46 protein-coding genes, 3 pseudogenes and 2 riboswitches are annotated in these 46,549 nt (G+C 61.1%); of the genes and pseudogenes, 25 read left to right on the top strand and 24 right to left on the bottom strand.

The features are described from left to right. Nucleotides 1-156: 156 nt before the first annotated feature. The 5 genes from HJC04_RS30580 to HJC04_RS30560 all read right to left on the bottom strand — a co-directional run bounded on the left by HJC04_RS30580 (nt 157) and on the right by HJC04_RS30560 (nt 5,000). Nucleotides 157-585, bottom strand: coding sequence for an NUDIX domain-containing protein (locus tag HJC04_RS30580; protein WP_210631174.1), 429 nt, complete (start codon nt 583-585; stop codon nt 157-159). A 7-nt stretch (nt 586-592) separates the two neighbouring features. Further along, nucleotides 593-2,092 carry a DEAD/DEAH box helicase gene (locus tag HJC04_RS30575; protein WP_221147776.1) on the bottom strand — a complete coding sequence of 500 codons (1,500 nt, stop codon included), beginning with the start codon at nt 2,090-2,092 and terminating at the stop codon, nt 593-595. A gap of 157 nt (nt 2,093-2,249) precedes the next feature. Further along, nucleotides 2,250-3,563 carry a M23 family metallopeptidase gene (locus HJC04_RS30570; protein WP_221147775.1) on the bottom strand — a complete coding sequence of 438 codons (1,314 nt, stop codon included), beginning with the start codon at nt 3,561-3,563 and terminating at the stop codon, nt 2,250-2,252. 139 nt (nt 3,564-3,702) lie between these two features. Continuing rightward, on the bottom strand, nt 3,703-4,530 hold the full coding sequence (locus tag HJC04_RS30565) for a ferritin-like domain-containing protein (RefSeq protein WP_221147774.1): 828 nt from the start codon (nt 4,528-4,530) through the stop codon (nt 3,703-3,705). Next, nucleotides 4,527-5,000 carry a peroxiredoxin gene (locus tag HJC04_RS30560; RefSeq protein ID WP_210631178.1) on the bottom strand — a complete coding sequence of 158 codons (474 nt, stop codon included), beginning with the start codon at nt 4,998-5,000 and terminating at the stop codon, nt 4,527-4,529. Before HJC04_RS30560 ends, HJC04_RS30565 begins: the two co-directional genes overlap by 4 nt. Before the next feature lie 125 nt (nt 5,001-5,125). On the opposite strand from HJC04_RS30560, the gene HJC04_RS30555 reads away from it, so the two are divergent. Next, entirely contained in the window at nt 5,126-8,524 is a 3,399-nt protein-coding gene (locus HJC04_RS30555) for an AsmA-like C-terminal domain-containing protein (RefSeq protein WP_221147773.1), read from the top strand. A gap of 12 nt (nt 8,525-8,536) precedes the next feature. Here HJC04_RS30555 and HJC04_RS30550 read toward each other — a convergent pair whose 3' ends face one another. Continuing rightward, complete coding sequence (locus HJC04_RS30550; RefSeq protein ID WP_210631180.1) at nt 8,537-10,198, bottom strand: alpha-amylase family protein; 1,662 nt, start codon at nt 10,196-10,198, stop codon at nt 8,537-8,539. A gap of 13 nt (nt 10,199-10,211) precedes the next feature. Between HJC04_RS30550 and HJC04_RS32140 the strand changes: the two genes are divergently transcribed. Then, the gene (locus HJC04_RS32140) at nt 10,212-10,676 is read left to right on the top strand and encodes a hypothetical protein (protein WP_311043531.1); all 465 of its coding nucleotides are present in this window, start codon (nt 10,212-10,214) and stop codon (nt 10,674-10,676) included. Between the two features lie 65 nt (nt 10,677-10,741). Here HJC04_RS32140 and tyrS read toward each other — a convergent pair whose 3' ends face one another. Then, a complete protein-coding gene (tyrS, locus tag HJC04_RS30540) occupies nt 10,742-11,998 on the bottom strand; it encodes a tyrosine--tRNA ligase (protein WP_210631181.1) in 1,257 nt (418 codons plus the stop codon). A gap of 131 nt (nt 11,999-12,129) precedes the next feature. Here tyrS and HJC04_RS30535 point away from each other — a divergent pair, with 131 nt between their 5' ends. After that, nucleotides 12,130-13,242: an anhydro-N-acetylmuramic acid kinase gene (locus HJC04_RS30535; protein ID WP_221147772.1), complete on the top strand. Its 1,113-nt coding sequence runs from the start codon at nt 12,130-12,132 to the stop codon at nt 13,240-13,242. Between the two features lie 61 nt (nt 13,243-13,303). On the opposite strand, the gene HJC04_RS30530 is transcribed toward HJC04_RS30535, so the two are convergent. Beyond that, a complete protein-coding gene (locus HJC04_RS30530) occupies nt 13,304-13,981 on the bottom strand; it encodes an alpha/beta hydrolase (protein WP_064705075.1) in 678 nt (225 codons plus the stop codon). 217 nt (nt 13,982-14,198) lie between these two features. Between HJC04_RS30530 and HJC04_RS30525 the strand changes: the two genes are divergently transcribed. The 8 genes from HJC04_RS30525 (at nt 14,199) to sufA (ending at nt 21,606) form a co-directional block, all read left to right on the top strand. Continuing rightward, nucleotides 14,199-15,365, top strand: coding sequence for a cysteine desulfurase family protein (locus tag HJC04_RS30525; RefSeq protein WP_221123371.1), 1,167 nt, complete (start codon nt 14,199-14,201; stop codon nt 15,363-15,365). Nucleotides 15,366-15,527: 162 nt separating this feature from the next. Further along, a complete protein-coding gene (sufB, locus tag HJC04_RS30520) occupies nt 15,528-16,997 on the top strand; it encodes a Fe-S cluster assembly protein SufB (protein WP_064705073.1) in 1,470 nt (489 codons plus the stop codon). A gap of 1 nt (nt 16,998) precedes the next feature. Beyond that, nucleotides 16,999-17,268, top strand: a complete 270-nt coding sequence (locus tag HJC04_RS30515) for a hypothetical protein (RefSeq protein ID WP_210631184.1) — start codon at nt 16,999-17,001, stop codon at nt 17,266-17,268. 129 nt (nt 17,269-17,397) lie between these two features. Then, nucleotides 17,398-18,153, top strand: a complete 756-nt coding sequence (sufC, locus tag HJC04_RS30510) for a Fe-S cluster assembly ATPase SufC (protein WP_210631185.1) — start codon at nt 17,398-17,400, stop codon at nt 18,151-18,153. 24 nt (nt 18,154-18,177) lie between these two features. Next, entirely contained in the window at nt 18,178-19,452 is a 1,275-nt protein-coding gene (gene sufD, locus HJC04_RS30505) for a Fe-S cluster assembly protein SufD (protein WP_221147771.1), read from the top strand. Nucleotides 19,453-19,465: 13 nt separating this feature from the next. Next, the gene (locus HJC04_RS30500; protein ID WP_210631187.1) at nt 19,466-20,707 is read left to right on the top strand and encodes a cysteine desulfurase; all 1,242 of its coding nucleotides are present in this window, start codon (nt 19,466-19,468) and stop codon (nt 20,705-20,707) included. 12 nt (nt 20,708-20,719) lie between these two features. Beyond that, complete coding sequence (locus tag HJC04_RS30495; RefSeq protein WP_210631188.1) at nt 20,720-21,100, top strand: SUF system Fe-S cluster assembly protein; 381 nt, start codon at nt 20,720-20,722, stop codon at nt 21,098-21,100. 113 nt (nt 21,101-21,213) lie between these two features. Continuing rightward, nucleotides 21,214-21,606, top strand: coding sequence for a Fe-S cluster assembly scaffold SufA (sufA, locus tag HJC04_RS30490; RefSeq protein ID WP_210631189.1), 393 nt, complete (start codon nt 21,214-21,216; stop codon nt 21,604-21,606). A gap of 677 nt (nt 21,607-22,283) precedes the next feature. Here sufA and HJC04_RS30485 read toward each other — a convergent pair. The 5 genes from HJC04_RS30485 to HJC04_RS30465 all read right to left on the bottom strand — a co-directional run bounded on the left by HJC04_RS30485 (nt 22,284) and on the right by HJC04_RS30465 (nt 25,807). Beyond that, a complete protein-coding gene (locus tag HJC04_RS30485) occupies nt 22,284-22,589 on the bottom strand; it encodes a flagellar basal body rod protein FlgC (RefSeq protein WP_210631190.1) in 306 nt (101 codons plus the stop codon). A gap of 192 nt (nt 22,590-22,781) precedes the next feature. Then, nucleotides 22,782-23,573 carry an amino acid ABC transporter ATP-binding protein gene (locus tag HJC04_RS30480; RefSeq protein ID WP_210631191.1) on the bottom strand — a complete coding sequence of 264 codons (792 nt, stop codon included), beginning with the start codon at nt 23,571-23,573 and terminating at the stop codon, nt 22,782-22,784. After that, the gene (locus tag HJC04_RS30475) at nt 23,570-24,238 is read right to left on the bottom strand and encodes an amino acid ABC transporter permease (RefSeq protein ID WP_210631192.1); all 669 of its coding nucleotides are present in this window, start codon (nt 24,236-24,238) and stop codon (nt 23,570-23,572) included. The genes HJC04_RS30480 and HJC04_RS30475 overlap by 4 nt, the downstream gene beginning before the upstream one ends. Continuing rightward, nucleotides 24,235-24,876 (bottom strand): amino acid ABC transporter permease, encoded by a 642-nt coding sequence (locus HJC04_RS30470; protein ID WP_210631193.1) that lies wholly within the window; start codon nt 24,874-24,876, stop codon nt 24,235-24,237. Before HJC04_RS30470 ends, HJC04_RS30475 begins: the two co-directional genes overlap by 4 nt. Nucleotides 24,877-24,973: 97 nt before the next feature. Continuing rightward, entirely contained in the window at nt 24,974-25,807 is an 834-nt protein-coding gene (locus HJC04_RS30465; protein ID WP_405047675.1) for a transporter substrate-binding domain-containing protein, read from the bottom strand. Between the two features lie 223 nt (nt 25,808-26,030). Here HJC04_RS30465 and hutC point away from each other — a divergent pair, with 223 nt between their 5' ends. The 4 genes from hutC to HJC04_RS30445 all read left to right on the top strand — a co-directional run bounded on the left by hutC (nt 26,031) and on the right by HJC04_RS30445 (nt 29,703). After that, on the top strand, nt 26,031-26,738 hold the full coding sequence (hutC, locus tag HJC04_RS30460; RefSeq protein ID WP_210631622.1) for a histidine utilization repressor: 708 nt from the start codon (nt 26,031-26,033) through the stop codon (nt 26,736-26,738). A gap of 29 nt (nt 26,739-26,767) precedes the next feature. Then, nucleotides 26,768-27,697, top strand: a complete 930-nt coding sequence (locus HJC04_RS30455; protein ID WP_221147770.1) for a LysR substrate-binding domain-containing protein — start codon at nt 26,768-26,770, stop codon at nt 27,695-27,697. A gap of 114 nt (nt 27,698-27,811) precedes the next feature. Further along, entirely contained in the window at nt 27,812-29,167 is a 1,356-nt protein-coding gene (locus HJC04_RS30450) for an LLM class flavin-dependent oxidoreductase (RefSeq protein WP_210631196.1), read from the top strand. Next, entirely contained in the window at nt 29,164-29,703 is a 540-nt protein-coding gene (locus tag HJC04_RS30445) for a flavin reductase family protein (protein WP_210631197.1), read from the top strand. The genes HJC04_RS30450 and HJC04_RS30445 overlap by 4 nt, the downstream gene beginning before the upstream one ends. Here HJC04_RS30445 and HJC04_RS30440 read toward each other — a convergent pair. Beyond that, nucleotides 29,680-30,843, bottom strand: a complete 1,164-nt coding sequence (locus HJC04_RS30440; RefSeq protein WP_210631198.1) for an aminotransferase — start codon at nt 30,841-30,843, stop codon at nt 29,680-29,682. The genes HJC04_RS30445 and HJC04_RS30440 overlap by 24 nt on opposite strands. A gap of 96 nt (nt 30,844-30,939) precedes the next feature. On the opposite strand from HJC04_RS30440, the pseudogene HJC04_RS30435 reads away from it, so the two are divergent. Then, nucleotides 30,940-31,251 (top strand): annotated as a pseudogene (locus tag HJC04_RS30435) (arginase family protein); the annotation flags it as partial. On the opposite strand, the pseudogene HJC04_RS32005 reads toward HJC04_RS30435, so the two are convergent. The 5 genes and pseudogenes from HJC04_RS32005 to gcvT all read right to left on the bottom strand — a co-directional run. Beyond that, nucleotides 31,187-31,411, bottom strand: a pseudogene (locus tag HJC04_RS32005) (hypothetical protein); the annotation flags it as partial. The pseudogenes HJC04_RS30435 and HJC04_RS32005 overlap by 65 nt on opposite strands. Next, nucleotides 31,410-32,450 carry a GH25 family lysozyme gene (locus HJC04_RS30430; RefSeq protein ID WP_210631199.1) on the bottom strand — a complete coding sequence of 347 codons (1,041 nt, stop codon included), beginning with the start codon at nt 32,448-32,450 and terminating at the stop codon, nt 31,410-31,412. The gene HJC04_RS30430 and the pseudogene HJC04_RS32005, both read right to left, overlap by 2 nt. 209 nt (nt 32,451-32,659) lie before the next feature. Beyond that, nucleotides 32,660-35,524 carry an aminomethyl-transferring glycine dehydrogenase gene (gene gcvP / locus HJC04_RS30425; RefSeq protein ID WP_221123370.1) on the bottom strand — a complete coding sequence of 955 codons (2,865 nt, stop codon included), beginning with the start codon at nt 35,522-35,524 and terminating at the stop codon, nt 32,660-32,662. Beyond that, nucleotides 35,524-35,886 carry a glycine cleavage system protein GcvH gene (gene gcvH / locus HJC04_RS30420; protein ID WP_210631201.1) on the bottom strand — a complete coding sequence of 121 codons (363 nt, stop codon included), beginning with the start codon at nt 35,884-35,886 and terminating at the stop codon, nt 35,524-35,526. Before gcvH ends, gcvP begins: the two co-directional genes overlap by 1 nt. A gap of 27 nt (nt 35,887-35,913) precedes the next feature. Next, complete coding sequence (gene gcvT, locus HJC04_RS30415) at nt 35,914-37,050, bottom strand: glycine cleavage system aminomethyltransferase GcvT (protein WP_221123369.1); 1,137 nt, start codon at nt 37,048-37,050, stop codon at nt 35,914-35,916. A 75-nt stretch (nt 37,051-37,125) separates the two neighbouring features. After that, nucleotides 37,126-37,206: riboswitch (glycine riboswitch) on the bottom strand. Beyond that, nucleotides 37,207-37,299: riboswitch (glycine riboswitch) on the bottom strand. 158 nt (nt 37,300-37,457) lie between these two features. Here gcvT and HJC04_RS30410 point away from each other — a divergent pair. Together HJC04_RS30410 and HJC04_RS30405 are read left to right on the top strand one after the other, a co-directional pair. Then, the gene (locus HJC04_RS30410) at nt 37,458-37,838 is read left to right on the top strand and encodes a hypothetical protein (RefSeq protein ID WP_221123368.1); all 381 of its coding nucleotides are present in this window, start codon (nt 37,458-37,460) and stop codon (nt 37,836-37,838) included. Between the two features lie 72 nt (nt 37,839-37,910). After that, nucleotides 37,911-38,954: a copper chaperone PCu(A)C gene (locus tag HJC04_RS30405; protein ID WP_210631204.1), complete on the top strand. Its 1,044-nt coding sequence runs from the start codon at nt 37,911-37,913 to the stop codon at nt 38,952-38,954. A 62-nt stretch (nt 38,955-39,016) separates the two neighbouring features. Here HJC04_RS30405 and HJC04_RS30400 read toward each other — a convergent pair whose 3' ends face one another. Continuing rightward, nucleotides 39,017-39,283, bottom strand: coding sequence for a hypothetical protein (locus HJC04_RS30400; protein ID WP_210631205.1), 267 nt, complete (start codon nt 39,281-39,283; stop codon nt 39,017-39,019). Nucleotides 39,284-39,402: 119 nt separating this feature from the next. On the opposite strand from HJC04_RS30400, the gene crcB reads away from it, so the two are divergent. The 7 genes from crcB (at nt 39,403) to HJC04_RS30365 (ending at nt 44,909) form a co-directional block, all read left to right on the top strand. Beyond that, complete coding sequence (crcB, locus tag HJC04_RS30395) at nt 39,403-39,780, top strand: fluoride efflux transporter CrcB (RefSeq protein ID WP_210631206.1); 378 nt, start codon at nt 39,403-39,405, stop codon at nt 39,778-39,780. Between the two features lie 87 nt (nt 39,781-39,867). Then, complete coding sequence (locus HJC04_RS30390) at nt 39,868-40,866, top strand: RluA family pseudouridine synthase (RefSeq protein ID WP_210631207.1); 999 nt, start codon at nt 39,868-39,870, stop codon at nt 40,864-40,866. Next, nucleotides 40,863-41,516, top strand: coding sequence for an HAD-IA family hydrolase (locus tag HJC04_RS30385; protein WP_210631208.1), 654 nt, complete (start codon nt 40,863-40,865; stop codon nt 41,514-41,516). Before HJC04_RS30390 ends, HJC04_RS30385 begins: the two co-directional genes overlap by 4 nt. A 9-nt stretch (nt 41,517-41,525) precedes the next feature. Then, a complete protein-coding gene (locus tag HJC04_RS30380) occupies nt 41,526-42,311 on the top strand; it encodes an ATP12 family chaperone protein (RefSeq protein ID WP_221147769.1) in 786 nt (261 codons plus the stop codon). A 66-nt stretch (nt 42,312-42,377) separates the two neighbouring features. Further along, nucleotides 42,378-42,836, top strand: coding sequence for a hypothetical protein (locus HJC04_RS30375; RefSeq protein WP_210631210.1), 459 nt, complete (start codon nt 42,378-42,380; stop codon nt 42,834-42,836). Nucleotides 42,837-42,872: 36 nt separating this feature from the next. Then, nucleotides 42,873-44,405: an acyl-CoA carboxylase subunit beta gene (locus HJC04_RS30370; RefSeq protein WP_210631211.1), complete on the top strand. Its 1,533-nt coding sequence runs from the start codon at nt 42,873-42,875 to the stop codon at nt 44,403-44,405. A 111-nt stretch (nt 44,406-44,516) separates the two neighbouring features. Then, nucleotides 44,517-44,909, top strand: a complete 393-nt coding sequence (locus HJC04_RS30365) for a DoxX family protein (RefSeq protein ID WP_210631212.1) — start codon at nt 44,517-44,519, stop codon at nt 44,907-44,909. Between the two features lie 48 nt (nt 44,910-44,957). On the opposite strand, the gene sugE is transcribed toward HJC04_RS30365, so the two are convergent. The 4 genes and pseudogenes from sugE to HJC04_RS30345 all read right to left on the bottom strand — a co-directional run. Next, nucleotides 44,958-45,272: a quaternary ammonium compound efflux SMR transporter SugE gene (gene sugE, locus HJC04_RS30360; protein ID WP_210631213.1), complete on the bottom strand. Its 315-nt coding sequence runs from the start codon at nt 45,270-45,272 to the stop codon at nt 44,958-44,960. A gap of 165 nt (nt 45,273-45,437) precedes the next feature. Beyond that, nucleotides 45,438-45,905 carry a YaiI/YqxD family protein gene (locus tag HJC04_RS30355; RefSeq protein WP_210631214.1) on the bottom strand — a complete coding sequence of 156 codons (468 nt, stop codon included), beginning with the start codon at nt 45,903-45,905 and terminating at the stop codon, nt 45,438-45,440. A 10-nt stretch (nt 45,906-45,915) separates the two neighbouring features. Continuing rightward, entirely contained in the window at nt 45,916-46,389 is a 474-nt protein-coding gene (locus HJC04_RS30350; protein WP_210631215.1) for a GNAT family N-acetyltransferase, read from the bottom strand. Next, a pseudogene (locus HJC04_RS30345) lies at nt 46,389-46,549 on the bottom strand (S-(hydroxymethyl)glutathione dehydrogenase); the annotation flags it as partial. The pseudogene HJC04_RS30345 and the gene HJC04_RS30350, both read right to left, overlap by 1 nt.

Raw genomic sequence — 46,549 nt, 5'->3', positions numbered from 1 at the left:
TCGGCCCGGCATTCGCAAGAACGTCGACCTGCCATTTCACGATCCGTCCCCCATCGCCGGAGAAGGATGGCCGTCCTCTCCGGCGCTTCTTTATCTCAACAAGAAGCGTGGAAATCATAAGACAAGCTTTTCCGTGCTCCGGCAGAATGCTTCAATCTAACCCGGAAAGCTCAAGCCTGGCGGCAAGGCAGCGATCGCCGCCTTGGTGAAGGCTGACAGCGGCTCGGGCAAATCAGTCAAGGGAAACCAGCCGAAATCCGAAAGCTTGTCCGGCTCGGTCAATTGCGGCTCGCCATCGACGTCGCGCGCGAGATACAGGATGGAGATCCAGTGCTGGCGGTCGGCATCGATGATTTGTTCGGTCATGCCGATGCGCTCAATCCCGCCGATCGTGAGGCCGGTTTCTTCTTCGGCCTCGCGGCGCGCAGCTTCTTCAGCCGGCTCCATGTGATCGACCTTGCCGCCGACGATGTTCCAGTAGCCGGCTTCAGGCGGGCGTATGCGCCTATAGAGAAGGATCCTGCCCTGGCGCAGAATCACCAAACCTACCCCAAGGCCCGGGAAGTCGACGCCAGGCCTACCCATGGGATGCTCAGACCTTGGCGCTGCCGGCGATCAGCATGAAGGCGGGGATATCGTCGCCGAAACCGACCGGGGTCGGCCCGTCGTCGTGATCGCGATGACGGCGGCGATCGCGGCTGTCGTCATTTGCCGGATAGGGCCGATTGTTGCGCGCATTGTTTTGCGGCTTCTGCTCTGCTTTGCGCTCGTTCTTCACGACTTCGGCCTTTGCTGGTGCTGCTGCGATCACTTGGACGTCACTATCCTGTATGTCGTTATCAGATTTATGACTCGCAGCACTGTGCCTGCCGCGTCCGCGCCCGCGATCCTTGTCGCCACGTTCGCGTCCGTTGCGGCGCGGACGGTCGCTGTCCTTGCCTTCTTCCGCCGGTGGCAGCGAGTTCAGGTCGCCATTCAACCATTCGACATTTTCGCCGATCAGCTTCTCGATCGCGTCGACGAATTTCGTGTCGCGCTTGGTGACGAGAGTGAAGGCGGCACCGGAGCGGCCAGCGCGGCCGGTGCGGCCGATCCGGTGGACATAGTCCTCGGAGTGGATCGGCACGTCGAAATTGAAGACATGGCTGACATCGGGAATGTCGAGACCGCGGGCGGCAACGTCGGAGGCCACCAACAGCTGGAGGTTGCCGTCACGGAAATTCTGCAGCATCGTCGTGCGGGAACGCTGGTCCATGTCGCCATGCAACGCCCCGACGTTGAAGCCGTGGCGTTCGAGCGAACGGAAGAGATCGGCGACATCCTTCTTGCGGTTGCAGAAGATGATGGCGTTCTTGAGCTCAGTCTGTGCACGGACGAGTTCACGCAGAATCGCGCGTTTCTCGTAATCCTTGCTGTGCGAGGCGACGAAGCGCTGCGTCACGGTCTTTGCGGCCGAAGCGGGCTTTGCCACTTCGATGCGCTCCGGGTTCTGCAGGAACCGGTCGGCCAGCTTCTGGATCTCCGGCGGCATGGTCGCCGAGAAGAACAGCGTCTGGCGGGTGAAGGGGATGAGCTTGGCGATGCGCTCGATATCGGGAATGAAGCCCATGTCGAGCATGCGGTCGGCTTCGTCGATGACGAGGATTTCGACGCCGCTCATCAAGAGCTTGCCGCGCTCGAAATGGTCGAGCAGGCGGCCGGGCGTGCAGATCAGAACGTCGGCGCCGCGCTCGAGCTTGCGATCCTGGTCCTCGAAGGAAACGCCGCCGATCAGGAGGGCGACGTTGAGGCGGTGGTTCTTGCCGTATTTCTCGAAATTCTCGGCAACCTGGGCGGCGAGTTCGCGCGTCGGCTCGAGGATCAGCGTGCGGGGCATGCGGGCGCGGGCGCGGCCCTTTTCAAGAAGCGACAGCATCGGCAGGACAAAAGATGCCGTTTTGCCGGTGCCCGTCTGCGCGATGCCGCAAATGTCGCGACGCTCGAGCGCAAAGGGAATAGCCCCCGCCTGGATAGGTGTGGGGATCGTATAGCCCGCGTCTGTGACAGCGGATAGCACTTTTTGGCTCAAGCCAAGGTCAGCGAATGTCGTCAAAGGGAAAACAGTTTCCGTTCCGGTTCGGCCGAGCTCTGAACGAGTCGGCGGGATTGCATGCCGCAATGCAGCGCGACATAGCCCCGAATGGCCGGCAAGTCAAGAAATACAGAGGCCGCACCCCGTGCAGAGTGAAGCTTTGGTTACCAGGCGGGTATTACTTGATATAGGTGGCGAGTTTAAGGCCTGCATTCATGAAATATACTGGATCGACCGCATGGCCGTTCTGGCGCACTTCATAATGCAAATGCGTGCCAGTCGAGCGGCCGGTGCTGCCGGCAAGGCCGATGACGTCGTTGCGGTCGACAGTATCGCCGGCCGTGACCAGGACCTGGGACATGTGGCCGTAACGCGTCGAGATGCCGTTGCCGTGATCGATCTCGACCATATTTCCGTAACCGCCTGTCCAGCCGGCTGATATCACCTTGCCCGGCGCCGTCGGGCGGATCTTTTCGCCCGGCGAAAAGCGGAAGTCTATGCCGGAATGCAGCGCCAGGCGGCCGAGGAAAGGGTCCCGGCGGTTGCCGAAGGGGCTGGTCATTTCCTTGCCGACGGCGGGGTTGCGGAAGGGCAGGGATTCGGCGGTGCTGCGTACAGCTTCGAGCCGTGTCAGTGCGCCGTCGAGAGCGATCAGCGAATTGTTGAAATCGTCATTGCTCTCCGGCTCGACATAGGGGCCGCCGACGGCGCTGTCATCCAAGTCCTGCTTGGCAGCGGTCTCGGGCATGGCGATCTTGAACCGGGTCAGCACGCTCTCGATGGCGTTGGCAGCGTTGCCGGCGTCGCTCGTCAGCTGCTCGACGCGGTTGCGCTGGTCCTGTTCGACATCCTTCAGCGACAGCGTCACCTTGGAGAAGATGCGGTCGGCGCGGTCGCCGACCGTCTCGGTGGCCGGGACGTAGGCGAGGGTCGTATTGTCGGGAGTGGCGTCGGCTGGTGCGCCGCCTGCCAGCTGTTTCTCGATCGCCCCGATGCCGCTTTCGCCGAGCGAAGCGCGCTTGTCCTTGATGGCGGGGGCATAGGATTGCGCAGGCGAAGACGGCGCGCTGTCCTTGTCCGTGAGCCCGGAGCTTTCGGCACGGTCGAGCAGGTTGTCGAGCTTGCCGTGGCGAGAGGTGAGCGCCATCTGCTGCTCCATCAGCTTGTCGACCTTGTCTTCCACCACCTGCTGATCGAGAAGCTGGCGGGAGGTGATGCGATCGACCTGGGCGCGAAGGGCGGCGATGCGGTCCTCATAGTCGTGCTGCATGCGGGCCTGGCGCGCCATGGTGGCGCCGATCAGGTCGTCGCGCAGCACGAGATAAGAGGTCGCCAGGAGATAGCCGATGGAAAAGACGCCGACGAAGCAGAATGCGAGGGCGGCCATCCACGGCCGGACCGTCATGTGGCGGACCTTGTCACCGCTTGCCAGGATGAGAATATGCTCCTGCGCCCGCCTGCCGAATACCCGGTGCTGATGTCCGCCGTTCACGCAGGCTCTCCCGATTGATGCTCCACGCCTCTTTCGGAAAATTAGACACGTTTATGGTTAATGAACGCTTACTCTGCCGTTATGCGGGTCGAAATGGTGCATCAATTCCAGGTGCTACAGCGTCCTCACCGGAATGTTCTCACGCATGGCTGATCGATGCCAGGGAGCGGTAGAAGGATGGCGTCAGCCCGGCCTCGGCGCGGGCGAGATCGTTGAAAGGCGGCTTCAGCGGCCCGCGGAAATTGGCGCGCACCAGTTCCTGAAAGGCCTTCGCCGGATCGCGCTTCTCCCGCGCACAGAGGAAGCGAAACCATTTGGCGCCGACGGCGACGTGACCTTTCTCGTCGTTGTAGATGACATCAAGCACCGCAGCGCTTTCGAGATCGCCGGTCTCACGCATCTTCGCCTGCAGCGATGGCGTGACGTCGAGACCGCGGGCTTCGAGAATCAGTGGCACGACGGCGAGCCTTGCCGTCAGGTCGTTGCGTGTCGAATGGGCCGCCTGCCACAGCCCGTCATGGGCGGGAAGATCGCCGTAATCGGCGCCGAGATCGTTGAGGCGGGCGCGCACCATGCGGAAATGCTTCGCCTCCTCGAAGGCGACCTGCATCCAGCCGTCGAAGAAGGAATTCGGCACCGGCTCAGTCGCGAATCGCGCGACGATATCGAGCGCGAGATCGACGGCGTTGAGCTCGATATGGGCGATGGCATGGAGGAGGGCAATGCGGCCTTTCAGCGTGTGCAGCGAGCGTTTCTCCACGTGGGTCGGCGGTGTCAGCACCGGTTTCTCGGGCCGGCCAGGCCTCTCCGGCAGGGCTCCGTCGAGCGGTGATCGCAGCGACACCCGGCGGGCGAACCAGCGGGTGGCGCTTTCCTGCGCAAGGGCGGTCTTGCGGTCGAGGTCGGCCGAGCGGATGGCGTCGATAGCGCCGCCGCGCAGCGAGCTTATCGCGAGATCACCGGTCACGCGGCCAGATTCCTGACGGCCTCGAGGACGGTCTCGGCATGGCCCTGTACTTTCACCTTCTGCCAGATTGTCGCGATCGTGCCATCCTGGCGGATAAGGAAAGTCGTGCGTTCGACGCCCATGAAGTTGCGGCCGTACATGCTCTTTTCCTTCCAGACGCCATAGGCCTGCAGCGTCGTCTTGTCCTCATCCGAGGCGAGCGCGACCGAAAGACGATGCTTTTTGATGAACTTGTCATGGCAGGCTGCCGAATCGGGCGACATGCCGACAACGGCAGCACCTGCTGCTTCAAACTCCGGCGCCAGCGCTGTGAAAGCCAGCGATTCGGCCGTGCAGCCCGTCGTGTCGTCCTTGGGGTAGAAGAAGATAACGAGCGGCCTGCCGTGAAAATCCGAAAGCGACACACGGCCGCCGCCATCGCGGGGGAGATTGAAGTCGGGGGCCAGGGCACCGATGCCGGGAACCGCCATTGGGAAAACCTTTCTTTTGCCGGGTTTATGGATGACACTCTCCGTCCCCGAATTATATAGTGGACGGAAACCCGTCCAGCATGGCCGGGTTCAATTCTTCGATTTATGGGAGAGCCCGAAGGCGCATGTCAGCCATCCGCGGCGAAAAGGTCACGTTTCGCAAGAAGGATATCGTTGCGCTGGACCGCTTGCCGTCCGCTCAGGCCGAGGATCCGATCATCGTTCATTGCCCGCCGCCGCGTTCGCCGATGCGCCGGACGGCGAAGCTGACGTCAGTTTTTCTCGCACTGATTCTCCTCATCATTGCTGCCATCGTGTTCACCATCGAAAGCGGCATGTTCGACAAGCCGCTGTCTCAGCAGGCGCAGGCGGCGCTTGATGGCGTGGCGGGACCGCGTTACCGCGCCGAAGTCGGCTCCACCGTTATCCGTTTCACCTCCGACTTCCGGCTGGCGCTGGAAGCGCGCAACGTCAACATGATCGACCAGAAAAGCGGCCAGCACCTGTCGACGACGGGTTCGGTGCGCCTGGGCCTCGATCCGCTGCAGCTTTTCCGCGGCCGTATCGCCGTCGCGGATATCGAAGCGGAGGATATCGCGCTCGACACCGCGCTTCTGCCCTCCGGCAACCCGGTCAAGCTTGACGATCTGCGCATCGACGCCATGCCGGCGACGATGGAGACGATCTTCGAGCAACTCGACATGTTCGACAGCATCGTGACGCGCGGCTCGACGAATTCCGTGCGCATCTCCGGCATTGACATCAAGCTTGCCGATACGGCGAATGGCCCGCTGTCGCTCGTCGTCGACAATCTGGTGTTCGCTCATGCCGGGCCATCCTCGCTGCAGTTGAGAGGCGAGGTGGCGCTTAACGGCGAGGTGGCGGAACTCGACGTGCTGGCCGAGAAGGAAGACGGCCAGGTGTCGAAGGTGATGGCGACGCTCACGCATGCGAACCTGACGCCGTTTGCGCTGAAACGCAACGATCAGGGTGCGATACGGCAGGGGCTCAGTGCCTTTGCCGATCTGACCGTGTCGGCGACCAGGGCGCGCGATAGCGTCGAGCCGGCGCTCGCGGCGACGATCGACGTCGATCCTGGTCTGATCTATGCGGACGGCGATCCGCAGGAACTGTCGGGCGGGCAAATCAATCTCACCTACGATTTCGCCAAGCAGACGCTGGAGATCGCTCGGTCGAACGCCCGGTTTGGCGCGACCATACTGCCCCTTAACGGCGCGCTGATCGATCTCGACAAACTCGATCCTAAAGCCGGCAAGGGCTTCGGTATCGATCTGCTGGTCAGCGGCGGCACCGCCGCCCCGAGCAGTTCCGGCGAACAGCCTGTTGCCTTCGACATCCAGGCGACCGGACGCTATCTGGTCGCCGGCCGGGAATTCCTGTTTCCCAACATGACCGTCTCCAGCCCGCTCGGCGCGCTTTACGGGGCGTTGCACGTCAGGCTCGGCGACAAATCGCCGGAAATCAGCTTTGCCGGCCAATCCAGAGAGCTGCAGACGACGGCGATCAAGCAGCTGTGGCCGTTCTGGATGGCGCCGAAGGTGCGCACATGGGTTCACGGCAATCTCTTTGGCGGCACCGTCACTGACGCCGCCATCTCCGTCTTCATCCCCTTCGGTCGGCTCGACGAGGCAGCCGGCGGCAAAGGATTGAAGCTCGATGCCAGTCAGATCCGCATCGGCTTCGATATTGCCGGCGCGCGGATGAACGTTGCCGGCGACATTCCGCCGGTCCGCGATACGGCGGCGCATTTCGACCTGACCGGTCCCGTTGCAACGATTTCGATCAAGAGCGGCGTGTCCTATTTCCCCTCCGGCCGGTCAGTCGACCTCGGGCAGGGAACGTTCGTCATACCGTCCGCCTACGACAAACCGCTCATGGCCGATATCGACCTGGCGGTGTCGGGTGCGGCGGACGCCATAGGCGAGCTCCTGACCTACAAGCCGATCCGGGTGCTGCAGCGCGCCGGCTTTACGCCCGACGATTTCAAGGGGCACATCGACGCGAATGTGAAGGCGCATTTCGGACTGCTGTCGTCACAAAACCCGCCGCCGGCTGAGTGGAAGGCCGCCATGAAGCTCGCTGACGTCGATCTTGCCAAGCCGTTTTCCGGCCGCACGATCAGCAATGTCAGCGGCATGCTGAATGGCGATCCGAAGCAGATTACGCTCGACGCCAAGGGTGAGATCGACGGCATTCCCGCCGACATCGACCTGACCGAGCCGGTCGAGGCGTCGTCCGGCGTTGAGCGGCAGCGCGTGATCACGGCCACGCTCTCTGATGAGCAGCGCAGCAAGGTGATGCCCGGGCTTTCCGATATCGTCAGGGGCAACCTGAAGATGGTGATGACGCGGATCGACGACGACCGGCAAGACGTTCAGCTCGACCTCACCAAATCGATGCTCGACCTGCCGTGGATCGGCTGGTCGAAAGGCAGCGGCATTGCCGCCTCCGCGGAATTCGAGATGTCCGGCCCGCCCGAGAATACTGAGATCAAGAATTTCCGGCTGAAGGGCGACGGCTTCGGTGCCAGCGGATCGCTTGTTGTCGGTAAGGCCGGCCTTCTCTCCGCGGATTTCGACAGCGTTCGGCTCTCCTCGCTCGACGATTTCGCTCTGTCGGTCAAGCGCAGCAAGGGTAATTTCGACGTCTCCGTTTCGGGCGACAGCGCCGATGCGCGGCCGGTCATCGCGCGATTGAAATCGGGCTCGGAGGGCGGCGAGGACGGCGACAACGACAACACCGGCGTGTCGGTGCGCGCCAGACTGAAAAATGTCGTCGGCTTCAACGATGAGAAGGTCGGCAATTTCCAGGCGCAGGTGTCGCTGCGCGGCGACAAGCTGCAGACGCTGAATTTTTCCGGCATCACGGACAGCGGCGAGGCCGTTGTCAGCCAGATGAAGGACGGCGGTGTCATCAATATCACCAGCGGCGATGCCGGTGCGGTGTCACGTTTTGCCGATCTCTATCAGCACATGCAGGGCGGCCTGCTCAACCTGGCGATCCGGCTTTCGCCGCAGGGCGGATGGGACGGCTCGCTCGATGTGCGCCGCTTCTCGATCGTCAACGAACAGCGCCTGCGTTCCATCGTCTCAACACCTGTCGGCAACGAGCAGCGCAGCCTCAATGAGGCGGTCAAACGCGACATCGATACCTCGTCGCAACGCTTCCAGCGCGGCTTTGCCCGCATCGTCTCGCGCAACGGCATGGTCGGTATCGAGAACGGCGTGCTGCGCGGCGACCAGATCGGCGCGACCTTCCAGGGCGTGGTCCGCGACCGCCGAGGCAATATGGATATGACCGGCACCTTCATGCCGGCCTACGGCCTCAATCGCCTCTTTGCCGAACTGCCTCTGATCGGCGTCATCCTCGGAAATGGCAGCGACCGCGGTCTGATCGGCATCACCTTCAAGCTCACCGGCAAGTTCGACCAGCCGAACCTGCAGATCAATCCGCTGTCGATCATTGCGCCGGGAGTCTTCCGGCAGATTTTCGAATTCCAGTGAGGGAAAGCAAGATTAAATATCCTTCCGCCTGAGGAGATAGTCGAGGCCGCCGACCCGATACCAGCGGTAGCCATAGGCATCGAGCATGACCGTATGGCGCCCCTTGTCGTCGGCTTCGCTACTTGCCCCATCGGCAATATCGATCAGCGATCGCCCGAGTTCACCAACATTAGGATCGAAGGTCACTTCCATCGGGTGCGGATGCAGGTTGTGCAGGATCAGCACCGAATTGCCGCGCCAGTCATAACGCAGCGCCAGGACGCCGTCGTCACCTGTGTCGACCGCTGAGAAATCGCCCCAACCGATCTCGGGAGCCTCCTTGCGCATCCGGATCATCCGCTCGGTCCAGTTCAAGAGCGAATTGGGGTCGCGCCGCTGGACGGCGACGTTGATATGTTCGAAGCCGTAGGGGCCGTCTTTGATAACGGGCGAAACGGGCTTCGCGCTTTTGGTGAAACCGCCTTCCGGTTCCCTCGACCATTGCATCGGGGTGCGCGCGCAATTGCGCTCCGGCAGGCACAAATCATCGCCCATGCCGATTTCATCGCCGTAGCGGATGACCGGCGTTCCGGGCAGCGAGAACAGCAGGCTGTAGGCCAACTCGATCCTGCGACGGTCGCCGCCGAGCATGGGTGCCAGGCGCCGGCGAATGCCCCTGTCATAAAGCTGCATGCCCTTCTCGGGTCCAAACGCGGCGAATACCGCGTCGCGCTGCTTATCCGTCAGGCGACCGAGATCAAGTTCATCGTGGTTGCGAAGGAACAGCCCCCATTGCGCGGTCGCCGGGCGCGGCTTCGTGGCCTCCATCGCTTTCTTCAGAGGCCGCGTGTCGGCCGTGGCGAGAGCATAAAACAGCGTCTGATTGACTTGGAAATTGAACATCATCTGCATGCGGTCGCCATCGTCGCCGAAATATTCGAAATTGTCCTTCGGCAGGATATTGGCCTCCGCCAGCACGATGGAATCTCCCATGCGCCATTGCAGGAATTCGCGAAATTTCCTCAGCATTTCGAACTGCTCGACCGGCTTGGTGACCTCGGCGCCCTTGGTGGCGATGATGAAGGGGGCGGCGTCCATCCGGAAGCCCGAGACGCCGAGCTGGATCCAGAAGCCCATGATCTTGAGTATCTCGGCCTGCACTTCGGGATTGGACGTGTTGAGATCGGGCTGATGATCGTAAAAGCGGTGGAAATAATAGGCCTTGGCTCTTTCGTCATAGGTCCAGGTCGTCTTCTGGACGCCCGGGAAGACCATGCCCTGATCTGAGTTTGCAGGCTTTTTGTCTGACCAGACGTACCAATCGCGATAGCGTGAATGCGGATCGCTCCTGGCGTCTTCGAACCAGGGATGATCCTTGGAGGTGTGATTGATCACCAGATCGATCAACACCCGTATGCCCCGCTGTTTGGCACCATGGGTGAATTCGACGAAATCGCCGAGCGAGCCATACCGCGGGTCGACATTATAGTAATCCGAGACGTCGTAGCCATCGTCGCGACCGGGCGAAGTCTGGAACGGCATGAGCCAGATTGCCGTCACGCCGAGGCCGGAGAGATAGTCGAGACGGCGCATCAGGCCCTGAAAATCACCGACGCCATCGCCGTTCGCATCCATGAAGGTCTCGACGGACAGGCAGTAGATGACGGCGTTCTTATACCAGAGGTCGTTGATCATGCCGGCGCTCCAAATGCATCTGGTCGCAAATCCCGTCGGGCGGAAAATGTTCCGCAAGGCGATATTGTGCGCGGCCAGTTGGATAATTCCGACCTATAGCGACAGGCTGGTCATTGATGCTTTGCTTATTTTAGATAATTCTGATGTAATGTGGGTGCCAGCTGCAACAGCGATCGGTGCAATGTCGGAGGATGCCATGCAGTGCGCTCGGACGGTCTCTTTCCTATCGGCCACCATGATGGCCGTGACAGTTGGCGAGGCCTCGAATTCTGCAGAAAAAGGCGGACGGCTGAAGCCGGTGAAGAGCACCCCCTCTGAGCATGTGCTGCTGGTTCCCCTCGACGCAAAGATGACGCCGCCGATCTTCTCGATCAGCTGGTGGTCGCGCGTAAGGCCCACTTCGGACGTCAATCCGCCCGGATCGCTCTTTCGCGAGACGAAACAAAAGGACGCGGAATACGGCTGGCGAGCTGACTGATCACGTTCAAAAGGAAAGGCCGGCGCGGGGCGCCGGCTTCAAAGATCCGTTCGGTTTGAAGCAACCTAGGCCGCGCGGCGGATCAGGATGTGCTTCTTCTTGCCGAGGGAGAGCTTAATGACGCCGTCGGAGGTGATTTCGCCGCTGCCGATCAGGCGGCGTTCGTCGCTGACAGCCTCGTCATTGATGCGCACTGCGCCCCCCTGGACGTGGCGGCGGGCCTCGCCGTTGGAACCGGCAAGGCCGGCGCGGACCATCAGCGAGAGCAGGCCGATGCCGCCGTCGAGTTCGGTGGCCGGGATCTCGACCGAAGGCAAGTTTTCGGCGACGCGGCCTTCCTCGAAGGTGGTGCGGGCCGTTTCGGCGGACGCTTCGGCCGCCTCGCGACCGTGGACGATCGCGGTCGCTTCCGTGGCGAGAATCTTCTTCGCCTCGTTGATTTCGGCGCCGCCAAGGGCCTCGAGCCTGGCGATCTCGGTGAGCGGCAGGCGGGTGAAGATCTTCAGGAAGCGGCCGACATCGGCATCCTCGGTGTTGCGCCAATACTGCCAGAAATCATAGGGGCTGAAGACATCCTCGTTCAGCCAGACGGCGCCGGAGGCGGTTTTGCCCATTTTGGCGCCGGAGCTCGTGGTCAGAAGCGGCGTCGTCAGCGCGTAGAGCTGCGGCGTCCCCATGCGATGGCCGAGATCGACGCCGTTGATGATGTTGCCCCACTGATCCGAACCGCCCATCTGCAGGCGGCAGCCGTAGCGGCGGTTGAGCTCGACGAAGTCGTAGCCCTGCATGATCATGTAGTTGAACTCGAGGAAGGAGAGCGACTGCTCGCGGTCGAGGCGCAGCTTGACGCTGTCGAAGGAGAGCATGCGGTTGACCGAGAAATGCCGGCCGACATCGCGCAGGAATTCGACATAGTTGAGCTTCATCAGCCAGTCGGCATTATTGACCATGAGGGCATCGGTCGGGCCGTCTCCGAAGCGCAGAATGCGCGAGAATATCTTCTTGATGCCCTCGATGTTGGCGGAGATCGCCTCCGGCGTCAGAAGCTTGCGCTGCTCGTCACGGAAGGAGGGATCGCCGACCATCGAGGTGCCGCCGCCCATCAGCGCAATCGGCCGGTGGCCGGTCTCCTGCAGCCAGTGGAGCATGGTGGCGGAGATCAAATTGCCGATATGCAGGCTCGTCGCCGTTGCGTCGTAGCCGACATAGGCCGTCACGACCTCCTTCGCGAACAGGTCGTCGAGGCCGCTTTCATCGGAAACCTGATGAATGAAGCCGCGCTCTTTCAGCGTGCGGAGGAAATCGGACTTGAACTCGGACATGGCTTTCGTCTCTTCGTGCCTGCGCTGCGCCCACCGGGCTTCACGCAACTTCGTTGTTGTTGATCTGTCGCGGCGCGTTTAGCACTGTTTTTACAAAAGTGCATCCGGGAATCGCATGGGAGACAAGCCTCATGGATGTGGTCAGAACCGCGATTGGACTGATGAGCGGCACGTCAATGGATGGAATCGATGTCGCGCTCATCAGGACCGACGGCCGCGGCTTCATCGAGCGCGGGCCCTTCCTCGGCGTGCCCTATGAGGCCGATTTTCGCGGCCGGCTCAAACGGGCGCTGGAACTGGCGCGGCCGCTGACCAACCGGCGCGAGCGGCCCGCGGAACTCCGCGAAATCGAACTCGAGCTGACCGAACGGCATGCTCTTGCCGTTACGGCATTTCTGGAGCGTTACGGGCTCTCAGCCGGTGCCGTCGATGTCCTCGGCTTTCACGGTCAGACGGTGCTGCATCGTCCTGACGACGGGCTGACGATCCAGATCGGCGACGGCCGGGAATTGGCGCGCCGGACGGGCCTATCAGTGGTCTACGACATGCGTGCCAACGACATGGTGCATGGCGGGCAGGGTGCGCCGCTGGTGCCGGCCTATCACGCAGCACTGGCGGGAAAACTGCAGCAGGCGGGAGAGGCGGTGTGCTTCGTCAATATCGGCGGCATCTCCAACCTCACCTATATCGACGCTGACGGCCGGATTGCCGCCTTCGACAGCGGCCCGGGCAATACGCTGATCGACCAATGGATAGAGATGCGGACCGGCAGACCCTATGATCCCGGCGGGGAGATCGGCGGGCGCGGCAAGGTCGTCCCCGCCTTGGCCGAGCGGTATCTGGACAGCCCGTTCTTCCGCGGCAATATCCGTCGGTCGCTCGATCGCGGCGATTTCGCGCCGCTTCGGCCTGATGAGGCGAGCCTCGAAGACGGCGCCAGGACGCTTGCGCATGTCGCCGCAGCATCGATCGTCAAATCCGCCGGTTTCCTGCCCGAGCGTCCCTCGGCCTATATCGTCTGCGGCGGCGGACGGCTGAACGGCACCTTGATGGCCGAGCTCTCGGCGATGGCCGAGGGATCGAGAGTGTTGAGCGCCGAGGCCGCGGGCTTCGACGGCGATGCGATGGAGGCCGAAGCCTGGGCTTATCTCGCCGTACGCTCGCTGGACGGGCTGCCGCTGACCTTTCCCGGCACGACGGGAGTTGCGGCTCCCGTCAGCGGCGGCGTGCTGGCAACGCCGTGACAGGCGAAAGAACCCCAGTGCGTCGTGACGATGGCGGTGGCAGACGTCGGTGCTCTGCCGGTCAGCGGATCCGCTTGGCCGCCGGCTCTGGCACCAGCTCGCCATTGAGGCGACGGTCGAGATAATCCTCGCATTCGCTCATCAGCGTCTCCACCTGACCGTTGAAGAAGTGGTTGGCGTTGGCGACCGTGCGATGGGTGATGAGGATGCCCTTCTGGGTCTTCAGTTTTTCGACCAGACCATTGACATCCTTTTCCGGCGCCACCTTGTCGGCCTCGCCGTTGATGATCAGGCCGGAAGAGGGGCAGGGCGCCAGGAAGGAGAAGTCGTAGGTATTCGGCTGCGGGGCGATCGACATGAAGCCCTCGATTTCCGGCCGGCGCATCAGAAGCTGCATGCCGATCCAGGCGCCGAAGGAATAGCCGGCGACCCAGCAGGTCTTGGAATCGGGGTGCAGGCTCTGCACCCAGTCGAGCGCGGAGGCGGCATCCGACAATTCGCCGGCGCCATGATCGAATTCGCCCTGGCTGCGGCCGATGCCCCGGAAGTTGAAGCGCAGCGTCGTGAACCCGCGCTTCTGGAACATGTAGAAGAGCTGGTAGACGATCTGATTATTCATCGTGCCGCCGAACTGCGGATGCGGGTGCAGGATGAGCGCGATGGGCGCGCTTTTTTCCTTGGAGGGCTGGTAGCGGCCTTCAAGACGGCCGGCTGGGCCGTTGAAAATTACTTCGGGCATTGGTACTCCGGGTTTTATTTCGCGTTCGCGCTGCGTTGGACGACAACATGACTTGACTAACGTTGTCAGCTTTTCTAAAACGCAGTTTAGAACAATTCGAAACTTGCATGGCGATCCACGCTTCGTGGAACGTGTCATAAGGCAAGCCCGGCGGAAATTTCAAGAAAAATGCACCGCGGATGCTGAAGCAAGCTCGTCAAGCGCAGGACTGAAGATCATGGCGCCGCCACGCCTTTATCTCGACTGGAACGCCACAGCGCCGCTGCATCCCGCAGCACGCGAGGCGATCATGCGCGCCATCGACATATTCGGCAATCCGAACAGCGTGCATGGGGAGGGCCGCGCCGCCCGCGCCGCCATCGAAGGCGCACGGCGCAAGGTGGCCGCTCTTGCCGGCACCGATCCGGGCAATGTGATCTTCACCAGCGGCGCGACGGAGGCCGCCAACTTGGTGCTGACGCCGGATTTTCGCATGGGCCGCACGCCGCTTCAGCTCGGCCATCTCTATTTTTCCGCCGTCGAGCACCTGGCTGTACGAGAGGGAGGCCGATTCCCGAAGGACCGCACGACCGAGATCCCGGTGACGGACGCCGGTATCGTCGATCTGCAAGCGCTGGCCGCATTGCTCGATGCCCATGACACATCGACAGGCCTCCCGATGGTCGCGATCATGTTCGTCAACAACGAGACGGGCATTGTCCAGCCGGTCGAAGAAGCGGCCAGGATTGTGCGGGCGCACGGTGGTCTCTTTGTGGTCGACGCCGTGCAGGCGGCCGGTCGTCTGCCGATCGAGATCGAGCGCATCGGCGCGGATTTCATCATCGTCTCCTCTCACAAGATCGGTGGACCGAAGGGGGCGGGTGCACTGATCGCGCGCGGCGAGGCGCTGATGCCGAAGGCGTTGATCCGCGGTGGCGGGCAGGAGAAGGGTCACCGGTCGGGGACACAGAATTCGCTGGCGCTGATTGGCTTCGGAGCTGCGGCGGAAGCCGTGCTTCAGGATCTTGAGGAACGGAACGCTGCGATTGCTGCGCTGCGCGACAGGCTGGAAGCCGGCATGCACGCTACCGCGCCCGATGTCATCATCCATGGCGCCGGTGGTCCGAGGGTCGCCAACACGATTTTCTTCACGCTCCCTTGCCTGAAGGCGGAGACCGGGCAGATCGCTTTCGATCTTGAAGGCGTTGCCCTTTCGGCGGGCTCTGCTTGCTCATCCGGCAAGGTCGGCGAAAGCCATGTGCTGACGGCGATGGGGCGCGACGCCAAGCTGGGGGCGCTGCGCATCTCGCTCGGCTTTTCCACAACGGAAGAGGATATCGATAGGGCGATTGCCGCCTTCGCGAAGATAGCCTGCCGGCGCAGGTCGGCGGGCGAGGCGGCTTGACCGCCTCATAAACTTGCGGAAACACAAATTTCCGCTTGCCAATCGGGCTGAAAAGTTCCTTTTGGCCTCCTACATCAGGGCAAAGGATTTTGCCCGGGGCAAGTCAACTGCCCATACGCTACAAGCTGCCGGACCTTGTATCCGGCGAGATTGGAGAACGAAATGGCTGCCGTGCAGGAAACGATCGACCAGGTGCGCCTGATCGATGTGGACCAGTACAAATACGGTTTCGAGACCGTCATCGAAATGGACAAGGCGCCGAAGGGCCTGTCCGAGGATATCATCCGCTTCATTTCGGCCAAAAAGCAGGAGCCGGAGTGGATGCTGGAATGGCGTCTCGAGGCCTATCGGCGCTGGCTGACGCTGGAAGAGCCGACCTGGGCACGCGTCAATTATCCGAAGATCGATTTCAACGACATCCATTATTATGCCGCGCCGAAAAGCGCGCCGGGTCCGAAGTCGCTCGACGAGGTCGATCCGGAGCTCTTGAAAGTCTATGAGAAGCTTGGCATCCCGCTGCGTGAGCAGGAGATCCTGGCCGGCGTCGAGAAGCCGAAGATCGCCGTCGACGCCGTTTTCGACAGCGTCTCGGTCGTCACCACCTTCAAGGCGGAGCTGAAGAAGGCCGGCGTGATCTTCATGTCGATCTCGGAAGCCATTCGCGAACATCCCGATCTCGTGCGCAAATATCTCGGTTCCGTCGTGCCGACCTCGGATAATTATTATGCGACGCTGAATTCGGCGGTCTTCACCGACGGTTCCTTCGTTTTCGTGCCGAAGGGCGTTCGTTGCCCGATGGAGCTTTCCACCTATTTCCGCATCAACGAGAAGGGCACCGGCCAGTTCGAGCGCACGTTGATCATCGCGGAAGAGGGCGCCTACGTCTCCTACCTCGAAGGCTGCACTGCGCCGCAGCGCGATGAGAACCAGCTGCATGCGGCCGTGGTCGAGCTCGTGGCTCTCGACGATGCCGAGATCAAATATTCCACCGTCCAGAACTGGTATCCGGGCGACAAGGAAGGCAAGGGCGGCATCTACAACTTCGTCACCAAGCGCGGCGATTGCCGTGGCAATCGCTCGAAGATTTCCTGGACGCAGGTCGAAACCGGGTCGGCGATCACCTGGAAATATCCGTCCTGCATCCTGCGCGGCGACGACAGCCGCGGCGAATTCTACTCGATCGCCGTGTCGAACGGCCATCAGCAGATCGACAGCGGCACCAAGATGATCCATCTCGGCAAGAACACGTCGAGCCGTATCGTCTCCAAGGGTATCGCGGCCGGCGTTTCCAACAACACCTATCGCGGCCAGGTCTCGGCCCACCGCAAGGCGTCGAATGCGCGCAATTTCACCCAGTGCGATTCGCTGCTGATCGGCGACAAGTGTGGCGCTCATACCGTGCCCTATATCGAGGCGAAAAACTCGACGGCGCAGTTCGAGCACGAAGCGACGACCTCGAAGATCTCCGAGGACCAGCTGTTCTACTGCCTGCAGCGCGGCATCCCCACCGAAGCGGCGATCGCGCTGATCGTCAACGGCTTCGTCAAGGAAGTCCTGCAGGAACTGCCGATGGAATTTGCGGTCGAGGCGCAGAAGCTGATCAGCATCTCGCTGGAAGGCTCGGTCGGTTGATATGAACGAGACGGACAAAAAATGTATTTTTGGACGTCTGGAGAATATGCGCGGGGAAATATTGGCGAAAATTCGTCCCCGCGAGCAAAGGTACGAAACGGAAAAGCCGCCGGAGCAGCCTTACGTGTTTCTCCAGCAGCGCATGGAAAAACCGGCAAAGATCATTGGGGTTATCGGGCGGCCTATGGAGATCCCGGAATTTGTCGAGTGCCTTCGGTTGATTTTAAAGGCAGCGGGCGCAGTTTTCGCTGCCATCTGTTTTTGGCGATAACGCCGAGTACAACATATCGACGCGCCCCCAAAGCGATCCTCGGGACGGGCCCGAGGATGACGGATCGAGGCCGGTGCGAACGGTCAATCAGGCGGCACTTGAACCCGCTTTATGAACAGGAAGAACGAAATGCTTGAAATCAGAAACCTTCATGCCCGCATCGCCGAAGACGGCACCGAGATCATCCGTGGTCTGAACCTTACGGTGAAGGCCGGCGAAGTTGCGGCGATCATGGGGCCGAACGGCTCCGGCAAGTCGACACTCTCCTACGTGCTGTCCGGCCGCGAAGACTATGAAGTGACCGAAGGCGACATCCTTTATAACGGCGAGAGCATTCTCGAGCTCGATCCATCCGAGCGCGCCGCCAAGGGCATCTTCCTCGCTTTCCAGTATCCGGTCGAAATCCCGGGCGTCGCCACCATGCAGTTCCTCAAGGTGGCGATGAACGAGCAGCGCAAGGCGCGCGGCGAGGACGAGCTGACGACGCCGGATTTCATGCGCCGCGTCAAGGAAGCTGCGGCCAAGCTGCAGATCAATACCGAAATGCTGAAGCGGCCACTCAATGTCGGCTTCTCCGGCGGCGAGAAGAAGCGCGCCGAGATCCTGCAGATGGCGCTGCTGGAGCCGAAGCTCTGCGTGCTCGACGAAACCGATTCCGGCCTTGATATCGACGCGCTGAAGATCGTCGCCGACGGCGTCAACGCGCTGCGTTCGCCTGATCGCGCTGTCGTCGTCATCACCCACTATCAGCGCCTGCTCGACTATATCGTGCCTGATACCGTCCACGTGCTCTACAAGGGCCAGGTCATCAAGTCGGGCGACAAGACCTTGGCCCATGAGCTGGAAGCCAATGGTTACGCCGACATCATCGGCACAGCGGCCTGAGTTCGGGTGGAAAGGACGACGTCCATGAACATGCAGACGACGAGCCGCCAGACCGCGGCCGAAACGGCGCTGATCGAGGCCTTCAATCAGCAGATCGGCGACCTACCCGGCAATGGTGCAGTGACGGCGCTGCGTGACCGGCTTCTCGATGATCTGAAGAAGGCCGGCCTGCCGACGCGCCGCATCGAAGCCTGGCACTATACCGACCTCAAGAATCTGCTGCGTGCCGTACCGGCGCAAGTGGGTGATGCGGGCTCCAACGCGCTTGAGCCGGTCGTTGCCGGTTCCTCGGTGCTGGCGGTCATTCAGGGCCATGCCAATCAGAAGGCGGCCGTCGACGGTCTTGGCCTGTCGGCCTATTCCGAACGGCTGATCGACGGTTCCGCCGTCGAAAGGCTCGATGCGTTGGGCAGCGACGATGCGGTCGGGCGGATCAACGGCAGCTTCGTGCGCGACGGCTATGTGGTCGACGTGCCTGATGAAACCGAACTTGAAAATCCGCTGGAAATCCAGTTCATCCATGCCGGCGGGCAGACGCATACGCGTCTTCCGGTTTCCTTCGGCGCCGGCGTCAAGGGAACTATCATCGAGCGTCACCGTGCGGTGACGGGCGATGCCGCCTTCGTGTCCCATATCAGTGACATCACAGTCAGCGAGGGCACGGAGCTGACCTGGATCATCCTGCAGCAGCAGGGTCCCGACGATACGCATCTTGGCCAGATCCGCATCGATCTCGGCGCCGACGCCAAGCTCCGGCTGTTCGTCATCAATGCGGGCGGCAAGCTGGTGCGCCAGGAACTGAATATCAAGGTGACGGGCGAGGGCGCCGATCTGACGCTGCGCGGCATCAACCTGCTCGGGGCCGATAGCCATACCGATGTGACGATGGTGCTCGGCCACGACGTCCCGCATACCGGTTCGACCGAAGTGATTCGCAACGTCGTCTTCGACCGCGCCAAGGGTGTCTTCCAGGGCATGATCCGGGTTGCGCCCGATGCGCAGAAGACCGACGCCAAGATGGCCTGCAACACGCTCTTGATGTCCGACGACGCCGAGTTTTCGGTCAAGCCGGAGCTCGAGATCTTCGCCGACGACGTGCAATGCGGCCATGGCGCGACGGTCACCGATATCGATGCCAATCATCTCTATTACATGATGGCGCGCGGCATTCCGGAGAACAAAGCGCGGGCGATGCTCGTCAACGCCTTCGTCGCCGAGATCGTCGAGGAACTGGAAGACGAGGCCCTGGTCGAGGCGCTGGAAAGCGTGATTTCGGCCTGGCTCGAAAAGCACGCCTGATCGGATGAATGCCATGGACAAGATAGTGCCAGCCACTGAGTACGACGTCGAAGCCATCCGCCGGGATTTCCCGATCCTGGCGGAGAAGGTGCACGGCAAGTCGCTGGTTTATCTCGACAATGGCGCTTCGGCACAGAAGCCGCGGTCGGTGATCGACGCCATCTCGCATGCCTATGCGCATGAATATGCCAATGTGCATCGCGGCCTGCACTATCTCTCCAATGTCGCGACGGATGCCTATGAGGCAGCGCGCGAGAAGGTTCGTCGCTTCCTCAACGCGCCCTCGGTCAACGACATCGTCTTCACTAAAAATTCGACCGAAGCGATCAATACTGTCGCCTATGGCTGGGGCATGCCGAAGATCGGCGAAGGCGACGAGATCGTCCTGACGATCATGGAGCACCATTCCAACATCGTGCCCTGGCACTTCATCCGCGAGCGCCAGGGCGCGAAGCTGGTCTGGGTTCCGGTCGATGACGAAGGCGCCTTCCATATCGAGGATTTCGAGAAAAGCCTGACGGAGCGCACCAAGCTCGTCGCCATTACCCATATGTCGAATGCGCTCGGCACGATCGTTCCGGTCAAGGAAATCTGCCGGATCGCGCATGAACGCGGCATCCCGGTGCTGATCGACGGCAGTCAGGGTGCCGTGCACCTGCCGGTCGACGTGCAGGATATCGATTGCGACTGGTATGTCATGACTGGCCACAAGCTCTACGGCCCGTCAGGTATCGGCGTGCTTTACGGCAAGAAGGAGCGGCTCTCGCAGATGCGCCCCTTCCAGGGCGGCGGCGAGATGATCTTCGAAGTCGCCGAGGACGCGGTCACCTACAACGATCCGCCGCATCGCTTCGAAGCCGGCACGCCGCCGATCGTCCAGGCGATCGGGCTCGGTTATGCGCTCGACTATATGGAGAAGGTCGGACGCGAGGCAATCGCCCGCCATGAGGCCGATCTTGCGGCTTACGCAGCCGAGCGCCTCAGATCGGTCAATTCGCTGCGGATGTTCGGGACGGCGCCCGGCAAGGGGAGCATCTTCTCCTTCGAGCTTGCCGGCATCCATGCCCATGACGTCTCGATGGTGATCGACCGGCAGGGTATTGCAGTGCGGGCCGGCACGCATTGCGCCATGCCGCTCTTGAAACGCTTCGGCGTCACCTCCACATGCCGAGCATCGTTCGGCATGTACAATACCCGCGCCGAGGTCGATGCGCTGGCCGATGCGCTTGATTATGCGCGCAAGTTCTTTGCCTGAGGAGTGTCCGTGATGAGCCTGGATGAAAGCGAACAGAAGATCGACGTGCGCGAAGGCATTGTGCATTCCAGCATCCCGGCCGATGAATTGGCGCGGCTCAGTGATGACGTCATCGCCGCCCTGAAAACCGTCTACGACCCGGAAATCCCTGCCGACATTTTCGAACTCGGCCTGATCTACAAGATCGACATCGAGGACGACCGGATGGTCAAGATCATGATGACCCTGACCGCGCCCGGCTGCCCGGTTGCGGGCGAAATGCCTGGCTGGGTGGAAAACGCCGTCGGCGCCGTCGAGGGCGTGTCGGGCGTCGAGGTCGAAATGACCTTTGACCCGCCGTGGACGCCGGACCGCATGTCGGAAGAGGCCCAGGTCGCCGTCGGCTGGTACTGAGCAGGAGATGGTACCGGCGCAGTACCATAGTATTGATCCGTTTACCTCGCGCGATTACATTTGATTCATGAAGCACCGGATCTTGACCCCGGTTGTGGAAGGAGATTGAGCCGATGGGCTTTGCAGTGATGAGCATGACGGACGGGGCTGCGGCCCGCGTCAAGGCGATCGTCGAAAACTCCGGCCCGGAGGCGAAGGGCGTTCGCGTTGGCATCAAGAAGGGCGGCTGCGCCGGGATGGAATATACCATCGACCTGGTGACCGAGCCGAATGCCAAGGACGATCTGATCGAGCGCGACGGCGCCAAGGTCTGGATCGAGCCCTCAGCCGTGCTCTATCTTCTCGGCACCGAGATGGGCTTCGAGCAGACGACCCTGCGCTCCGGCTTCACCTTCACCAATCCGAACCAGACGTCGGCCTGCGGCTGCGGCGAATCCGTCGAGCTGAAACCTGCCGATCTTGCGGCTCTCGCCGCACAGCGCCAGAGCGAGCCGGCGCATTCGTGATACCGTTCAGGCTGTTGGGAAATTTCCTTAGCATCTGTTCAAGAAAGCGGATGCTGGTCAAACCCTTATTATCACGGGCTTGATCAGTGGCTTGGATGAAGGTGAGGCTTGTTGCTGAAAAGCGTTCGAATTCTTGCCGGACGTAGATTTATACCAAACCATGCCAAAGTGCGCTCGACGATTCACCGTTTGGGGCCCCACCTAAAGGCCGATTTGATTGAATTTAATGAGACGCCATATGGCAGAAAATCAAATCAATGATCCGTACTGCTCTCAAACTTGCTAAGATCCTTGGTGCGTTGACTGTGTTAGCCACAGGATTGCTCTCTGGCTGCGCCAGAATGCCACCAGTATTTTCGGACGATGGCGCGACAATTTCATTCAAGGGTGAAAAGTTTAAGTACCATGCTCCCGGTCAAGCGGAAGTGTCTTGCAGATTTGTTGATCGGCGAAAATCGGCAGTTTGTGACAATGGCTTAACCTCCGAGTTGGTAGTGGCTGGGCTTTCCTTCCACGGCGTCGTATTAGTTGAATTCGATGGGCGGCGGTTTAGGCCCGCAGAAAGTCCCTAAACGACGCCGCGGTTCGAAAGCTGATGATCGCAATTACGCTACCCCTTAGAACAGCGGCCACTCTCGGACGGCCGTTAGGCGATTGCTGATCGAGTGCCGGTGTGTTCAGTCGCGCTTGATGCTCATCAGCATTTCCCACATGTCGGCGCCGGTCTCGAAGACAGCGGCGTTCGCCTTGTAGCTCTGCTCGGCTTCGATCAGGTCCGTGAGTTCAGTGGCCGGATCGACATCGGATGCTGTCGGGCTGACGATGGCCTGAACGCCGCCTGATCCGACAGAGGTGAGGCTGGTGTTCAGCCTGTTATAACCAGGGGTGCTGCTGTTTGCGATGTTGCTGGCGATCGCGCCGATCCGTGTCGTCTGTGCCTGCATGCCCGAAAGAGCAGTGTTTGCGATACCCGATATGCTCATCAACCGTTTCCCCGGAACTGGATAGTCGTCTTTTACTCGCAAGGCTTTAGGGAATGCTGAAGGCGCTGCGTTAGCAAAGATCTATCGGCGCGTGGTCATGCCATCATATTTGCTCCGAAACGGCACGGCGCCATACGCGTGATCGACACTTGCGTGAGGCTTTGCCCGCTCCCGGATACGGAAAGAGGGGCATCACAGCAGCATCGAGGCTCCGCGATCGATGTAGGTATCAAGAAACTGTTCGAGGCGGGGATTTCGCGGTCGCTTGAAAACCTCTTGCGGCGGACCGGTGAACAGCACCTTGCCGTGATCGAGAAAGATGATCTGCTGGCCGACCGTTGCGGCAAACCCGATCTCGTGGGAAACGACGACCATTGTCATGCCTTCGGCGGCGAGATCGCGCATGACGTTCAGCACTTCGCCGGTCAGTTCGGGATCGAGTGATGAGGTTGGCTCGTCAAAGAGCATGATCTTCGGGTTGAGAGCCAGGGCCCGCGCGATAGCAACACGCTGCTGCTGTCCTCCCGAAAGTTGCGACGGATAGTGGTTTGCCCGACCCTCGAGACCGACTTTGGCGAGCTGGGCCATTGCCCGCTCCTCCGCGTCCTTGCGGTTCATCTTGTGAACCGTCTTCAGCGCCTCGCTGACGTTGCCGAGCGCCGTCATGTGCGGCCAGAGATTGAATTGCTGAAAAACCATGCCGATCTGGGCACGAATCCGCCGATTTGCGGCGGCCGGCAATCGCTCCCTTACGCCCTTCGCATTTTCCGCAAAGCCGAGCACCTCGCCATTGACGGCAATGGTGCCCTTTGTCGATTCTTCCAGAAACGCCATGCAGCGCAGCAGCGTGCTCTTGCCGGATCCTGATGGACCGATCACGCAGGAAACCTGTCCCTGGGCGATATCAAGATCGATACCGTTCAGCACGGTGGAATCGCCAAACGTCTTGACTAGATTTTTGACTGCGATCGCGGGAACGCTCATATGTTGAAAAACCTGAATCTGGTGAGTTTCGTTTCGGCGAGACGACCGAGCCAGCCGGTGATTTCGACCAGCGCCCAGTAGAAGAGGGCGAGGACAAAAAGCGCTTCGACAAAAGCATATTGCTGCGATCCGATGGCGCTCAGTGTTGCCGTCAGTTCCGGCACGGTGATGATCGACAACACGGCCGTCTCCTTCATGAGGATGATCGTCATGTTGAGCGAAGGCGGCAGCACCAGCATGGTCATCTCAGGCAGCAATATGCGCCTGACGATCTGCGTGTGTGTCAGCCCAACGCATAGACCCGCCTCGATATGCCCCTTCGGGACGGCGGCAAAGCCCGAGCGGAATATCTCGCTGAAATAGGCCGCGCCGTAGATGGACAGGCCGACGACGCCTGCTGGGATCGGATTGAGCGACAATCCAACGAAGGGGCCGCCGTAGTAGACGAGGAATATCTGAATGAGGAAGGGCGTGCCGCGCAGCACTGCGATGACAATCCCGAACGCCCTGTCGAAGAGCACCCCGCCAAAACGCCGCGCGACAGCGACAAGGAAACCCAGAACGGCAGCGGCAAGAGCGGCGACGATCCAGATAACGATTGTCACGAAGGCACCGCTGGCGATCTCCGGCAAATGGCTGAAAATCACATTGATATCGAACGTCATCGCGGTGCTCCCGGCAGGGAGCGCTCGATCAGACCGCCGGCAAGCGCTACGATCCAATTGATGGCGAGGTAGATCAGACCGGCGGAAGCGAAGATTTCGAGCGGCAGAAAGGTGCTGCCGGCAAGGTCCTGGGCCATGCGCGTCAGCTCAACGATCCCGACAACGGAGACCAGCGAAGAAGCCTTCAAAATAAGGATCGCTTCGTTGACGAGCGCCGGAAAGGTCAGCCGCAGAGCGATTGGCGCCTTGATCCGGCGGAAAATCTGCATGGGCGTGAGACCGACCATCTCGGCGGACTCGACAAGGCCCGAGGGGACGCTGGCAAAACCGCCGCGCAGATTTTCAGCCTGATAGGCAGCCGTGCACAGCGAAAGGCCAACGACGGCCGCAACGATACTCGGCACGTTGATGCCGATCACCGGCAGAAGGTTGTAGATCAGCAACAGCTGCACCAGCAGCGGTACGCCGCGAAAGAAGCTGATGAAAACCTGCCCCAGCAGCATGAAAAGCCGTTGCCGCGAAAGGAGCATGGCGGAAACAATGATCGAGATCGCAAAGCCGATCAGAATCGAAACCACGCTGATCGTGACCGTGTAGATCGAAGCTTGCAGAAGAAGTTCGAAAAGTTTGGTGGACATGGGCGGTACTTGCCTGCGTGCTGCGGCCGTGACGTCTGTTCGCACGGCAAATTGCGCCCCGACCGATGGCGGGGCGCGAGCATTTCACCGGCAATGATTAGAATGCCGGATCCTTGACAGCGTCCGGTGTGTCGAAAGACGCACCGAACCACTTCTTTTGCAGCTCTGCCATACGCCCGTCTGCCTTGATCTTGAGCATCGCGGCATCGACCGCGTCCATCAGCGGGGCGTGATCGGCGTCCTTGAGACCGATGAAGCCGAAATAGGACTTCTTTCCGAAAGGCGGCAGGACAACTTCGAAAGTGCCCTTTCGCTGGCTCGCGACAAAGGCGATGTTCGGGAGCGAATTGGCAACGCCGGCAATACGGCCGGCTGCGAGATCGGCGTAGGTCTCCGTGAAGGCAGGATATTCGCGCACATCGACTTTGGTCGGCAGCGTGTCGGAGAATTCCTTCAGCTGGTCGAGCTGGGCAGTTGCCTTGCCGACACCAATCGTCTTGCCGGCAATGTCTTCCGGCTTGCTGATCGTCGTGTCGCCGGCCTTCTTAAGGATGGCAATCGTCGCTTCGGCGATCGGCGGCGTGAAGCGATAGCGCTCCATGCGCTTCTTGGTGATCGTTGCAGGACCTGCGACGATATCGAACTTGCCAGCCTCAAGCGCGGGGAAGACGCCGTCCCAGGGAAGTGCCACCCACTCGATCTTGACGCCAAGTTCCTTGCCGATCTCGGCAAAAAGGTCGACGTTCAGGCCCGTATGTTCACCGGCGTCGATATAGTCAAACGGTGCGAAAGCCGTTTCGGTGCCAACCTTGAGCGTGCCGGCTGCCTTGACGGCCGCCAGCGTATCGGCTGCGTGGGCGGAAAAGGCTGCTCCTAACAGGAACGCAGCGCCGACCAGACCCGTCAGCAGTGACTTTGCCTTCATGATCATCTCTCCAGTTTTATTCCTCCGACGGAGGAGTTTTGTTCCCGATTTTGATTTCAATGCGCGGATTTTTATGCTCCGCTTTTGACTATACAAATAGATATAGGCTGGCCTAGAGTGTCAATGTAAAAGTCAAGGAACGCAAAAATTGTGCCGGGTGGCGGCAATCTTTGCCGGCGTGACGCGACCGCTCCGGCACTTTGATAGTGACGCCCAACGAGGTGTGGACTTGGTGTCGATTTATCAGCGCATTTACATGGATATCGAGGCGAAGATCATTAGCGGCGATTGGCGGCCCGGCGACCGTATTCCCATAGAACATGAACTGGTCGCGGAATATCAATGCTCGCGCATGACCGTCAGCAAGGCACTGTCGGCTCTGGTCGAGCGCGGCATGATCGTCAGAAGGCGCAAGACCGGTTCGTTTGTTGCGTCGCCCCAGATCGACCGCACGGTAATGGATATTCAGGATATCAGCACCGAAGCGGAACTGGCCGGGCACGAACACCGCTTCGAGCTTCTCACCCGTAAAGTCGAACGCCTTGGAGAAACGGACGCACAACAGCTGTCGGAAGCTCCCGATGCGGAGATACTCAGGCTTCAATGCCTGCATATCGTGGACGGCAGACCCAATGCCATCGAACGGCGGATCATCATGCTCGACGCCGTCCCACGTGCGCGCGACGAGAGCTTCGCCTCGATCCCGCCCGGCAAATGGCTGCTTGCAGAAGTTCCCTGGTCCAAGGCCAAACACGTCATCCGCGCCGTCTCGGCCGATACGGCGACGGCGCGAATGCTGGAGATAAAAAGAGGCCAGGCGTGCCTTAGCCTAATCCGGCAGACCTGGCAGAACGGCCGGACGGTGACATATGTTGAGATTACCCATCCAGGCGACCGGTTCCAGTTCGCAGGGACGTTTCATCCGATGGCAAATTGAGTTGGCGCACACCACGGGAGGTTCTGCAAGTGATCGATGAGCGCTTCAAGACGATCCCGCTCAAGGGTCTGCAAGCCTTCGAGGCGGTGGGGCGTTGCGGCGGCGTGACGGCTGCGGCACTGGAGCTCAAGGTCTCGCCGGGGGCAATCAGCCAGCAAATTCACAAGATCGAAAGTTTTCTTGGAGTTTCGCTGCTGGAGCGGAGCGGGCGAACCGTTGAGCTGACCGCCTGGGGCCGGCTTTATCATCAGGAGATTTCGAAGGGATTTGAGCAATTTGCGTTCGCTCAGCAGTTATTGGAAAGGGCACGCAACGAGACGCCGCTGGTCCTTAGCGCACTTTCTTCCGTCGTCAACAAATGGATCGGCAGGCGAATCTTCGACTGGCAGGCCCTACACCCCGATGTTCAAGTGAGAATTATTGGACGGGACAAGGAGCCCAGGATTGGTTTCGACGATGTCGATTTCCGCGTAAGCTACGGGTCGGACGTCCTGCAGCACGACCATTATACTGAACTGTTTCGCGATTGGGTCGTGCCTGTCTGCTCGCCGTCGCTAATGCAGGATCGCGCGCACGCGGCCCGAGATCTCTTCGAGCAGCCGCTTCTGCATGTCGAGTGGGAAAGGCACTTCACGCCTTACCCAAGCTGGGCGGAGTTTGCGGCCATGGCCGGTATACCGTTCGACGCGTCGACGCCCGGCCTCTCCTTTACCCTGTCGAGCAGCGCGATCGATGCAGCCGTCAACAAGCGTGGCGTCGTCCTCGCGCAGATGTCGATGATATCAGATGAGCTCGAGGCGCAGACGCTCGTCACTCCCGTCGATATGCGGATTCCGCTGCGCGAAAGCTACTTTCTCGCCTGGGACCGCGCGGCACTGCAAAAGCCGCGCGGCCGCGAATTCCGCGACTGGCTCGTCGCCATTTCCCGTCAGCAAGCTTTGGTGTCAGCCCCCAAGTGAACGTTTAGAAAATCTAAAACGGACCTTAGCGCCGCGATGTTGATGAAAATTTGCGCCTGGTGATAATTTGCGCGGCCACCTTCAATCGGCAGCATGCATAAGGGGGAGAGCTCGATGGCGCGAACTGACAAGATGAAACTTGGGACCTTCGTCTACACTTTCGGCTTTCATCCAGCCTCGTGGCTGCATCCGGCCAGCGATGTCGGCGGCGCCAATGACTTCGCCCATCTGCTCGATGTCGCCAAACGATCCGAGGCGGCCAAGTTCGATTTCATGTTCATGGCGGATTCTCCGGCTGCCGCCGTCGGTGATCCGAATGCGCTTGCCCGTATTCCGACCAAGATGAATCGCTTCGAACCCCTCTCACTGCTATCAGCATTGGCGGTCACGACCAGCAATCTCGGTCTCGTTGCGACGGTGTCGACAAGTTATTACGAGCCATACAATGTCGCCCGCCTGTTCGCCTCGATCGACCATCTGAGCAACGGGCGCGTCTGCTGGAATGTTGTCACCTCCGACCATGACGAAACCGGCTACAACTTCAATCGCGAGGGACTTGATCCGCACGCGCTACGCTATGAGCGCGGCAACGAATTCGTCGATGTCGTTTTCGGCCTTTGGGACAGCTTCGAGGAAGGTGCTCTGCTTCTCGACCGCGAAAACGGTGTCTATTATGACAAGGACAAGCACCACACCCTCAATCACAAAGGCAAGCATTTCCAGGTCCGCGGACCCCTCAACATTGCGCGAACGCCCCAGGGCCGTCCCGTCATCGCCCAGGCCGGCGGTTCAGAACCCGGAATGGACATGGCGGCGCGCACTGCCGAGATCGTCTTCAGCCTCGCGTCGAATATCGAGCGGAACAGGGCCTTCTACGAAAACGTCAAGAGCCGGATGCCGGCCTATGGGCGCGATGCCGACGACCTGAAGATCATGCCGGGCATCGTTCTCAACGTCGGTGAAACGGTAGCCGAGGCGAAGGCGAAGGTCGACTATCTGATCGACAAGATGCATCCTGATGTCGGCCGGTTAATGCTTTCCGAATTCCTGGAAGCGGACTTGCGCGACGTGCCGCTCGATAAGCCCTTCCCCATGGATCGGCTTCCGGCGGCGCCGAAGGGTTCACGCGCCTTGTTCGACGAACTGGTCGGTTTCGTCAGGAGCGGCCATACCGTCGGCGAGCTCATCCGGCACTATGCCGAGAAGCATACCGGAAATGGCATTACAGGTACGCCCACCCAGATCGCCGACTTTATGGAGGAATGGTTCGAGACGCGGGCCGCCGATGGCTTTATCCTGATGTTCCCGACTCTGCCGTCCAGCCTCGAGGATTTCGTGGGGCTCGTCCTGCCCGAGCTTCGCCGCCGCGGTCTGTTCCGCGAGGAATATGAGGGAAGGACCTTGCGCGAAAACCTCGGTCTTTCAATGCCGGCAAACCGTTTTGCCAAAACGCAGACGCCGGCCCGATGAGTGCAGCGGCTTTGATCAGCGAAGCAGATTTCAAGCTTTCGATGCGTCATCTGGCGGGTGCGGTCAGTGTGATCACGGTCGGCGACGGACAAGACCACACCGGCTTCACCGCAACCTCGGTCTCTTCATTGTCGGCGGAGGTGCCCTCCGTCATCGTCAGTGTCAACCGCGCATCTTCCTCGTGGCCGGTATTGCAGCGGTACGGCTGTTTCTGTGTCAACGTGCTCGCGGCCGACCAGCAGCAGGTGGCGCAATCCTTTGCAGGTTTCGACGGACGCAAGGGCGTGGAACGCTTCGGTAATGCGGGATGGTATCGCCTCACGACTGGCGCGCCCGTTCTCGAAAACGCTCTTACCGTGCTGGACTGCAAGCTCGAAACGGAATTCCACCATCATTCCCATGCGATTCTGATCGGGCATATTTGCGCCATCCAAGTCCGACAAGGCATAGGGCCGCTCATCTATTGGCGCGGCGGCTATCGTGAACTTCCGGCGGAGGTCGATTGCCACGTTCTAGCGGAGCCGCTCCGACAATAGCCCTATCGAGGCAACATCCGCATTGGCAAAGGCAAGTCTGAGGTAATGCTCTTGTCTCTCGCCGAAATAGGCGCCGGGCAAACAGACGATGCCCGATTCCCTGGCGAGTCTTTCGGCGATCTCTGAAGATGATCGATCGGCGAAAGGGTGACGGACGAAGGCGAAATATGCGCCGATCGCTCCTATTTCCCAATCATGCAAGCTGGAAAAGACCAGCTTTAACGCATCCGCCCGGCGCGCGATTTCCAGCCGGTTGCCGGCCCGCCAATCGGCAAGCGCGGGGATAGCCGATGCAACGGCGATCTGAGCCGAGCGCGGTGCGCAGATCTGCATATTGTCCATCACCTTGGCGATCTCGGCGACGAGCTTGGGTCCTGCCGTGATGGCACCCAGCCTGTGGCCGGGGATGCAAAAGGATTTCGAAAAACTGTAAAGAAGGACGACCGTGTCCTCCCAACCCGGCTCGGACAGGAGTGAGTGCGGCCGGCCGTAATCCTCGCCCAGGAAATCGCGATAGGTTTCATCAAGGATCAGCCAGGTGCCATACTTCCGGCAAAGAACTAAAAGCTCGTGCAGCAGGCTTGGCGGATATACCGCTCCGGTCGGATTGTTGGGTGAGACGACTGCCAGCACCTTGGCGCCGGCCGCAAGTGCTGCTTCGGTCGAACTCGGGTTAGGCAGAAAACCGCTGGCAGGATCGCACTCAACCAATCGACGTCCGATTCCCAGCATCGACAGCGTCGTATCGTGATTGAAATAGAAGGGATTGGTGAGAGCCACCGTATCGCCCGCGCCAGCAAGGGCGATCGCCGCGCACATGAACGCCTGATTGCAGCCGGCGGTGATGTGGATATTGCCTTCGGAAAGGTCGGCGCCGTAAAGCGCGGCGAGATGTGCTGCATAGGCCTTGCGTAACAGGGGCTCGCCTTCGATTGGACCGTAGCCTGTCATCGCCTGTTGTCCGGCCGCCTCGGCAAGCCGGCGAAGCATCTCCGGATGGGCGGGATAGCCGGGTACGGCTTGCGATAGATCGATGAGCGGCCCCTTGTTGCCTTTATATTCGCGGCTCCAGGCAATGACGGAAGGAATGGGCGGGGCAGAGAGTCGGGAAACACGTAAATTGGGTTTTGCAGCGATCATGTCGATTTCTCATTGATAGCAATTGCTACAACGATACCAATTACCTTCTCAATCCCTTTGTCGCCTGAGACGGGACCGAAGCGAAGACATATGCTCATGGTGTGGGACAAAAACCGACTCGAACAGATGCGCGCAGATTTCGCGGACGCCAATGGTGGTGAGATATTCGATGAGAGGTTTCGGAAAGTGGCGGAGAAGATCATCTCCAAGAACGGCACGAGACTGGCGCCATATGCCGGCGTACCGACATTCCTCAGCGCACCCTATATGCAGGTCGCAGACGATGAGCCGGACTTCGGCAATCTCCAGGTTGCGATCACCGGGATACCCATGGATCTCGGCGTCACCAACCGCCCGGGCCCCCGTTTCGGACCGAGAGCGCTTCGCGCCATAGAAAGGATCGGCCCCTAATGAACTGGTGCGTATTGATTTTGAGGATTGAGGGGTCTTTTGTCCAGGCATCGCAGATTGCCTGGTAGGGCGTTCGCCACCGCAAAGCCTTGAGGTGCTTGGCACAGTAATAGGCTGTGACGAAGGCAAGGACATGGGCTTTCAGGCTGTCGAGATTAACGTGACACCACCCAGTTGTGCCAATCGCTTTCACTGCCGTTGAAGACGTTGAGGTCGATCTTGCCGTCGACGCCGTCGGAGAGGCCGGAGCCGGAATATTGCCAGAACAGCCATTTGCGGCCGGGATAGACCTTGGACGGGTGAGCGGCGACCGAGCGCAGCCAGAAGGGATAATCGAGCATCTGACCTTTCAGATTGTCGCGATAGAAATCCGGCGCCGTGTAGATGATCGGGCGCTGGCCGTAATGACGCTCGAGCTTGTCCATGAAGACCTGCATCTTTTCTCGAACCCGAGCCGGGGAGATGCGGCGCTTGCAGCTCGACTCACCGTTCCACTCGACGTCGATGACGGGCGGAAGCGCGTTGGCTTCCTTAGGAACGTTGCGGATGAACCAGTCGGCCTGTTCGCCGGCTGTCCGGCACCAGTAGAAGAAGTGATAGGCGCCGTGTTTCAGGCCTGCTTCCTTGGCCCGGCGCCAGTTCTTTCTGAACATCGGATCGAGGTGATCGCCGCCGTCGGTCGCCTTGATGTAGACGAAATTCGCGCCTTGCTGCCGCAGAGTGTCCCAATCGATCTCGCCTTGCCAGCGCGAGACGTCGACGCCATGCACGGCGAGCTTTCGGGGTGAGGTCGAGCCGAAGTTGATCGGTTTGGCGTCGCGGAATCGGTGGCTATAAATTCGCGAGCGCGTCGGTGATTTCGGGCCGGCATCCGGATCAATCCCCGGATTGGCAGGCATCAACATCGCAACCGGCCGTTCCGTCGGCATCGGCATGCCGACCGGTCTCTCCGTCGGCACCAGCGCCTGAGGTTCCGGAACCGGTCCGGTCCAGCTCAATGCTTCCTGCGGCGGGCTTGCCTGCGGGGCGGCGTCGCCAACGGCAGCGGCCGGTATCGGGCCGCTCGGCTTCGTGATGGCGTTGGTAGTTTCCTTCGACGGCACAGGGGTGAGTACATCTTCGGCGCCGGAACTTGTAGAGCATCCCGACAGGATCACGGCGGCGAGGAGAATTGCTGATACAGCCGATGGACGCATAAGAACCTGCACGCAAAACCAAGATCGATGGCGACGTTTCCGGTAGGGAAAACCGCCCATTTGAAATTGCTAACAGACACTTGCTAAGAAAGGTTAAATTTGAATCCAATGCCTTGAAAAGGGGCCGGGTTCAGTCCGCCGTTCGCCGCCTGTGCAATGCCGGCGTGCAAGCCCTCCCGAACGGCACGGGAGGGCTTGTGCAATTGCTGTTATTCCGCCGCCTCTGCGTAACTTTCCACCGGCGGGCAGGTGCAGATCAGGTTGCGGTCGCCATAGACATTGTCGACTCGGTTGACCGGCGACCAGTATTTGTCGACGCGGAAGGCGCCGGGCGGAAAGCAGGCCTGTTCCCGGCTGTAGGGACGATCCCATTCGCCGACAAGGTCTTCCACCGTGTGCGGGGCGTTCTTCAGCGGGTTGTCGGCCTTGTCCATGCGGCCTTCCTCGATGGCCCGGGCTTCCTCGCGGATCGCCAGCATCGCCTCGCAGAAGCGGTCGAGTTCGGCCTTGGTCTCGCTTTCCGTCGGCTCGATCATTAGCGTGCCTGATACAGGCCAGCTCATCGTCGGCGCATGGAAGCCGCAGTCGATCAGGCGCTTTGCGACGTCATCGACGGTGACGCCGGCGCTGTCGACCAGCGGGCGCGTGTCGATGATGCATTCATGCGCGACGCGGCCGGTCTTCGATTTGTAGAGCACGTCATAAGCGCCCTTCAGCCGGGCAGCGATATAGTTTGCGTTGAGGATCGCCACCTTGGTCGCCTGCGTCAGGCCTTCGCCGCCCATCATCAGGCAGTAGCTCCAGGAGATCGGCAGGATCGACGCGGAGCCGAAAGCGGCTGCTGAAACCGCGCCCGGACGACCGTCGGTTTCAGGGTGGCCCGGCAGGTGGGGCGCCAGATGTGCCTTGACGCCGATCGGGCCCATGCCGGGGCCTCCGCCGCCATGCGGGATGCAGAAGGTCTTGTGCAGGTTGAGGTGGGAGACGTCGGAGCCGATGTCACCGGGGCGGGACAGGCCGACCATGGCGTTCATGTTGGCGCCGTCGAGATAGACCTGGCCGCCGTGCTGATGCACCAGTTCGCAGATTTGCTTGACCGTCTCCTCGAACACGCCGTGCGTCGAGGGATAGGTGATCATGCAGCAGGAGAGATTGGCCGCATGCTCCTCGGCTTTGGCGCGGAAATCCTCCATGTCGATGTCGCCGTTTTCGCGCACCTTGATGACGACAACCTTCATGCCGGCCATCTGCGCCGAGGCAGGGTTGGTGCCGTGCGCCGAGGTCGGGATCAGGCAGACGTCGCGATGGCCTTCGCCGTTCGCGATGTGGTAGTTGCGGATGGTCAGCAGGCCGGCATATTCGCCTTGCGCGCCGGAATTCGGCTGCATGGAAAAGGCGTCGTAGCCCGTGACGGCGCAGAGCTTTTCCGTGAGATCATCAAGCATTTCGCGATAGCCGAGCGCCTGGTCTGCCGGCACGAAGGGATGGATGTCGGAAAATTCCGGCCAGGTGATCGGCAACATTTCCGCGGTGGCATTGAGTTTCATCGTGCAGGAGCCGAGCGGGATCATGGCGCGGTCGAGCGCAAGGTCACGGTCGGAGAGCCGGCGGATGTAACGCGTCATCTCGCTTTCGGCCCGGTTCATGTGGAAGATCGGGTGGGTGAGATAATCACTGGTCCTGAGCAGGTCCTTCGGCAGGCGGTAGGATGGCTCGAAATCAGCAATGGCAAAATTGCCGCCGAAAGCGCGCCAGACTGCTTCGAGCGTCGCGGGGCGCGTGCGCTCGTCGAGGCTGATGCCGATTCCGGTTTCGCCGACCTTGCGCAGATTGACGCCCTCGGCGACGGCGGCGCGCAGGATCAGGCCTTGCATGTGGCCGACATCGACGGTGACCGTATCGAAGAAGCTTTCGGGCTCGACCTTGTAGCCGAGTTTCTCCAGGCCCTTGGCCATCAGCACGGCCTTCTGGTGCACCTGCTGGGCGATTGCCTTGATGCCCTTCGGGCCGTGGAAGACGGCATACATCGACGCCATGACGGCAAGCAGCACCTGGGCGGTGCAGATGTTGGAGGTCGCCTTCTCGCGGCGGATATGCTGTTCGCGGGTCTGCAGCGACAGGCGATAGGCGCGGTTGCCGCGGGAATCGACGGACACGCCGACGAGGCGGCCGGGCATGGAGCGCTTGATGGCATCCTTGACCGCCATATAGGCCGCATGCGGACCGCCGTAGCCGACGGGAACGCCGAAGCGCTGCGAGGAGCCGATGGCGATATCGGCGCCCATTTCGCCAGGTGATTTCAGCAGCGTCAGCGCCAGAATGTCGGCTGCGACCACGGCGATTGCGCCGGTCTGGTGCAGGCGGGAGATCAGGCCGGTGAAGTCATGCACGTGACCATGCGTGCCAGGATACTGGAAGATCGCGCCGAAGACATCGACCGGATCGAGATCGGTGAAGGGATTGCCGACGATGACGCTCCAGCCCAGCGGCTCGGCGCGGGTACGGATGAGGGCGATGGTCTGCGGATGGCAGTCGGCATCGACGAAGAAGGCCTTCGCCTTCGACTTGGAGACGCGCTCGGCCATCGCCATGCCTTCGGCGGCGGCGGTCGCCTCGTCGAGCAGCGAGGCGTTGGCGACGTCGAGGCCGGTCAGGTCACAAATCATTGTCTGGTAGTTCAGCAGCGCTTCGAGGCGGCCCTGGCTGATCTCCGGCTGGTAAGGCGTATAGGCCGTATACCAGGCAGGATTTTCCAGGATGTTGCGCTGGATGACCGGCGGCGTGATCGTCCCGTAGTAACCCTGGCCGATCAGCGAAACGAGCACCTTATTCTTGTTGGCGGTCTCGCGCAGCTTGTCGAGCGCCTCGCGCTCGGTCATCGGCGCCCCCCAGACGAGCGGCGCCTTCTGGCGGATGGCGGGTGGTAGCGTCGCATCGATCAAGCCGTCGAGGCTGCTATAGCCGATCACCTTCAGCATCTCGGTCATCTCCGTCGGCGAGGGGCCGATATGCCGGCGATTGGCGAAATCGTAGGGCTGATAGTCGGTGAACTGGAATTCGGTCGGCGTCGTCATTACGCGGTGAGCTCCCTGTAGGCGGCCTCGTCGAGCAGGCCGTCGGCATCGGCTGGGTTCTTGAGCTTGAGCTTGAAGAACCACCCGGCGCCTTGAGGATCGGAGTTGATGAGCGAGGGATCGGCGACGATTGCCTCGTTGACCGCGGTGATCTCACCGTCGAGCGGACAATAGACTTCGGAGGCCGCCTTGACGGATTCGACGGTTGCCGCATCGTCGTTCTTCGCAAAGCTCTTGCCGACTTCCGGCAGTTCGACGAAGACGAGATCGCCGAGCTGTTCGACGGCATAGGTGGTGATGCCGACGGTTGCGACATCGCCGTCGAGCTCGAGCCATTCATGTTCAGCGGTAAATTTCAGCATGGAAAAATCCTTTCGGAAAACAGGGTTTCAGCGTTTGTAGGTCGGCGTGACGAAGGGCAGGGCGGAGACAGTGACGGGCAGGAACTTGCCGCGCACCTCGGCATAGACCTGGGTGCCCACCGCAGCATGGGAGATCGGCAGATAGCCCATGGCGACGGGACCTTCGACGCTGGGGCCGAAGCCGCCCGATGTGACTTCGCCGATTTCGGTCTTGCCCTCGGCATCGGCGTAAAGCTTGGCATGGCCGCGCACCGGCGCCTTGCCCTCCGGCTTCAGGCCGACACGACGGCGGGCCGCGCCGTTTTCGAGTTCGGAGAGGATGCGGCCGGAGCCCGGAAAGCCGCCGGCGCGTGCGCCGCCGGCCCGCCGCGCCTTCTGCATCGCCCATTTGAGCGCTGCCTCGACCGGCGAGGTGGTGGTGTCGATGTCGTTGCCATAAAGGCAGAGGCCGGCTTCCAGACGCAGGGAGTCACGGGCGCCGAGGCCGATCGCCTGGACGTCCGGATGTTCGAGCAACCGCATGGCGACATCTTCGGCCTTGTCAGCCGGGACGGAGATTTCGAAGCCGTCCTCGCCGCTATAGCCGGAACGCGAGACAAGGCAGGAAACGTCGTGCAGGCGGCAGTGGCGCACATCCATGAATTTCATCGCCGCGACGTCGGCCCAGAGTTCGGCGAGAACCTCGACCGCCCGCGGTCCCTGCAGCGCGATCAGCGCGCGATCCAAAAGGGTGATATCGCACTGGTCGCCGATATGGGCCTGCAGATGGGCGAGATCGGCCTCCTTGCAGGCGGCGTTGACGACGACGAAAAGGTGGTCGTCGAGATGGGTGATCATCAGATCGTCGAGAATGCCGCCGGTATCGTCGGTGAAGAAGCCATAGCGCTGGCGGCCTGCCGGGAGCCCGAGAATATCGACAGGCACAAGGCTTTCGAGCGCCAGCGCCGCATCCTCATAGCTGCCCGACTTCGCCTTCACGATGACTTGGCCCATGTGGGAGACGTCGAAGAGGCCAGCCTCGGCGCGGGTATGAAGATGTTCCTTCATGACGCCGGCGGGATATTGCACCGGCATGTCGTAACCCGCAAACGGCACCATGCGGGCGCCGAGCGAAAGATGCAGGGCATGCAGCGGGGTTTTCTTGAGGGCAGCAGTATCGTCCAAACGACGCCTCCGGGGTTTGCGCCTTTTGCTGAGGCGCGGGCTCAAATCTGAAGGCGCGGCTGCGCGCTTCTCTCCTGAGCCCCCTCTGTCCCTTTGCCTGAGATTGTTATCCCTTCGGCGAGCGTTTCGAGAACGCTTCTCTCCAGAGTTCCGTCTGCCCCCTTGCTGGTCCTTTGGCCTGAGAGTTTCCGGGGCGGTTGCTCCTTCGGCACCGGTGGCACAAGCACCGGATTCTCCCAACAGGGTTGGCCGCAATTATCCGGCGGGCGCAGCACTTGGCAAGGCCAAATGTCGTGACCTGACAAATTTTTGTCGCCATACTCACGGCAGGGCGCGATCTGCGGCAAATCTGCTTTTGCATTCGGCCGTGAAAACGGCTATCGCGACTTGCTGTTGAAGGGGATTTCATGCGGCGGACAGGACTGAAAGCGATGCTCTTCCTGCGCATGTTTTGCGCCTTGGGCCTGCTTTTGCTCGGATTCGCCCATCAGGCCCCGCAGGCTGCCGCTTCAGATGGTTATGATGCCGCGGCCTACATGCTGCCGGATGGCAGCTTTGCGTCGCTCTGCGTCACAGTGAAGGAGGCGGGAGGCAAGACTGTCGGCTTCAAGCCGAATTGCGAAGCCTGCCGGCTGTCTGCGTCGGTGATCCTGCCGATGCCGGATGCGGGTTCGTGGCTCGCGCGCAAGCTCGCCTCGCTCGTCAATGCCCCGATGGAGGCCGCGGCCGTTGCCGGCGTCAGCGCCGTCAGCCGGGCAAATTCGCGTGCGCCTCCTTCCCTCATCTGATCTGCCTCCGCAACCTAAGACGCAGAATGCCGGTTCGCCCAAAGAAGATAGCGACCGGCGAGGAGATATCCGATGAAAACAATCAAGACTTTCGCGCTTTCCGCGCTTCTTTCCGCTACCGCCTTCGCCGGCGCCGAGGCGCATGTCAGCTTCCTCGACCGCGAGGTGCCGCTGGACACCACGATTCTCGCCACGCTGCAGGTGCCGCATGGCTGTGATGGCAAGGCGACCACGGAAGTGCGGGTGAAACTGCCGGAAGGTTTCGTCTTCGCCAAGCCGCAGCCAAAGGCCGGTTGGGAGCTCGAAGTGATCAAGGGCGACTACCAGAAGACCTACGACAATCACGGCGACAAGGTGAAGACGGGCGCTATCGAGATCCGCTGGAAGAATGGCAATCTTTCTGATGATTTCTACGATGCTTTCGTCATCCAGGGGAAGGTTTCGGGCGTCGAGGCCGGCAGCTCGCTTGCCTTTCCGGTGACGCAGCTCTGCGGCGATGCGGTCACGGTCTGGGATCAGGTGGCAATGGCTGGCGGCGATGCGCATGAGCTAAAAAGCCCGGCGCCGCTGCTGAAGATCGTTGCCGGCGAAGATCATGGCCACGACCATGACGACATGGCTGGGATGAGCATGCCCGGCATGGACGCGACCGGCAAAGCCGGCATGGACGCGACCGGCAAAGCCGGCATGGACATGTCCGCTATGGCGGCTGGGGCCCCGGCCGGGGAAACGGTCAAGGCTGGCGACCTCGAAATCTCCGGCGGCTTCGCCAAGGCGATGCTGCCAGGCCAGCCGGTCGGCGGCGGCTTCTTCACGGTGAAGAATAACGGCCAGACGGACGATCGACTGGTGTCGGTAAGCTCGCCGGCAGCCGGTGAGGTTCAGATTCACGAGATGGTGACGAAGGACAATGTCATGCGGATGCGCCAGCTGAAGGATGGCATCGCCGTTGCTGCAGGCCAGACCGTGAAGCTTGAGCCCGGCAACCTGCATCTGATGTTCCAGAAGGTGAAGACGCCGTTCAAGCAGGGCGATACGGTGCCGGTGACGCTGAGCTTCGAGAAAGCCGGCAAGATTGACTTGGTGCTGCAGGTACTTTCGGCGCAAGGCAAGTGAGCACAGGCTGGTTAAGACAGAAAAGCCCGCGACGCGGGCTTTTCGCTGGAGAGGCGGTTGCCTCAGACGTCTTCGTAGGACTGCAGCGCCTGCTTGAGGCCGGCCTGCGGCTGACGATTGCCCCTCTCCATCAGGTCGAGTGCCACTTCGGTCGACTGGATGATACTGGCGGGATCGTCGACTCCTTCGGTGCCTTCGGCCTTTAACTGCCGGTCAGCGAGCCGGCGCGAGTCGCGGGCGGCGGTGCTCGTGGCGACGCGCTGCGGTATTCTCAGCGTTTCCAGGGCAATGGCGGCGGTGCTTGCCGAAATGGACAGGAGCTGGGTCATGCCGGCACAGTATCGACAGGACCTTGGCGCCGGCATAAGAAAGTTGTTAGCATTTTACTGAATTTAAAGAATTTATTCCGTCACGATCGGCTGCGTTCTCAAACTCGGATATTCCGCCCATGATCCAGGCTCTCCTCGTCGCCGTCGGTGGCGCCATCGGTTCCGTCCTCAGATATTTTGTCGGTCAATGGGCGCTGAGGCTCCTGGGGCCGGCCTTTCCCTGGGGCACTCTCGCGGTCAATGTCGTCGGCTGCTTCGTCATTGGTGTCTTTGCCGAACTGGTCGCGCGGAAGTTCAACGCATCGGTGGAACTGCGCCTGCTGTTGATCACCGGTTTTCTCGGCGGCTTCACCACCTTCTCGGCCTTCTCGCTCGATGCCATCTCGCTCTTCGAGCGCGGCGAGGCTGTCGCCGGCGGCCTCTACATAGCAGCCAGCGTCGGCCTTTCGATGGCGGCAGTGTTCGCGGGCCTCGCCATCATGCGCGCTTTGGTCTGATTCCGGTTTCCGTTTTGCATGAAAATGCTCTAAGGCTGCGGCAAGAACGCCGGCTTGGCCCGCGCTGCAATTTCCGAAAGACTATTCATGGCTGGCATAGAACATATAAAGGTTGAACCTGACGAGGCGGGCATGCGGCTCGATCGCTGGTTCAAGGTGCATTTTCCCGGGCTGGGCTTCGGGCCGCTGCAGAAGCTGCTGCGCTCCGGCCAGATACGCGTGGACGGCGGACGCGTGAAATCGGATGCACGCGTGCAGCCCGGTCAGACGGTGCGCGTGCCGCCGCTCGATGTCGACGCCAGGCTGAAAACCGGGCCGATCGCCGGCAAGGATCTCAAACATTCCACGGATTTCGACCTCCTGTCACGCATGGTGCTGCATGAGGACGACAAGGTGATCGTCCTCAACAAACCGGCCGGCCTTGCCGTGCAGGGCGGTTCCGGTGTCGCCAGGCATATCGACCAGATGCTCGAGGCCTGGACCAGCCCGAAGGGCGAGAAGCCGCGCCTCGTTCACCGCCTCGACCGCGACACGTCAGGCGTGCTCGTCATCGCCCGCACCCGGGGCGCGGCACAGAAGCTGACGGCCGCCTTCCGCGAGCGCGATACGAAGAAGACCTATTGGTCTCTGGTGAAAGGCGTGCCGCGCAAGCGTGAGGACAAGATTTCGACTTGGCTCGTCAAGGAGCCGACGGCTGATGGCGACCGCATGCGCATCGCCAAGCATGGCGAAGAGGGCGCCGATCATGCCGTGTCCTATTACCGCATCGTCGAGACGGCGGCGCAACGTCTCGCCTGGCTGGAGATGGAGCCCTATACGGGGCGCACACACCAGCTTCGTGTTCACGCTTTGCACATCGGCCATCCGATCATCGGCGATCCCAAATATTTCGACGATGATCCGAACTGGGATTTTCCCGGCGGTATCCAGAAGCGGCTGCATCTGCACGCCCGCCATATCGACATTCCGCATCCCTCCGGCGGCCGGCTGCGCGTCACCGCGCCTTTGCCGCCGCATATGGTGCAGAGCTGGAATTTGCTCGGCTTCGATGAAAATTCGGCTCCCATCCTGGACGACGAAGCATGAAACTTGCGCTTTTTGATTGCGACGGCACATTGGTCGACAGTGCCGGGCTGATCCACGAAACGATGCGCCGCACCTTCGCGAAGTTCGGCAAGGCGGAACCTCGATTTGACGACACCAAGGCCATTATCGGCCTGTCGCTGGATATCGCGATCGCCCGCATGCAGGGCAGGCCGCATGTCGAGCAGGAAGACATCGACATGACGGCGCATTATAAATCGCTGTTTACGATCGTGCGTAGGGATCTCGACCACAGAGAGCCGCTGTTTGCCGGCATTCGCGAGATGATCGATGCGATCAGCGGCCGCGAGGATCTGCTGATCGGGGCGGTGACCGGCAAATCCCGGCGCGGGCTGAAGCTGGTGATGGAGACGCACGGCTTCGACAAGCATTTTGTCGTTGCGCGCACCGCCGACGACTGCCCCTCCAAGCCGCATCCGGCCATGGTGACGGAATGCTGCGACGAAACCGGGATGAATGCCGCCGATACCATTGTCATTGGCGACGCGGTTTACGATATGCAGATGGCAAAGGCTGCCGGCGCAAAAGCGATCGGTGTTGCCTGGGGTTATGCCAGCGTGGATGAGCTGATCGCCAACGGCGCCGATGCGATCGCCTACCATCCGAACGAGATATTGCGCCATTTTTCCTGAGGTGAGCCCATGCGCGATCTGCTGAACGATCTGTCCGAGGGACTGAGCCATCCCGATCCCATCCGTCGAGCCCAGATCCAGACGAAAAAGCCGCTGCCGAAGCGTTTCTACACCGACGTGGCGGTCGCCGAGCACGAGGGCAGTTTCGCAATCATGCTCGACGGCAAGTCGGTGCGCACGCCGGCACGGCAGGTTCTTGCCGTTCCCACAGAGGCGCTCGCACAACTTGTCGCCGCCGAATGGCGTGGGCAGGGCGAGGAAATCGATCCGGTCACTATGCCGGTGACCCGGCTGGTCAACACCGCGCTGGATGGTGTGACAACCAATACGCAGGCGATCTTCGAAGACATTCTCCGCTTTTCCTCGAGCGACCTCATCTGCTACCGCGCCGACGGGCCGGAGCTGCTGGTCGAGCGCCAGAGGGAACGTTGGGACCCGATCATCGACTGGGCGGCCAGCGATCTCGGTGCCCGTTTCATTCTCGTCGAGGGGGTAATGCATCACGAACAGCCGCGTGAGGCGACCGCTGCCTTCGCCGTGACGCTGGCGCGGCATCAGAGTGCGATGGCGCTCGCCGCCCTCCATACGATCACGACGCTGACCGGCTCGGCGATCCTAGCGGTTGCCTTGGCCGAGGGCCGGGTGACGGTGGAGGAGACATGGTCGCTTGCGCATCTCGATGAGGACTGGACGATCGAGCATTGGGGGCGCGACGAGGAAGCCGAAGAGCGGCGGGCCAAGCGCTTTGCCGAGTTCAAAGCGGCAGCGGACGTTTTTTTCGCCCTAAGCGCCTGAAACATATTGCCTTCTCAGACATTATGGCGAAATCTGCGACTCCAACGGGTGGTGCGGGATTTTGCGATGGATTGGCTGAGGTCGTGTTTTTGCCGGACCGTGCTCGTCTGTATCGCGCTGACGGCCTGCGGCAGCCTCTCGGCCAACAAGCCGAAGGCGCCGCTCTATGATGTGCGCAGCGCCGTCGTTCTTTCCGGCCCGAACATCCCGGCCGAGCTGCTTGCCGGGATCAACGACCGCGTCAATGCCGCGATCAATGCAACGATGCGCGACACCGTGCTGCCGCGGGTGGTGCTGACGATCCGCGTGGTCTCGATCCAGAAGGGACTCGGTTTCCAAAAGGATCGCAACGTCGCCAAAATCAGCGTCGACGCGGCTTCGGTCGAGGATGGCTCGGTGATTGCCGTCAGCGCCTTCGATGTGACCAGTATCGCCGCCGATCCGAAACTTGCCGACGACATCATCGCCGAGGACGTCGCTGCACGGATTCGCTCGGTTTTCTCGCTTAGCGGACGCAGCCGCTAGCGCATATCGGCCGCGAGAGCGGCGAGGGGAGATCGCATGAAGGAAATTCTCGAAGAACTGGAACGCCGCCGCGGCATCGCCCGCCTAGGCGGCGGCAAGGAGCGCATCGATGCTCAGCACAAGCGCGGCAAGCTGACGGCGCGCGAGCGCATCGACCTCTTCCTCGACGAGGGCTCCTTCGAAGAGTTCGACATGTTCGTGGAGCACCGCTCCACTGATTTCGGCATGGATAAGAGCCGTATCGCCGGCGACGGCGTCGTTACCGGCTGGGGCACGGTCAGCGGCCGCACGGTTTTCGTCTTCGCCAAGGACTTCACCGTCTTCGGCGGCTCGCTTTCGGAGGCGCATGCAGAGAAGATCATGAAGGTGCAGGACATGGCGCTGAAGAACCGCGCGCCAATCGTCGGCATCTACGATGCCGGCGGCGCGCGCATCCAGGAAGGAGTGGCCGCGCTTGGTGGTTATGCCGAAGTCTTCCAGCGCAATGTGCTTGCCTCGGGCGTCATTCCGCAGATTTCCGTGATCATGGGCCCCTGCGCCGGCGGCGACGTCTATTCGCCCGCCATGACCGATTTCATCTTCATGGTGCGCGATACCTCCTACATGTTCGTCACCGGCCCCGACGTGGTGAAAACGGTGACCAACGAGACGGTTACGGCTGAAGAACTCGGCGGCGCCGTGGTGCATACGGTGCGCTCGTCGATTGCCGACGGCGCCTATGAGAATGATGTCGATACGCTGTTGCAGGTGCGCCGGCTGATCGATTTCCTGCCGCTTTCGAACACGTCGCCGGTGCCTGAGATCGAATGTTACCAGTCAGTGACCGAGACCGATGCGTCGCTCGACACGCTGGTGCCGGCGAGCGCCAACAAGCCCTATGATATCAAGGAGCTGATCCGGAAGGTGGCGGACGAGGGGGATTTCTTCGAGATCCAGGAGAGCTTCGCCAAAAACATCGTCTGCGGCTTCGGCCGCGTCGAAGGCTCTACCGTCGGTTTCGTCGCCAACCAGCCGATGGTGCTGGCCGGCGTGCTCGACAGCGATGCCTCGCGCAAGGCGGCGCGTTTCGTGCGCTTCTGCGACTGCTTCAATATTCCGATCGTCACGTTCGTCGACGTGCCGGGCTTTCTGCCGGGCACGGCGCAGGAATATGGCGGCCTGATCAAGCATGGCGCCAAGCTGCTCTTCGCCTATGCGGAAGCAACGGTGCCGAAGCTCACCGTCATCACCCGCAAGGCCTTTGGCGGTGCCTATGACGTGATGGCGTCTAAACATCTGCGCGGCGATTTGAATTATGCCTGGCCGACGGCGCAGATCGCCGTGATGGGCGCCAAGGGCGCGGTCGAGATCATCTTCCGCAAGGATATTGCCGATCCGGAGAAGATCGCCGCCCATACGAAAATGTACGAGGACAGGTTCCTGTCGCCCTTCGTCGCTGCCGAGCGCGGTTATATCGACGAGGTGATCATGCCGCATTCGACCCGGCGGCGGCTGGCGCGCGGTCTGAAGATGCTGCGCAACAAGGATCTCGCCAATCCCTGGAAAAAACACGACAATATCCCGCTCTGATATCCGGCCGCCTGCTGTCGAAAAAGTGAACGGCCGTCAGCGATCCGTGTGTTCAATCGCGGCCGGGGACGGGCTAACGCTCGGCTGCAATTTCTTTAATGGAGAGGTTTAATGTCAACTTTCGAGCGTCTTTCCGCCTATCGCCCCTATGGGCTGGCCGCTCTCAGAATCATCACTGCACTGCTGTTCATCGAGCATGGCACGATGAAGCTTTTCGCCTTTCCGGCTGCGCAGATGCCAGGCCCGCTGCCGCCATTGATGCTTTTCGCGGCTCTTCTGGAGCTTGTCGGCGGTCTCCTCATTCTGGTCGGCCTGCTGACGCGTCCGGTCGCCTTCCTGCTGGCCGGCCAAATGGCGGTCGCTTATTTCATGGCGCATGCCCCGAACAGCTTCTTCCCGGCCCTCAACCAGGGCGACGCCGCGATCTTGTTCTGCTTCGTCTTCCTCTACCTGTTTTTCTCCGGTCCCGGCGCTTTTGCGGTCGATAACCGCAAGATGGCTTGAAAAGGACAATGACTGCGGGGCGTTTCGGCGCCCCGCAGCATTTCGGAATCAGGCGGTGAGCTTGAGGCCGGCGATGCCGGTGACGATCAGCGCGATGCAGGCGAGACGGGAGACACTTGCCCCATCACCAAGCAGCCAAATGCCGAGGAGCACGGTGCCGACCGTGCCGATGCCGGTCCAGACCGCATAGGCGGTGCCGATCGGAAGATACCTCACCGCCAGGCCAAGCAGGACGACGCTCACGACCATTGAAATGACGGTCAGCGCCGTCGGCAGCGGCCGCGTGAAACCCTCGGTGTATTTAAGGCCGATCGCCCAGCCACATTCGAAAAGACCGGCGAGAAAAAGCAGAAACCAGGCCATACGCCTCTCCTTGTTCAAGAGCGAGGCCGTCCCCGCGACGGTTGCATCCTCTGGACGCCGCAGTCGTCTGCGATAGTGCCTATATCAGTGAGGGAACGGCCGTCTTCAAGGTAGGAATCGGCATGGCTGCCATGCCACCCGTTTCTTGCCGGCCTGCGGAGGAGATCATGGCCGGCCGCCGGCCTCGCTGGAAAGGTTCTTGGCGCGGCGGCAGAGGCGATCGAAGGTCTCGAGGAATCGCGAGCGGTCTTTCGGGCTGAAGGCGGCGTTGTAACCTTTGCTTTCCCCGGTTTCGCGCAGATGCGCACCAAGATCGCGCATGGCGCTCGCCATGCCGATATTGGTTTCATCGAAGACACGTCCGGTCGGGCCGCTGACGAAAGCGCCGGTCGCGACGCAGCGTACGGCCAGCGGCACGTCGGCAGTAACGACGACGTCGCCCGCGCCTGCGCGCTCGGCGATCCAGTTATCGGCGGCATCGAAGGCGTTGGAAACGATGACGTTGTGGATCATGGGATCGCGGGACGGGCGCAGGCCGGAATTGGCGACGAAGGTAACTTCAAGGCCGTGGCGTTCGGCAACCTTCAGGATTTCCGGCTTCACCGGGCAGGCATCGGCGTCGACATAGATCATGGCGGTATCCTCATGCCGGATGAATGGCAGGCTGTCTGACCATATCGACATGGGGAATGCCGTCTTCCAGATATTCCTGTGACGTCCCGACAAAGCCGAAGGATTCATAGAAGCGGCGCAGATGGGCCTGCGCCGACAAGGCGATCGGATTTGCCGGATAAAGCCGCTCACAGGCGGTGATCGATTCGCGCACCAATGCATCGCCCAGACGTTTGCCGCGATGGGCAGGCGAGACGACGACGCGGCCGATCTTTGACGGCTCCTGTGGCTCATGTGGTTTCAGGATCCGCGCCGCCGCCAGGAGGTCACCGCCCTCCAGCAGTCGCAGATGCAGAGCATCGATGTCCTTGCCGTCGAGTTCCGGATAGGGACAGTTCTGCTCGACGACGAAGACATCGACCCGCATTCGAAGGAGGTCGTAGAGCTCCCGCGCGGGGAGCTCATCGAAATGCCTGAGATCGACCCGGTAGTTGGCTGCCGCCATCAGTACACCACCACGCCGCGGATGCTTTCGCCCTTGTGCATCAAGTCGAAGCCCTTGTTGATGTCTTCGAGCGGCATCGTGTGGGTGATCATCGGATCGATCTGGATCTTGCCCTGCATGTACCAGTCGACGATCTTCGGCACGTCGGTGCGGCCGCGCG

Origin of the sequence: Rhizobium sp. NLR8a (assembly GCF_019685235.1) — a bacterium.
Classification (GTDB): domain Bacteria; phylum Pseudomonadota; class Alphaproteobacteria; order Rhizobiales; family Rhizobiaceae; genus Rhizobium.
This window is presented reverse-complemented; position numbering and strand designations above follow the sequence as displayed.

Coding starts and splice junctions, on each gene's coding strand:
- HJC04_RS30580 (WP_210631174.1), bottom strand. CDS start 585: ATGGGTAGGCCTGGCGTCGACTTCCCGGGCCTTGGGGTAGGTTTGGTG.
- HJC04_RS30560 (WP_210631178.1), bottom strand. CDS start 5,000: ATGGCGGTTCCCGGCATCGGTGCCCTGGCCCCCGACTTCAATCTCCCC.
- HJC04_RS30555 (WP_221147773.1), top strand. CDS start 5,126: ATGTCAGCCATCCGCGGCGAAAAGGTCACGTTTCGCAAGAAGGATATC.
- HJC04_RS30550 (WP_210631180.1), bottom strand. CDS start 10,198: ATGATCAACGACCTCTGGTATAAGAACGCCGTCATCTACTGCCTGTCC.
- HJC04_RS32140 (WP_311043531.1), top strand. CDS start 10,212: ATGCATCTGGTCGCAAATCCCGTCGGGCGGAAAATGTTCCGCAAGGCG.
- tyrS (WP_210631181.1), bottom strand. CDS start 11,998: ATGTCCGAGTTCAAGTCCGATTTCCTCCGCACGCTGAAAGAGCGCGGC.
- HJC04_RS30535 (WP_221147772.1), top strand. CDS start 12,130: ATGGATGTGGTCAGAACCGCGATTGGACTGATGAGCGGCACGTCAATG.
- HJC04_RS30530 (WP_064705075.1), bottom strand. CDS start 13,981: ATGCCCGAAGTAATTTTCAACGGCCCAGCCGGCCGTCTTGAAGGCCGC.
- HJC04_RS30525 (WP_221123371.1), top strand. CDS start 14,199: ATGGCGCCGCCACGCCTTTATCTCGACTGGAACGCCACAGCGCCGCTG.
- sufB (WP_064705073.1), top strand. CDS start 15,528: ATGGCTGCCGTGCAGGAAACGATCGACCAGGTGCGCCTGATCGATGTG.
- HJC04_RS30515 (WP_210631184.1), top strand. CDS start 16,999: ATGAACGAGACGGACAAAAAATGTATTTTTGGACGTCTGGAGAATATG.
- sufC (WP_210631185.1), top strand. CDS start 17,398: ATGCTTGAAATCAGAAACCTTCATGCCCGCATCGCCGAAGACGGCACC.
- sufD (WP_221147771.1), top strand. CDS start 18,178: ATGAACATGCAGACGACGAGCCGCCAGACCGCGGCCGAAACGGCGCTG.
- HJC04_RS30500 (WP_210631187.1), top strand. CDS start 19,466: ATGGACAAGATAGTGCCAGCCACTGAGTACGACGTCGAAGCCATCCGC.
- HJC04_RS30495 (WP_210631188.1), top strand. CDS start 20,720: ATGAGCCTGGATGAAAGCGAACAGAAGATCGACGTGCGCGAAGGCATT.
- sufA (WP_210631189.1), top strand. CDS start 21,214: ATGGGCTTTGCAGTGATGAGCATGACGGACGGGGCTGCGGCCCGCGTC.
- HJC04_RS30485 (WP_210631190.1), bottom strand. CDS start 22,589: ATGAGCATATCGGGTATCGCAAACACTGCTCTTTCGGGCATGCAGGCA.
- HJC04_RS30480 (WP_210631191.1), bottom strand. CDS start 23,573: ATGAGCGTTCCCGCGATCGCAGTCAAAAATCTAGTCAAGACGTTTGGC.
- HJC04_RS30475 (WP_210631192.1), bottom strand. CDS start 24,238: ATGACGTTCGATATCAATGTGATTTTCAGCCATTTGCCGGAGATCGCC.
- HJC04_RS30470 (WP_210631193.1), bottom strand. CDS start 24,876: ATGTCCACCAAACTTTTCGAACTTCTTCTGCAAGCTTCGATCTACACG.
- HJC04_RS30465 (WP_405047675.1), bottom strand. CDS start 25,807: ATGATCATGAAGGCAAAGTCACTGCTGACGGGTCTGGTCGGCGCTGCG.
- HJC04_RS30450 (WP_210631196.1), top strand. CDS start 27,812: ATGGCGCGAACTGACAAGATGAAACTTGGGACCTTCGTCTACACTTTC.
- HJC04_RS30445 (WP_210631197.1), top strand. CDS start 29,164: ATGAGTGCAGCGGCTTTGATCAGCGAAGCAGATTTCAAGCTTTCGATG.
- HJC04_RS30440 (WP_210631198.1), bottom strand. CDS start 30,843: ATGATCGCTGCAAAACCCAATTTACGTGTTTCCCGACTCTCTGCCCCG.
- HJC04_RS30430 (WP_210631199.1), bottom strand. CDS start 32,450: ATGCGTCCATCGGCTGTATCAGCAATTCTCCTCGCCGCCGTGATCCTG.
- gcvP (WP_221123370.1), bottom strand. CDS start 35,524: ATGACGACGCCGACCGAATTCCAGTTCACCGACTATCAGCCCTACGAT.
- gcvH (WP_210631201.1), bottom strand. CDS start 35,886: ATGCTGAAATTTACCGCTGAACATGAATGGCTCGAGCTCGACGGCGAT.
- HJC04_RS30410 (WP_221123368.1), top strand. CDS start 37,458: ATGCGGCGGACAGGACTGAAAGCGATGCTCTTCCTGCGCATGTTTTGC.
- HJC04_RS30405 (WP_210631204.1), top strand. CDS start 37,911: ATGAAAACAATCAAGACTTTCGCGCTTTCCGCGCTTCTTTCCGCTACC.
- HJC04_RS30400 (WP_210631205.1), bottom strand. CDS start 39,283: ATGACCCAGCTCCTGTCCATTTCGGCAAGCACCGCCGCCATTGCCCTG.
- crcB (WP_210631206.1), top strand. CDS start 39,403: ATGATCCAGGCTCTCCTCGTCGCCGTCGGTGGCGCCATCGGTTCCGTC.
- HJC04_RS30390 (WP_210631207.1), top strand. CDS start 39,868: ATGGCTGGCATAGAACATATAAAGGTTGAACCTGACGAGGCGGGCATG.
- HJC04_RS30385 (WP_210631208.1), top strand. CDS start 40,863: ATGAAACTTGCGCTTTTTGATTGCGACGGCACATTGGTCGACAGTGCC.
- HJC04_RS30380 (WP_221147769.1), top strand. CDS start 41,526: ATGCGCGATCTGCTGAACGATCTGTCCGAGGGACTGAGCCATCCCGAT.
- HJC04_RS30375 (WP_210631210.1), top strand. CDS start 42,378: ATGGATTGGCTGAGGTCGTGTTTTTGCCGGACCGTGCTCGTCTGTATC.
- HJC04_RS30370 (WP_210631211.1), top strand. CDS start 42,873: ATGAAGGAAATTCTCGAAGAACTGGAACGCCGCCGCGGCATCGCCCGC.
- HJC04_RS30365 (WP_210631212.1), top strand. CDS start 44,517: ATGTCAACTTTCGAGCGTCTTTCCGCCTATCGCCCCTATGGGCTGGCC.
- sugE (WP_210631213.1), bottom strand. CDS start 45,272: ATGGCCTGGTTTCTGCTTTTTCTCGCCGGTCTTTTCGAATGTGGCTGG.
- HJC04_RS30355 (WP_210631214.1), bottom strand. CDS start 45,905: ATGATCTATGTCGACGCCGATGCCTGCCCGGTGAAGCCGGAAATCCTG.
- HJC04_RS30350 (WP_210631215.1), bottom strand. CDS start 46,389: ATGGCGGCAGCCAACTACCGGGTCGATCTCAGGCATTTCGATGAGCTC.